55 protein-coding genes, 3 tRNA genes and 2 riboswitches (2 of these 60 only partly in view) are annotated in these 54742 nt (G+C 67.7%); of the genes, 26 read left to right on the forward strand and 32 right to left on the reverse strand.

Annotated elements, in window-relative coordinates; all coding sequences use genetic code 11:
• From rsfS to leuS, 5 genes are all read right to left on the reverse strand, one after another.
• Positions 1-134, reverse strand: the beginning of a protein-coding gene (gene rsfS, locus M9902_RS10465) for a ribosome silencing factor (protein ID WP_297173954.1). Its footprint begins 265 nt before the window's first position; 134 of the gene's 399 nt are visible here — the first part of the coding sequence; it begins with the start codon at positions 132-134; the stop codon falls past the left edge of the window.
• Complete coding sequence (gene nadD, locus M9902_RS10470) at positions 131-826, reverse strand: nicotinate-nucleotide adenylyltransferase (protein WP_297173957.1); 696 nt, start codon at positions 824-826, stop codon at positions 131-133. The genes rsfS and nadD overlap by 4 nt, the downstream gene beginning before the upstream one ends.
• A gap of 5 nt (positions 827-831) precedes the next feature.
• Complete coding sequence (holA, locus tag M9902_RS10475; RefSeq protein WP_297222832.1) at positions 832-1869, reverse strand: DNA polymerase III subunit delta; 1038 nt, start codon at positions 1867-1869, stop codon at positions 832-834.
• A gap of 58 nt (positions 1870-1927) precedes the next feature.
• Positions 1928-2443: an LPS assembly lipoprotein LptE gene (gene lptE / locus M9902_RS10480; RefSeq protein ID WP_297173963.1), complete on the reverse strand. Its 516-nt coding sequence runs from the start codon at positions 2441-2443 to the stop codon at positions 1928-1930.
• A 62-nt stretch (positions 2444-2505) separates the two neighbouring features.
• Positions 2506-5244 carry a leucine--tRNA ligase gene (gene leuS / locus M9902_RS10485; protein WP_297222833.1) on the reverse strand — a complete coding sequence of 913 codons (2739 nt, stop codon included), beginning with the start codon at positions 5242-5244 and terminating at the stop codon, positions 2506-2508.
• A 95-nt stretch (positions 5245-5339) separates the two neighbouring features.
• Here leuS and M9902_RS10490 point away from each other — a divergent pair, with 95 nt between their 5' ends.
• On the forward strand, positions 5340-5591 hold the full coding sequence (locus tag M9902_RS10490) for a SemiSWEET transporter (protein WP_297222835.1): 252 nt from the start codon (positions 5340-5342) through the stop codon (positions 5589-5591).
• Here the strand turns inward: M9902_RS10490 and M9902_RS10495 are convergent.
• On the reverse strand, positions 5539-6153 hold the full coding sequence (locus M9902_RS10495) for a DUF998 domain-containing protein (RefSeq protein WP_297222837.1): 615 nt from the start codon (positions 6151-6153) through the stop codon (positions 5539-5541). The two genes, M9902_RS10490 and M9902_RS10495, sit on opposite strands and share 53 nt — an antisense overlap.
• 42 nt (positions 6154-6195) lie before the next feature.
• Here M9902_RS10495 and trxA point away from each other — a divergent pair, with 42 nt between their 5' ends.
• The 5 genes from trxA (at position 6196) to dxs (ending at position 12214) form a co-directional block, all read left to right on the forward strand.
• Complete coding sequence (gene trxA, locus M9902_RS10500; RefSeq protein ID WP_297222839.1) at positions 6196-7080, forward strand: thioredoxin; 885 nt, start codon at positions 6196-6198, stop codon at positions 7078-7080.
• Between the two features lie 83 nt (positions 7081-7163).
• Positions 7164-9167: a bifunctional serine/threonine-protein kinase/formylglycine-generating enzyme family protein gene (locus M9902_RS10505; RefSeq protein ID WP_297222842.1), complete on the forward strand. Its 2004-nt coding sequence runs from the start codon at positions 7164-7166 to the stop codon at positions 9165-9167.
• A 31-nt stretch (positions 9168-9198) separates the two neighbouring features.
• On the forward strand, positions 9199-9906 hold the full coding sequence (locus M9902_RS10510) for a DUF502 domain-containing protein (protein ID WP_297173575.1): 708 nt from the start codon (positions 9199-9201) through the stop codon (positions 9904-9906).
• Positions 9907-9969: 63 nt separating this feature from the next.
• Complete coding sequence (locus M9902_RS10515) at positions 9970-10206, forward strand: hypothetical protein (RefSeq protein ID WP_297222844.1); 237 nt, start codon at positions 9970-9972, stop codon at positions 10204-10206.
• A 91-nt stretch (positions 10207-10297) separates the two neighbouring features.
• Complete coding sequence (gene dxs / locus M9902_RS10520) at positions 10298-12214, forward strand: 1-deoxy-D-xylulose-5-phosphate synthase (protein ID WP_297222846.1); 1917 nt, start codon at positions 10298-10300, stop codon at positions 12212-12214.
• Between the two features lie 3 nt (positions 12215-12217).
• Here dxs and M9902_RS10525 read toward each other — a convergent pair whose 3' ends face one another.
• Positions 12218-13267: a TraB/GumN family protein gene (locus M9902_RS10525; RefSeq protein WP_297222848.1), complete on the reverse strand. Its 1050-nt coding sequence runs from the start codon at positions 13265-13267 to the stop codon at positions 12218-12220.
• A gap of 154 nt (positions 13268-13421) precedes the next feature.
• Here M9902_RS10525 and M9902_RS10530 point away from each other — a divergent pair, with 154 nt between their 5' ends.
• Positions 13422-13814, forward strand: a complete 393-nt coding sequence (locus tag M9902_RS10530; protein WP_297222850.1) for a DUF488 family protein — start codon at positions 13422-13424, stop codon at positions 13812-13814.
• Positions 13815-13826: 12 nt separating this feature from the next.
• Here M9902_RS10530 and M9902_RS10535 read toward each other — a convergent pair whose 3' ends face one another.
• From M9902_RS10535 to M9902_RS10555, 5 genes are all read right to left on the reverse strand, one after another.
• Positions 13827-14480: a DNA-3-methyladenine glycosylase 2 family protein gene (locus tag M9902_RS10535; RefSeq protein WP_297222852.1), complete on the reverse strand. Its 654-nt coding sequence runs from the start codon at positions 14478-14480 to the stop codon at positions 13827-13829.
• Between the two features lie 16 nt (positions 14481-14496).
• On the reverse strand, positions 14497-14877 hold the full coding sequence (locus M9902_RS10540) for a DUF423 domain-containing protein (RefSeq protein WP_297173592.1): 381 nt from the start codon (positions 14875-14877) through the stop codon (positions 14497-14499).
• A 156-nt stretch (positions 14878-15033) separates the two neighbouring features.
• Entirely contained in the window at positions 15034-16104 is a 1071-nt protein-coding gene (locus M9902_RS10545) for a polyketide cyclase (RefSeq protein ID WP_297173595.1), read from the reverse strand.
• A 175-nt stretch (positions 16105-16279) separates the two neighbouring features.
• Positions 16280-16936: a response regulator transcription factor gene (locus M9902_RS10550; protein ID WP_297173598.1), complete on the reverse strand. Its 657-nt coding sequence runs from the start codon at positions 16934-16936 to the stop codon at positions 16280-16282.
• Positions 16933-18135: a sensor histidine kinase gene (locus M9902_RS10555; RefSeq protein ID WP_297222855.1), complete on the reverse strand. Its 1203-nt coding sequence runs from the start codon at positions 18133-18135 to the stop codon at positions 16933-16935. Before M9902_RS10555 ends, M9902_RS10550 begins: the two co-directional genes overlap by 4 nt.
• Before the next feature lie 127 nt (positions 18136-18262).
• Between M9902_RS10555 and M9902_RS10560 the strand changes: the two genes are divergently transcribed.
• The 5 genes from M9902_RS10560 to M9902_RS10580 are packed head-to-tail and all read left to right on the forward strand — an operon-like array spanning position 18263 to position 21290.
• On the forward strand, positions 18263-18865 hold the full coding sequence (locus tag M9902_RS10560; protein ID WP_297173603.1) for a GNAT family N-acetyltransferase: 603 nt from the start codon (positions 18263-18265) through the stop codon (positions 18863-18865).
• A complete protein-coding gene (gene minC, locus M9902_RS10565) occupies positions 18862-19647 on the forward strand; it encodes a septum site-determining protein MinC (RefSeq protein WP_297222857.1) in 786 nt (261 codons plus the stop codon). The genes M9902_RS10560 and minC overlap by 4 nt, the downstream gene beginning before the upstream one ends.
• A 45-nt stretch (positions 19648-19692) precedes the next feature.
• Positions 19693-20505 (forward strand): septum site-determining protein MinD, encoded by an 813-nt coding sequence (gene minD / locus M9902_RS10570; protein WP_297222858.1) that lies wholly within the window; start codon positions 19693-19695, stop codon positions 20503-20505.
• A gap of 3 nt (positions 20506-20508) precedes the next feature.
• Positions 20509-20772, forward strand: coding sequence for a cell division topological specificity factor MinE (gene minE / locus M9902_RS10575; protein ID WP_297173610.1), 264 nt, complete (start codon positions 20509-20511; stop codon positions 20770-20772).
• Positions 20772-21290 (forward strand): hypothetical protein, encoded by a 519-nt coding sequence (locus M9902_RS10580; RefSeq protein WP_297222860.1) that lies wholly within the window; start codon positions 20772-20774, stop codon positions 21288-21290. Before minE ends, M9902_RS10580 begins: the two co-directional genes overlap by 1 nt.
• 13 nt (positions 21291-21303) lie before the next feature.
• Here the strand turns inward: M9902_RS10580 and rnr are convergent, their stop codons facing one another.
• On the reverse strand, positions 21304-23736 hold the full coding sequence (gene rnr / locus M9902_RS10585; RefSeq protein ID WP_297222923.1) for a ribonuclease R: 2433 nt from the start codon (positions 23734-23736) through the stop codon (positions 21304-21306).
• Between the two features lie 161 nt (positions 23737-23897).
• Between rnr and M9902_RS10590 the strand changes: the two genes are divergently transcribed.
• From M9902_RS10590 to M9902_RS10600, 3 genes are all read left to right on the forward strand, one after another.
• A tRNA-Ala gene (locus tag M9902_RS10590) sits at positions 23898-23973 on the forward strand.
• A gap of 364 nt (positions 23974-24337) precedes the next feature.
• Complete coding sequence (locus tag M9902_RS10595) at positions 24338-24802, forward strand: MarR family winged helix-turn-helix transcriptional regulator (protein WP_297222862.1); 465 nt, start codon at positions 24338-24340, stop codon at positions 24800-24802.
• Positions 24803-24816: 14 nt separating this feature from the next.
• The gene (locus M9902_RS10600; protein ID WP_297222864.1) at positions 24817-25278 is read left to right on the forward strand and encodes a hypothetical protein; all 462 of its coding nucleotides are present in this window, start codon (positions 24817-24819) and stop codon (positions 25276-25278) included.
• Positions 25279-25333: 55 nt separating this feature from the next.
• Here M9902_RS10600 and M9902_RS10605 read toward each other — a convergent pair whose 3' ends face one another.
• Positions 25334-27259, reverse strand: a complete 1926-nt coding sequence (locus M9902_RS10605) for a peptidoglycan recognition family protein (RefSeq protein ID WP_297222866.1) — start codon at positions 27257-27259, stop codon at positions 25334-25336.
• Positions 27260-27889: 630 nt separating this feature from the next.
• On the opposite strand from M9902_RS10605, the gene secG reads away from it, so the two are divergent.
• From secG to M9902_RS10620, 3 genes are all read left to right on the forward strand, one after another.
• The gene (secG, locus tag M9902_RS10610; RefSeq protein ID WP_297222868.1) at positions 27890-28369 is read left to right on the forward strand and encodes a preprotein translocase subunit SecG; all 480 of its coding nucleotides are present in this window, start codon (positions 27890-27892) and stop codon (positions 28367-28369) included.
• 61 nt (positions 28370-28430) lie between these two features.
• Positions 28431-28515: transfer RNA gene (locus tag M9902_RS10615), tRNA-Leu, on the forward strand.
• A gap of 227 nt (positions 28516-28742) precedes the next feature.
• Complete coding sequence (locus M9902_RS10620) at positions 28743-29528, forward strand: TOBE domain-containing protein (RefSeq protein ID WP_297222870.1); 786 nt, start codon at positions 28743-28745, stop codon at positions 29526-29528.
• 50 nt (positions 29529-29578) lie between these two features.
• On the opposite strand, the gene M9902_RS10625 is transcribed toward M9902_RS10620, so the two are convergent.
• Positions 29579-30109, reverse strand: coding sequence for a molybdopterin-dependent oxidoreductase (locus M9902_RS10625; RefSeq protein ID WP_297222872.1), 531 nt, complete (start codon positions 30107-30109; stop codon positions 29579-29581).
• 167 nt (positions 30110-30276) lie between these two features.
• Here M9902_RS10625 and M9902_RS10630 point away from each other — a divergent pair, with 167 nt between their 5' ends.
• Positions 30277-30513 (forward strand): hypothetical protein, encoded by a 237-nt coding sequence (locus M9902_RS10630; RefSeq protein WP_297222874.1) that lies wholly within the window; start codon positions 30277-30279, stop codon positions 30511-30513.
• A gap of 55 nt (positions 30514-30568) precedes the next feature.
• Here M9902_RS10630 and M9902_RS10635 read toward each other — a convergent pair whose 3' ends face one another.
• The 3 genes from M9902_RS10635 to M9902_RS10645 form a co-directional block, all read right to left on the reverse strand.
• Positions 30569-30832: a hypothetical protein gene (locus M9902_RS10635; RefSeq protein WP_297222876.1), complete on the reverse strand. Its 264-nt coding sequence runs from the start codon at positions 30830-30832 to the stop codon at positions 30569-30571.
• 335 nt (positions 30833-31167) lie between these two features.
• On the reverse strand, positions 31168-31782 hold the full coding sequence (pnuC, locus tag M9902_RS10640) for a nicotinamide riboside transporter PnuC (protein ID WP_343231884.1): 615 nt from the start codon (positions 31780-31782) through the stop codon (positions 31168-31170).
• A complete protein-coding gene (locus M9902_RS10645) occupies positions 31779-33953 on the reverse strand; it encodes a TonB-dependent siderophore receptor (RefSeq protein WP_297222878.1) in 2175 nt (724 codons plus the stop codon). The genes pnuC and M9902_RS10645 overlap by 4 nt, the downstream gene beginning before the upstream one ends.
• Before the next feature lie 60 nt (positions 33954-34013).
• Positions 34014-34109, reverse strand: a riboswitch (TPP riboswitch).
• A gap of 190 nt (positions 34110-34299) precedes the next feature.
• Between M9902_RS10645 and M9902_RS10650 the strand changes: the two genes are divergently transcribed.
• Positions 34300-36591, forward strand: coding sequence for a heavy metal translocating P-type ATPase (locus tag M9902_RS10650; RefSeq protein ID WP_297222880.1), 2292 nt, complete (start codon positions 34300-34302; stop codon positions 36589-36591).
• Between the two features lie 27 nt (positions 36592-36618).
• Here M9902_RS10650 and M9902_RS10655 read toward each other — a convergent pair whose 3' ends face one another.
• On the reverse strand, positions 36619-37971 hold the full coding sequence (locus tag M9902_RS10655) for an ATP-binding protein (protein WP_297175572.1): 1353 nt from the start codon (positions 37969-37971) through the stop codon (positions 36619-36621).
• Complete coding sequence (locus M9902_RS10660) at positions 37968-38633, reverse strand: response regulator (RefSeq protein WP_297222882.1); 666 nt, start codon at positions 38631-38633, stop codon at positions 37968-37970. Before M9902_RS10660 ends, M9902_RS10655 begins: the two co-directional genes overlap by 4 nt.
• Before the next feature lie 197 nt (positions 38634-38830).
• Here M9902_RS10660 and M9902_RS10665 point away from each other — a divergent pair, with 197 nt between their 5' ends.
• Positions 38831-39118, forward strand: a complete 288-nt coding sequence (locus M9902_RS10665; protein WP_297175576.1) for a PepSY domain-containing protein — start codon at positions 38831-38833, stop codon at positions 39116-39118.
• Entirely contained in the window at positions 39115-39663 is a 549-nt protein-coding gene (locus M9902_RS10670) for a cytochrome b/b6 domain-containing protein (protein WP_297222884.1), read from the forward strand. The genes M9902_RS10665 and M9902_RS10670 overlap by 4 nt, the downstream gene beginning before the upstream one ends.
• Positions 39664-39785: 122 nt before the next feature.
• Positions 39786-39953: riboswitch (yybP-ykoY riboswitch) on the reverse strand.
• A 206-nt stretch (positions 39954-40159) separates the two neighbouring features.
• On the opposite strand, the gene ychF is transcribed toward M9902_RS10670, so the two are convergent.
• From ychF to M9902_RS10710, 8 genes are all read right to left on the reverse strand, one after another.
• Positions 40160-41251: a redox-regulated ATPase YchF gene (gene ychF / locus M9902_RS10675; RefSeq protein WP_297175580.1), complete on the reverse strand. Its 1092-nt coding sequence runs from the start codon at positions 41249-41251 to the stop codon at positions 40160-40162.
• A 99-nt stretch (positions 41252-41350) separates the two neighbouring features.
• On the reverse strand, positions 41351-41935 hold the full coding sequence (pth, locus tag M9902_RS10680) for an aminoacyl-tRNA hydrolase (RefSeq protein WP_297222887.1): 585 nt from the start codon (positions 41933-41935) through the stop codon (positions 41351-41353).
• A 105-nt stretch (positions 41936-42040) separates the two neighbouring features.
• Entirely contained in the window at positions 42041-42700 is a 660-nt protein-coding gene (locus M9902_RS10685; protein WP_297175584.1) for a 50S ribosomal protein L25/general stress protein Ctc, read from the reverse strand.
• 239 nt (positions 42701-42939) lie between these two features.
• Positions 42940-43899 carry a ribose-phosphate diphosphokinase gene (locus M9902_RS10690; protein ID WP_297175586.1) on the reverse strand — a complete coding sequence of 320 codons (960 nt, stop codon included), beginning with the start codon at positions 43897-43899 and terminating at the stop codon, positions 42940-42942.
• A 133-nt stretch (positions 43900-44032) separates the two neighbouring features.
• A tRNA-Gln gene (locus tag M9902_RS10695) sits at positions 44033-44108 on the reverse strand.
• Positions 44087-44980 (reverse strand): 4-(cytidine 5'-diphospho)-2-C-methyl-D-erythritol kinase, encoded by an 894-nt coding sequence (ispE, locus tag M9902_RS10700; protein ID WP_297175588.1) that lies wholly within the window; start codon positions 44978-44980, stop codon positions 44087-44089. The genes M9902_RS10695 and ispE overlap by 22 nt, the downstream gene beginning before the upstream one ends.
• A complete protein-coding gene (locus M9902_RS10705; protein WP_297175589.1) occupies positions 44977-45618 on the reverse strand; it encodes an outer membrane lipoprotein LolB in 642 nt (213 codons plus the stop codon). Before M9902_RS10705 ends, ispE begins: the two co-directional genes overlap by 4 nt.
• A complete protein-coding gene (locus M9902_RS10710; RefSeq protein WP_297175591.1) occupies positions 45615-47312 on the reverse strand; it encodes a tetratricopeptide repeat protein in 1698 nt (565 codons plus the stop codon). The genes M9902_RS10705 and M9902_RS10710 overlap by 4 nt, the downstream gene beginning before the upstream one ends.
• Positions 47313-47409: 97 nt before the next feature.
• Here M9902_RS10710 and hemA point away from each other — a divergent pair, with 97 nt between their 5' ends.
• From hemA to M9902_RS10725, 3 genes are all read left to right on the forward strand, one after another.
• The gene (gene hemA / locus M9902_RS10715; RefSeq protein WP_297222891.1) at positions 47410-48750 is read left to right on the forward strand and encodes a glutamyl-tRNA reductase; all 1341 of its coding nucleotides are present in this window, start codon (positions 47410-47412) and stop codon (positions 48748-48750) included.
• Positions 48743-49828 (forward strand): peptide chain release factor 1, encoded by a 1086-nt coding sequence (gene prfA, locus M9902_RS10720; RefSeq protein ID WP_297222893.1) that lies wholly within the window; start codon positions 48743-48745, stop codon positions 49826-49828. The genes hemA and prfA overlap by 8 nt, the downstream gene beginning before the upstream one ends.
• A 105-nt stretch (positions 49829-49933) precedes the next feature.
• Entirely contained in the window at positions 49934-50359 is a 426-nt protein-coding gene (locus M9902_RS10725) for a helix-turn-helix transcriptional regulator (RefSeq protein WP_297222895.1), read from the forward strand.
• Positions 50360-50381: 22 nt separating this feature from the next.
• Here the strand turns inward: M9902_RS10725 and M9902_RS10730 are convergent, their stop codons facing one another.
• The 4 genes from M9902_RS10730 to M9902_RS10745 all read right to left on the reverse strand — a co-directional run bounded on the left by M9902_RS10730 (position 50382) and on the right by M9902_RS10745 (position 54408).
• Positions 50382-52229, reverse strand: coding sequence for a tetratricopeptide repeat protein (locus M9902_RS10730; RefSeq protein ID WP_297222897.1), 1848 nt, complete (start codon positions 52227-52229; stop codon positions 50382-50384).
• Positions 52230-52308: 79 nt separating this feature from the next.
• Positions 52309-52578: an acylphosphatase gene (locus tag M9902_RS10735; RefSeq protein WP_297222898.1), complete on the reverse strand. Its 270-nt coding sequence runs from the start codon at positions 52576-52578 to the stop codon at positions 52309-52311.
• Between the two features lies 1 nt (position 52579).
• Complete coding sequence (locus tag M9902_RS10740; protein WP_297222900.1) at positions 52580-53140, reverse strand: TlpA disulfide reductase family protein; 561 nt, start codon at positions 53138-53140, stop codon at positions 52580-52582.
• Positions 53137-54408: a YihY family inner membrane protein gene (locus tag M9902_RS10745; protein ID WP_297175607.1), complete on the reverse strand. Its 1272-nt coding sequence runs from the start codon at positions 54406-54408 to the stop codon at positions 53137-53139. The genes M9902_RS10740 and M9902_RS10745 overlap by 4 nt, the downstream gene beginning before the upstream one ends.
• 132 nt (positions 54409-54540) lie before the next feature.
• Between M9902_RS10745 and M9902_RS10750 the strand changes: the two genes are divergently transcribed.
• Positions 54541-54742: the 5' portion of a DUF2069 domain-containing protein gene (locus M9902_RS10750; protein ID WP_297175608.1), read on the forward strand. 140 nt of this gene lie beyond the right edge of the window; 202 of the gene's 342 nt are visible here — the first part of the coding sequence; it begins with the start codon at positions 54541-54543; the stop codon falls past the right edge of the window.

Consider the following 54742-nt stretch of genomic DNA (forward strand, 5'->3'; position numbering starts at 1 on the left):
CCCCGCACGTCGATTTCAACCACGTCCTTCGCTTTGAGTTCCACCAGCCCGGCGTGCACGGCTTCGAGCAGGGCGTCCACCGCCGGCGGCGGCACGGGCAGGATCGGTTTGATGACTTGGGCGGCAGTGGTCAAGGGCGAGCGCTCGATGGGGATGCGGGCAGTATAGCGGTGGAAACGCCATACAAACCTTGCTGCACGATATGGGCCGTCACCGCGGGCTGCACCCAGTCGCACCAGCGGGGATCCGCTGCGGCGATGCGCCGGCGCAGCTCGCTGGAAGACTCGGGCCGCAGCTGCGGCAGCTCCAGCAGGGCAAATCCACCGGCCGGCGAAGCCGCCAGCGTTTCGGGGTCACGCCGGCGCGCAGCGACCTCGGCCAGCACCGCCGGCGCCTCGGTACGCAGCGCGGCCGTCTCCAGATCGAATCCGGGGCGGGCGACGGCCACGATGTGGGCCAGCGCGAACAGCTGTGTCCAGCGGCTCCAGGTGTGCAGCTGGCGCAGTGCATCGGCGCCGATCAACCAGGCGATCGGCGCCTGTGGGCCATATTCGGCGCGCAGCGCGATCAGGGTATCGACCGTGTACGAGGGCCCCGGCCGCGCCAGTTCGCGCCGATCCACCCGCAGCCCGGGCTCCCCGACAATCGCCAGTTCGAGCATTTCCGCGCGCTGTTCGGCGTCGGCGCCGGTCGGTGGCTTGTGCGGCGGGTCGCGGGCCGGCACCAGCGCCACCTGCGCGTGCAGCCGGTCGCGGGCCGCACGGGCGATCGCCAGATGCCCGTTGTGCACGGGGTCGAAGCTGCCGCCGTAGTACACCCGCAGCATGTCGCTCAGGCCAGCAGCCGCAGCGCGCCGCGCTCGGCCACCGCCAGCAGCAGGCGCTCGAACTGCACCCAGGCATCGAAGGACTCCCGCCCCGGCCGCACCCGTCCCTTGGAAATCCGGTCCACGGCCCCGGCCTCCCGCAGCAGGTGCTGCCAACGCTCCGGCGGATGCCGTGCCAGCGCCCGTTTGTACACGGCCTGCTTGGACTCCCAGATTTTCAGCGTCTTGCATTCAGCGGCGAAATTGCGCGCCCTGGACAACGCGAGCACCACGGTCAATTCCCTGACCAGCATCCCCATCAGCGCGGGAATCACGCTGCCCTCGGCGCGCAGGCCGGTCAGGATGCGCGAGACCTGCGCGGCCTCGCCATTGAGGGCCGCGTCGGTGAGGCGAAACACGTTGAACCGGGCGGAGTCGGCGACCAGGGCCTCCATCCGCGCCACGTCGAGCGTCCCGGTCTCGCCCTGCAGCAACAGGGCGAGCTTGTCGATTTCCTGGGCGGCCGCCAGCAGGTTGCCTTCCACCCGCTGCGCAAGATGCGCGATGGCGTCCGGGCTGGCCTTCAAACCGCGCTGGCGCAGGCGATGGCCGACCCAGCCCGGCAGCTCGTGGAGTTTGACCGGCCAGATCACGGTGGCGTGGCCAAGCTTGGCGATCGCCTCGCTCCATTTGCCGGCGTGGTCCTTCTTCCAGTCATTGGCCACCACCAGCAAGGTCACATCCGGCGGCGGATCGGCGCAGAACCGGGCGATCCGCTTGGCGCCGTCCTGACCCGGCTTGCCGGTCGTCAGGCGCGCTTCGATCAGGCGGCGGCTGGCAAACAGGCTGGGGGCGTGGATCGTTGCTTCCAGCGCATCCCAATCGGGATCGTTCGCGTCGAGTTCGTACACCTCGCGTTCGCTCACCCCCTGGGCACGGGCAGCGGCACGGATCGCGTCGGCGGCTTCAAGCACCAGCAAGGGTTCGCTGCCTGCGACCAGGTAGACCGAACGCAGCGGTTCGGCCTGCAGTTGCGCGGTCAGGCGATCGACATTCAGTTCCACGGCCGCCGACACCGGCGCGCCGCGCCCGCCTCCGCCTGTTTCTGCACCCGAGCCCGCTTCACTGCACGATGTCCCCCGCGCTCGACGTCACCGCGTCGGTCCGGCGCAGGATGGCGGTCGCCATTTCCCGCTGCAGCTCCTGGACCAGCCGCTCGCGCTCGCTGAGTCGACCGACCGAATCGAGCACCGGGGTCAGGTAATCGCGCGACAGTTCCACCGCCTGCTGCGGTACCGCCACACCGCCGTCGGCGCGCTTGAGGCTGAACACCACCGCATACCGCAGCATGTACTCCTGCGCCCGACCGTTCGGATCGTGGCTGATGGGCGTATCGGCCCAATGTTCGGAGACGATCTGCAGGGTCGCGACCTGCTCGCCGTCGGCCGCGGTTGCCGCCTGCGCGCCGGCGCGCCGCAGCCCCTGCGCCAGCAGGTCGCCCAGCGGGCTGTAGCGGTCGGCGGCCACCACCCGAACCGGGCCAAGGTGGGCCGGCAAGTTCAACGCCCCGCGCAGGTGGAAGCCGCAGCCGGCGAGCAGCGCGGCGATCAGGGACAACACGAGGAAGCGAAGTTTCATCGCGCGCAGTCTAGCCTGTCCGGGGCGGTCGCGGCAGTGACTACCGCAGCCTGCCCGGTGCTTCACGCCACCACGTTGACGATCTTGCCGGGCACCACGATGAGCTTGCGCGGCAAGCTGCCGGCCAGCTGCGCCGCGACGGCCGGCAGCGCCAGCGCGGCCGCTTCGATGGCCTCACGGGAGGCCTCCGGCGCCACTTCCAGCGTACCGCGCAGCTTGCCGTTGACTTGCACCGCAAGCGTGACGGCATCGCGCACCAGCGCGGCCGGGTCCGGCTGCGGGAACGGCAGGTCTTCCAGCAGCGTCTCCGGATGGCCCAACGCCTGCCAGAGCGCATGCGCAATGTGCGGGGTGATCGGGTTGAGCAGCAGCACGATCGCCTCGAAAGCCTCATGGCGCACGGCGCGGCCCTGCGCGCTGGTGTCGTTGAACTTGCCGACCGCGTTCAGCAGCTCCATCAATGCGGCGATGGCGGTATTGAAATTGTAGCGGCGGCCATAGTCATCGCCGACTTTCTGGATGACGCCATGGGTCTGCCGCCGCAGCGCTTTCTGCGCAGCATCAAGACTGGCCGCAGCGACTTCGGGATGGTCCGGCTGCGCGGCATGCGCGTGCACGTCGCGCCACAGCCGGCGCAGGAAGCGCGCCATGCCTTCGACGCCGGCCTCGCTCCATTCCAGCGACTGTTCCGGCGGCGCCGCGAACATCGAGAACAGGCGCACGGTGTCGGCACCGTACTTGTCCACCAGCAGCTGCGGATCGACGCCGTTGTTCTTCGACTTCGACATCTTCTCGGTGCCGCCGATCTTCACCGGCTGGCCATCGGCAGCCAGCAGGGCGCCGGTGACGCGGCCCTTGTCGTCCACCAACAAGTCGACCTCGGCGGGATTGATCCAATGTTTCGCTCCGTTCGCGTCCTCGCGATAGAACGTATCGGCGATCACCATGCCCTGGGTCAGCAGGCGGGTGGCCGGCTCATCGCAGGCCACCAGTCCGGCGTCACGCAGGAGCTTGTGATAGAAGCGGAAATACATCAGGTGCAGGATCGCGTGCTCGATCCCGCCGATGTACTGGTCGACCGGCAGCCAGTAATTCGCCCGCTCGTCCACCATGTCGGCCGCGCCCGGCGCGGTGTAGCGTGCGTAGTACCAGCTCGATTCCATGAAGGTGTCGAAGGTGTCGGTCTCGCGTTCGGCCGCGCCGCCGCACTGCGGGCAGGTGGTCTTGCGCCACTCGGGATCGGATTTGATCGGCGAATGCACGTCACCCGACGCGAAGGCATCGGCGACGTCTTCCGGCAGCAGCACCGGCAACTGGTCTTCCGGCACCGGCACCGCGCCACAGCCGGCGCAATGGATCACCGGGATCGGGCAGCCCCAGTAGCGCTGCCGGCTCACACCCCAGTCGCGCAGGCGGAAATTGGTGCGTCGCTGGCCGCGCCCCAGCGCTTCCAGCTTGGTCGCAATCGCAGCGAAGGCAGCGTCGAAATCGAGGCCGTTGAATTCACCGGAATTGATCAACCAGCCGCGCTCGGTCATCGCGGATTCGTCTTCGATCCGGCGCAGGTAGTCCTGCACCATCGCCACCGCGGCATCGGCCTCGAACACGTCGATCGCACGATGCTCGCCCAGCGCCACCGCCATCGGATCGTCGTGATCGCCGACGTGCGACTCCAGCTCGATCAGCGCGTCATGGGTCGTGGCATCGACGATCACCGGCTTGACCGGCAGCCCATAGGCCTTCGAGAACTCCCAATCGCGCTGGTCATGCGCCGGCACCGCCATCACCGCGCCGGTGCCATAGCCCATCAGCACGAAATTGGCGACATAGATCGGCAGGTCTTCGCCGGTCAGCGGATGCTTGGCCCACAGCCCGGTGGCCATGCCGCGCTTTTCCTGGGTTTCGAGCTCGGCTTCGGAGACACCGCCCTGCTTGAGTTCGGCGAGGAAGGCGGCCAGCTCGGGATTGCCCTGCGCGGCCTTCAGCGCCAGCGGGTGTTCGCCGGCGATGCTGATGTAGGTGACGCCCAGCAAGGTGTCGGGGCGGGTGGTGAACACGGTCAGGGGGGCGGCTTCGCCATCGACATCGAAGGCGATCTCCAGCCCTTCGCTGCGACCAATCCAGTTGCGCTGCATGGTCTTGACCGACTCCGGCCAGCCCGGAAGCCGGTCCAGTTCGTCCAGCAATTCCTGCGCGTAATCGGTGATGCGCAGGAACCATTGCGGGATCTCGCGCTTCTCGACCACCGCGCCTGTGCGCCAGCCGCGGCCGTCGATCACCTGCTCGTTGGCGAGCACGGTCTGGTCGACCGGGTCCCAGTTCACCACCGAATTCTTGCGATAGGCCACGCCCTTCTTCAGCAGGCGCACGAACATGCGCTGCTCGTGGACGTAGTAGTCCGGTTTGCAGGTGGCGAACTCGCGGGTCCAGTCGATGGCATAGCCCATCGTCTGCAACTGCTCGCGCATGTGTTCGATGTTGGCGTAGGTCCATTTGGCCGGCGCGGTCTTGTGCTTGATCGCGGCGTTTTCCGCCGGCAGGCCGAAGGCGTCCCAGCCCATCGGCTGCAACACGTTGTGGCCGGTCATGCGCTTGTGCCGGCTGATCACGTCGCCAATCGTGTAGTTGCGCACATGGCCGACGTGCAGCGCACCCGACGGATACGGCAGCATCGACAGGCAGTAATATTTGGGCTTGCCGCCGCCCTCCTTCACCTCGAAGGCGCGGGTGTCGGTCCAGAAGCGCTGGGCGGCGGCTTCGACGGCGCGCGGATCGTAAATGGCAGGTTCGGATTCGGACACGGCGGCAGATACAGGTTCGGGATGAATCCGGAAGCCTACCGCAGTGCAGCAAAACCCGCCATGATCGGCACCGATTCCCCATTCGGCACCCGCTCATGACCCTGGAATGGCTTGGCTACCTGGCCGCCACCTGCACCACCCTGTCGTTCGTGCCGCAGGCGATCAAGACCATCCGCAGCCGCGACACCCACGGCATCTCGCTGTGGATGTACCTGATCTTCACCTTCGGCATCGTGTGCTGGTTCGGCTACGGGATTTTCCTGAATTCGTGGCCGATGATCGTCTCCAACGCCATCACGTTCCTGCTGGCGACGACGATCCTGGGGCTGAAGTTGAAGTATCGGTAAGCGTCCGCGCCGCCAGCAACCACCAGCAGAACCAGAGCAGGAAGGCAAACCGCTGCGGCAGGCCCACCCAGATGCCGGTCGGCACCAGCAGCGCCAGCAGCGGCACCAGCAGCCCGGCGCCGAGGCACAGGCCCGCAAACCCTTTCCCGCGTTTGGCGGATGCCGTCAACAGGAGCATTGCGGGAAGGAAAGAAATCCACCACAGCATCCACATCGAGATGTGCAGGCGTCCCGCCGGCCCGTCCAACTCTTGCAGGTCCAGCCGGAACACGCCCTGCAGCGCGAATGCGAGCGCCGACAACTGGGCCAGGGTCATCCCCATGCGCGCCACCCAACCGGCCGGCGCCAGCACCCGGTACATGGTCTGCTGCGCCAGCAACAGGCAGATCCCGGGCAGGATGAAGGCGTCGAGATTGAACAGCTCGGCCCCGTGCACGCCGCGTGCGCCGTTCACGGCCAGCGGAAGCCGAAGCGAGTAGGCCGGCATGACCATGCTGGCGAACACCTCGGCCAGCGCGAACAGGGCGGCGGCGACCAGCGCCAGCTTGAATGGGGCTCGCATGCCCCCATCCTACCCGCTACCACCTGCTTCCATGGACCTGCCATGACCGACGCCTCCGCCTCCGCGCACGTGTTCGACGCCACCGCCGCCCGCTTCGAGGAGGAAGTGATCGGCCGCTCGCAGCTGGCTCCGGTGCTGGTGGACTTCTGGGCCACCTGGTGCGGGCCGTGCAAGACCCTCGGCCCGGTGCTGGAACAGCTGGCGGCGGACTACAACGGTGCCTTCACGCTCGCCAAGGTGGACGTCGACCAGGAGCGCGAACTGGCCGCCGCGGTGCAAATCCGCTCGGTGCCGACGGTCATGCTGGTCAAGGACGGGCAGGTCGTGGACGGCTTCTCCGGCGCGCTGCCGGAAGGCCAGCTGCGCGAATTCCTCAAGCATCACGGCATCGAGCCGGCGGCGGCGGTCGAAGAACCCGCGGCCGTCACCGAGGCCGTGGCTCCGCCCCCGGTCGACCCACACCAGGAAGCCGTGCGCCTGCGCAAGGCGGTCGAGGCCGAGCCGGACAACGCGGGGCTCAAGCTCGATCTGGCGCTGGCGCTGCTGCAAGTCGGCGCCACCGGCGAGGCCGAGAAGCTGCTCGACGCCCTGCCCGCCAACCTCGCCACCGACGATCGCAGCGTGAAGGCACGCGCGCGGCTGGGTTTTGCGGCCCTGCTGCACGACGCCCCGCCGGCCGAGGTGCTGGAAGCGGCGGTCGTCGCCAACCCGGACGACCTGCGCGCCCGCCATCTGCTGGGCGTGCGCCGCCTCGTGGCCGGTGATGCCGACGCCGGACTGGCCCAATTCATGGAGATGCTGCGCCGCAACCGCACCTACCAGGACGGCCTGGCGCGCAAATCGCTGATCGACGCCTTCCGCATTCTGGAGGATGAAGAACTGGTCAGCCGCTACCGTCGGCAGATGTCGGCGCTGCTGTTGTCATGACGGCATGACCGCGACGGGCGTTCCCAGCACGCCGCATCCTGTCGTATCCTCCCAGGCAGTCCGCCGCAGGCAGTCCCCCCACCTTGGCCACGCAGCAGGGATTCCCGACCATCGCCGGCTACACCATCCTCCGGGTCATCGGCCAGGGCGGCATGTCGGTCGTTTACCTGGCCGAGCAGAACTCGCTCGGCCGCAAGGTCGCCTTGAAGGTGATGTTGGCCGAGGCCTTGACCGACGAGGTCAGCCGCGCCCGCTTCGAGAACGAGGCGCGCACGATCGCCCGGCTCGAACACCCCAACATCGTCGGCATCCACGAGGTCGGCCGCAGCTCCGACGGTCAACCGTTCTACTCGATGTCGTGGCTGTCGCGCGGGCATCTGGCCCAACGCCGGCTGGTGGGTGAACAGCACAAGGTCGCCTCGATCCTGCGTGCCCTGCTCGGGGCGCTGGACTACGCCCATGTCCGCGGCGTCGTCCACCGCGACGTCAAGGCCGAGAACGTCCTGTTCGACGACGTCGACCGGCCGATGCTGGCGGACTTCGGCATCGCCCAGCAGCGCGGCAGCAACCCGCGCCTGACCAGCGAGCGGGTGGCCGTCGGCAGCACCGCCTACATGGCCCCGGAGCAAGCCCGCGGCAAGGACGTGGACCGCCGCGCCGACCTCTACAGCATGGGCGTGCTGACCTGGGAAATGCTGACCGGGCACCTGCCCTACAGCGCCGGCGATGCACTGTCGATGGCGGTCAAGCACGCCCAGGAGCCCATCCCGCGGTTGCCGCCGAGCCTCAAGCACTGGCAACCGCTGATCGACCGGTCGATGGCGAAAAAACCGGAAGACCGCTACGCCAGCGCCAATGACATGCTGGCCGCGCTGGACGCCATCGAACAGCGCGCCGGCAAGGCCTTCGGCACGGTAGAAGTGCCCACGGGCTATATATCGGAGCCGGCAACGTCGGCACCAGGCGGCCGCGGCGGGCGCAGGCTGGCGGTCGTGGCCGCAGTGATCGCGGTGGTCGCTGCCGGCGCCTGGTTCGGCTGGACCCGCTGGAACGGCGCTGCCACGCTGCCCGCGGCGGACGCCGTCGCTGCGACCAGCGGTGCCACCAGCGCCGCTCAGCCGGCCGCGCCGACCACGCCAGCCGCGGACCTCGCCGCAACCGGGGCTTCCCCCGGCCAAGGCATCGGCGCCTATCTGGCCAACGCCGACCAGCAATTGCGTGAAGGCCAGCTGCTGACGCCGGCCAATGCCAACGCCTGGGCCAGCCTCGAAGCCGCCTGGAAAATCAATCCGACCAATCCGATCGTGCAGCACCTGACCGCACAGCTGTTCGACGCGCTGGCCTCTCTGGCCGAGAATGCCTTGCGCACGGGCGATCTGGCGGTCGCACGGACCGCCTTCGAACATGCCAAGACCCTGGACCAGCGCCGTGGCGGCACCGGCGATGCCATCACCATGCTGCAGGCGCGCCTGGACGGGGTGCTGGATGCGCGCATCACTTACCTGCTGGCCAAGCCCGATCCGCAGGCCGCCAACGCCCTGCTGGCAGGCAGCCACTGGCTGGGGCTCAGCCCCCTGCGCGTGACCGGACACAAGGCGCGGATCGCCGCCGCCGCGACCACCGCCGCCAACGCCGGGACGCCGCGCAACGGACGCAGCGGCGCCAGCGCCGCCACGGCGCCCGCGCCGGCCGCCGCGCCCAGGCCGGTGCATCTGGTCACCGTCAGCCGCGCCGACTATGCCCGCTTCGCCGCCGCCAGCGGCCGCGCGCCAGCCGATTGCGGCAGAAAGCTGTTCGGCCGGCGCCCGCGCTGGGACACCTCCGGCAGCGATGCACGCCCGGTGGTCTGCGTCTCGGCCGCCGACGCCCAGGCCTATGCCAGCTGGCGCAGCGCCCAGGAAGGCCAGCGCTACCGCCTGCCCAGCGCCGGTGAATTGCGCGACCAGCCGCGCAACCCGATTTCCGGCTGGGTGACCCTGTGCGCCGATCCTGGCTGCAGTCGGCGCATGGTCAGCGGCAAGTCCCAGCCGATGGCAGCCGGGCGCGGCTATGACGACATCGGCATCCGGCTGGTGCGCGCCAACTGACCTTGGCCACGCCGACAGGCACAATAGCCCCATGAGCCCCCCGCTTTCGACCGGACAGCGCCTGCAGCGCCTGTTCCTGACCGGCCTGCTCACCCTGCTGCCGTTGTGGCTGACCTGGGTGGTGGTCAAGTTCGTGTTCGTCGCCTTGGGCAGCCTCAGCCAGCCCTTGGTCGAACCGCTCCTGCTGGACCTGGCCCACGCCAGCCCGCGCGCGCTGGGCTGGCTGGCCGCGCCCTGGGTCAAGAGCGCGATCGCGCTGGCGGCGACCGTCGCCACCATCCTGCTGGTCGGCTGGCTGACCCGGCGCGTAATCGGCCAGCGGCTGCTGCGCTGGTTCGAAGCAATGATCGCCCACGTCCCGCTGGCCAGCACCATCTACGGCAGCGCGCGCAAGCTGCTGGACATCCTGCAAACCAAACCCGACGGCACCCAGCGCGTGGTCCTGATCGACTTCCCGCACACCGAGATGAAAACCCTGGGCTTCGTCACCCGGGTGATGCGCGAACAGGGCACCGGCCGCGAGCTGGCCGCCGTCTATGTGCCGACCACGCCCAACCCGACGTCGGGCTATCTGGAAATCGTTCCGGTGGAAAAGATCACCCCGACCGACTGGAACGTGGATCAGGCAATGGGCTTCATCATCAGCGGCGGCGCGGTGGCGCCGGATTCGATTCCGTTTTCGCCACCGGCGCGCAAGCCGGGAGGTGAACCGCAGCCACCCGCCGGCTCGCCCGACTGACCACGGTCAAGGCACGCCCCCTTCGTTTCCGCAATCCTGCACCGCCCAACCAGAGGACACTCCATGTTGTTTGACGTCATCGGCCTGGTCGACGAAGCCAGCGCACGTTCCATCGCCTTCGCCGTCCACGCGCTGGATCCGAACGCCAGGATCACCGCCAACATCGACCGCGGCCGCCTGCTGGTGGAAGGCAGCGCCGGGGAGTCGGAGATCAGCGACGCGCTGCGCGCCGCCGGTTTCCACGCCAGCCTTGCGCCCGAGCACCCGGAAGGCACGACCTGCTGCGGCAGCTGCAGCTGATCGCCCGGCGCGGCGGCGCCCAACGCGCGTTTGGAGCAAACACTCGGCGCTCCGCATTGCCCACCGCCCGCGCAGGCGCGACAATGCCCGGATGATCGACACGACCCGCTACCCGCTGCTGTCGCACATCGACAGCCCGGCCGACCTGCGCCTGCTGCCCGAATCCGAATTGACGGCGGTCTGCGATGAACTGCGCGCTTTCCTGATCGAATCGGTCGGCAAGTCCGGTGGCCACTTTGCGGCCGGGCTCGGCGTGGTCGAGCTGACCACGGTGCTGCACTACCTGTACGCCACGCCCGAGGACCGCCTGGTCTGGGACGTCGGCCACCAGGCCTACCCGCACAAGATCCTCACCGGCCGCCGCGACCGCATCCACACGGTCAAGCAGAAGGACGGGGTGGCGCCGTTCCCCTCGCGCGAGGAAAGCCCGTTCGACACCTTCGGCGTCGGCCACTCCTCGACCTCGATCTCGGCCGCGCTGGGCATGGCGATTGCGGCGGCGCGCGCCGGGGACGAACGCCGCATCGTTGCCATCATCGGCGACGGCGCGATGACCGCCGGCATGGCCTGGGAAGCGCTCGGCCACGCCGGCGGGATGGACACCGACCCGAACCTGCTGGTCATCCTCAACGACAACCGGATGTCGATCAGCGAGGCGGTCGGCGGTCTGACCAAGATGCTGGGCCGGATGACCGGCAACAAGACCCTCAACGCCCTGCGCGAAGGCGGCAAGAAGCTGCTGGGCGACAAGCGCAAGAGCCCGCCGGCGCGTTTCGTCAAACGCTGGGAAGAACACTGGAAGGGCATGTTCGTGCCATCCACCCTGTTCGAGCAGATGGGCTTCCACTACACCGGCCCGATCGACGGCCACGACGTCGGCGCGTTGCTGGAAGTCCTGAAAACGCTCAAGGGCCTGAAGGGCCCGCAGCTGCTGCACGTCATCACCACCAAGGGCAAGGGCTACGAGCCGGCCGAGGGCGACCAGATCGGCTACCACGCGGTGACGCCGTTCGATCCGTCGGTCGGGCTGATCGGCAAGGCCGGGGCGAAGAAACCCACCTACACCGACGTTTTCAGCGACTGGCTGTGCGACATGGCTGCCGTCGAACCGACGCTGATGGGCATTACCCCGGCGATGCGTGAAGGCTCCGGGTTGGTGCGTTTCAGCCAGGCATACCCGGAGCGCTATTTCGACGTCGCCATCGCCGAGCAGCACGCCGTCACCCTTGCCGCGGGCATGGCCTGCGAGGGCGCAAAACCCGTGGTGGCGATCTACTCCACCTTCCTGCAGCGCGCCTACGACCAGCTGATCCACGACGTCGCGATCCAGAACCTCGACGTGCTGTTTGCGATCGACCGCGGCGGCGTGGTCGGCCCGGACGGCGCCACCCACGCCGGCAGCTTCGATCTCACCTACCTGCGCTGCCTGCCGAACCTGGTGGTGATGGCTCCGGCCGACGAAAACGAATGCCGGAAAATGCTCAGCACCGGCTTCCGCCACTACGGGCCGGCGGCGGTGCGCTATCCGCGCGATGTCGGTCCGGGCGTGGCGGTGCAGCCCACGCTCGACACCTTGCCGATCGGCAAGGCCGAGCTGCGCCAGCGCGGCAGCCGGCTGGCGCTGCTGGCCTTCGGCGCGCTGGTGCCGGCGGCGGAAGCGGTGGGCCGCGAGTTTGGATTGACCGTGGTCAACATGCGCTTCATCAAGCCGCTGGATCGCACGCTGATCCTCGAACTGGCGCGCAGCCACGACGGTTTCGTGACCCTTGAAGACAATGCCATCGCTGGCGGCGCCGGCAGCGCGGTGGCCGAACTGCTGGCGGCCGAAGGCATCACCCTGCCGATCCAGCACCTCGGCCTGCCCGACGCCTTCCTGCCGCACGCATCCCGCGCGCAACTGCTGGCGCAGGCCGGGCTCGACCTCGACGGCGTGCGGGCGGCGATTCTGCGCCGCTGGCCGCAGGCCGCAGGCAACCCGGCAACGGCCGCCGCACGCGCCGCCGGCTGAGGCTCAGTTCGCGCCGGCGTTCGCTTCTTCGTCGGCGTCGGGCGCAATGATGGTGTAGCCCTTGGCCTGCAGCCGCGCCAGATAACCGTTCGCCCCCAGCAGACGACCCAGCGGCACCGGCGCGAAACTGACCGCATTGCGCCCCAGTGCGGTTTCCGCTGCTGCCAGCCATTTCGCGTCGATCCTGGACTGCACTTCACCAAAGCCCAGCCGCTTGCCGATGCCGGCCTCGCTGATCGCCGCACTGCACGCCTCCCAGCGGTAGGCCGGCGGCAGCGCGCGCAGTGCTGCCATGTCGCCGGTCGCCCAGGCGTTGGCGCGCGCTCGCATCGCGCCCAGATCGGTTTCGATATGGGCGAGGGTGTCGTTGAAACAAGCCAGGTCATCCAGGGTGGTCTTCGACCACTCCACCAGCAGCGGCTTGGGATCGGTGATGACGATCGGCTCGCTGACCACGGTCACCACCGGATGGTGGGCCTTGATGCCGGTTTCCACCACCGGCCAGACCAGGTCGCGGGTGGACAGCCCGGCTTTCTTCATGGCTTCGGTGTACAGCTCTTGCGCGGCGAACAGCGGGCGCCAGCGCTCGACGCCGGAATCGGAGCCGATGTAACGCGCCTTGAGCGTCAGCCAGCGGGCGTAGGACTCCGGCGTCACCAGATCCCTGAGTTGTTTGCCATCCGGGCTCTTGCGCGCGCCCAGCAACCTGGGCAGCAGGAGCATGCCCCGGAAAAAACCGACCTTGACGTCAAGCGCAACGCCGCGCAGGCGGATCACTTCCTGCGCCTGTGCCAGCACCGACTGCAGCTGCCGCGCCTGCCACTGCATCCGGTTGGGCAAGGGCGTGAGCGTACCCAGCAGATAGAGGTCGTGCCCGTCCTTGCGCACGATCCACATGCCAGGGCCGGGCTGCTCGCCCACGACCACGACCGTCTCTTCCACCCGCACGCCATCGACGTCCGTGGGCACCGCAACCGGCCTGGTCTCCTGCGCCGGCAGCGCCAGCGGCAGGGCCAAGGACAAGGCCAGCGCCACCCCACGCCACACGCTCACACGCAAGCCTCTCATCATGTCGGTACGCTGCTCCCGGGATCGCGTCTCCCGAACGGTTGGGGCGTCCATTGTCAGCGATGCCAGCGCCGTGATCCGGTCTTGACGCTGAACGCCGCACAATGCCGCGTCATCACGATATGCAAAGGTGAACCGCATGGCCGTTCGCGTTGTTCGACTGGGCACGCCGCGCGCGGCCGGCGAAAAACTGCGCGTGGGCACGGTGCGCCGTCCACCGCGCGGAGTGCCGAAAAGCGAGTTTTCCAAGCGCGATTTCTACGACACCTGGCTCCCCACGGTGGCTCCGACCCAGGCCACGATGGACATCGCCCACGCCGCGCAAACACCCGGGGACTGGGAGAATTTTTTCCGGCACTACCGCCGCGAAATGAAGCAGCCGGACGCCGAGCACGCCATCGCGCTGCTGGCCGCCATGTCGCACGTGATGGACTTCAGCATCGGCTGCTATTGCGAGGTCGAGGAGCACTGCCACCGCCACGCGTTGCGCAAGCTGCTGCAAGCGGCCGGGGCGGAGGTCGCCGACCGCTGAGCCTCACTGGGTTCAGCCGCCTTTTGCAGCCGCAGCCGCATCCACGATCCGCCACAGATAGAAGCCGGCGTAGCTGCGGTACGGCCCCCAGCGCTGGCCGCGTTCGGCCAGCTCCCGCGGCGTCGGCATGGCGTCGCGGCGGTCAAGCAGCTGCGCGCCCTTGCGCACGCCCAGATCGTCCACCGGCAGCACGTCCGGACGGCCCAGCCGGAACATCAGCATCATCTCGACCGTCCAGCGCCCGATTCCGCGCGTGGGCACCAGCGCGGCGATGATCGCGGCGTCCTCCATCGTCGCCATCTGGCGCAGGCTCGGGATCTCGCCGGCCGCCTCGCGCCGGGCCAGATCGCGCAGCGCCAGCACCTTGTTGGCCGACACGCCGCAGGCGCGCAGCTGCGCATCGTCCAGCCGCGCCAGGGTGTCACAGTGCAGCCGCCCGCCGGTGGCGGCATCGACCCGCGCCTCGATGCTGCGCGCCGCCTTGCCGCTGAGCTGCTGATGCAGGATCGAACGCGCCAGCGCATCGACCGGATCGAACGCGCCGCGCCAGTCCGGGTCGGGCGGGATCGGCCCGATCCGCCGCATCCAGACGCCCAGCTTGCGGTCACGCCGCGCCAAATGCTCGAAGGCGGCCTCGGTATCGAATCCCCGCGTGAATCTTGCCATGTCGGCGTCTCGTCGCTCAGACCTTCAGCCGGTCCCAGGCATACAGCAGCCAGCCGGTGATCGCCAGCGCCGCGCCCAACGGCATCGCCAGCCCGGCAGCCAGCGCCAGCACCAGCTGCGCCAGCGCGCCGCCGCAAAACAGGATGACGCCCAGCAGCAGCAAACACAGCCCGAACAGGGCGACCGGCCGCTGCGCCAGCGGCGCCAGCGCGGCCAGTGCCACGCCGTGGGCAAAGCCGAAGGCCGCCGCGGTGAGCAAATCAGTGGACGCTGACGCCACGCCAGCGCGGGTGGCGTACACATACAGCGCCACCGCCAGCGCGGCCAGCAGCCCGCCGATGGCGCCCAGATAACGGCGGAAAACGACCATGCCCGGGGTTGTCTGCAACGCACTCATCCCGATTGCTCCTTCGCGAAAAGACGAACGCCGCGGCGGTGCGCGGCGTTCGTGGGCATGTCGATGGATGTCTCCGCGCTCACTGCCGTCCTCGACGGATGCGGCGCGTCGCGCCCGCGCCCCGCGCCGTTGCCGGGACGCGAGGCCTCCGGCCGATCACTTGATCGGCCAGTACACGTCGAACTTGCCGTTCTCGGTGAACGCGCCGGCCACGCCGGAGTTGTAGTCCTCGTAGGCGCGATCCTTGATCTCGTAGCCATGGGTCGCCGCCCAGGCGCGCAGGGCGTTGCGCACGTTTTCCAGGCCCGCCATGTAACCGGTGAAGCTGGTGGTCACGGCCCGCCCGCCGGCCACGTGGTGCTCGTACTTCACCGGCGCACCGGCCGGGATCGTGACCCGACCCACCGCGCTGCCGTCCTTGCGCCGCACGACCTGCATCACGTCGAAGGTGTAGGTGCTCTGGCCGAGTTCGGTGGTGACGATGCGCACCGGACCGACCGCCTCCAGCCCGTTGGCCTCGATCACGCGCTTGATCCATTCGCTGTCATTGTTGATCGCGGTCTGGATCTGGGCGTTGCCGCGCTCGATCGCACCGGCACTGACGTACAGCACGTCCTCTTCCGGCCGATCGACGACCTTGGGCGGCGTCATCCCGCTGCCCTGCACGCGGTAATCGATGTTCGGGACCGTTGCCAGCACCGACACCAGCCGCGACAGGCTCAGCTTCATGTCCTCGCCCATGTGGCGGGTGACGTACAGGCCGGCATAGCGGCCGAAGATGTTCCAGCCGTAGTCCACGTCATAGGTCTGGATGACCTCGACGTTGCGGTTGTTGCGACCGGTCGGGCGCAGGAAATACGCGGTGCGCTTGTTCTCGCCGCGGGTCTCGTCCTGGATCCGGATGCCGACCATCTTGTTCGGCTGGCTCTGCACGATCTCCCACGACCCCGCGCCGATGTTCTTTTCCTGCGAGCTGTAGTTGATCTTGGCGCCAACGCCTTCTTCGGGGCCCGACAGGGTCAGCTGCATGCGCGGGTCGCGCAGCGCCACCGCATTCCAGTCCTTGAAGCGGCGAAAGCTGTTGACCGTGTCATAGACGATCGTGAGCTTGCGGTTGGTTTCGATCCGTTCGCTGAGGTGGCGCGAAGACGGCAATACGATGCCCAAGGCCAGATACAGCCCGGCGACAATCGCCAACGAAATCAGGATCTCGAGCACACGAGTCATTCAGGAATCTCCGGGAAGATCGATGGCAACAGCCGGGTCGCGCAGACCCGCCATCCTAGCAAACATCCCCGAGTGCAGGCGAGCCTCGGGGCGGGAAAACGTGATTTGACCCGCATTCGGCCCCGTACGGCCCGGCGCGGGCCGGCGGCGGGTTGGAACGAACCGGACCCCGGTCTCATACCAGCTTCAACTCGAAGGCCTTGAGCACCGCCCGGGTGCGGTCGCGCACGCCGAGCTTGGAGAGGATGTTGGAGACGTGGTTCTTGATCGTTCCCTCGGCCACGTGCAGCGAGTTGGCGATCTCCTTGTTCGAAAATCCCGAGGCCATCAGGCGCAGGATTTCGGTCTCGCGGTCGGTCAGCGGGTCGGGCTGGTCGAGGCTGACGAAATCGTTGTGCATGTGCTCCAGCCCCGACAGCAGGCGCTGGGTGACGGCCGGCTGGACCAGCGAACCACCGCGGGCCACGGTCTGGATCGCCCCCACCAGCTGTTCCAGCGTCACATCCTTGAGCAGATAGCCCTTGGCGCCGGCCTTGATTCCGGCCAGCACCAGCGCATCGTCGTCGAAGGTGGTCAGGATGATCGTCGGCGGCAGCTTGCCGGCCGAACCCAGCGCCTGCAGTGCTTCCAGCCCGGACATCACCGGCATCCGCATGTCCATCAGGACGACGTCCGGCTGCACCTGCGGGATGTTCTCGACGGCCTGGCGCCCGTCGTTGGCCTCGGCGACTACGGCAACGCCTTCGGCCAGCGCCAGCAAGGAACGGATGCCCTGCCGGACCAGGGTCTGGTCGTCGACCAGGAAAACGCGGATCGGGGCGGATTCAGTCATGCGTCGCTCTCTCCGTGCAGTCGGATACCGGCATTGGCCGCCACCGGCAGGCCCATTGTGAGCTGGAAACCCTGGCCGCGCCGGCTGTCCACTTCCAGAGTCCCGCCGTACTGGCGCAATCGCTCTTCCAGACCGCGCAGGCCATTGCCGGGAATGATCGCATCGCTGCCGCGGCCATCATCGCGCACTTGCAGCACCACGCGATCGCCCTCGCGCCGCGCCCGCAGCCACAGGTGGCTTGCATGGGCATGCCGGACCGCATTGGTGATCGCCTCCTGGGTGCAGCGCAGCAGGACGTGGGCGCGCTCCGGATCGTCCACGGTCAGCGGATCGTCGATGTCCATCTCGATCGCCAGTTTGGGCACGTTCTCGGCCAGCGGCCGCAGCACCGCCGCGAGGTCGATCACGCCGCCCTCGCGCAGCTGGCTGACCGCTTCGCGCACATCTGTCAGCAGCAGCCGGGCCAAAGCATGGGCCTGCAGCACGTGCTCGCGCACCCGCCCTTCCGACAGGTGGCCGGCCACCTCGAGGTTCAGGCTGAGCGCTGTCAGGTGGTGACCCAGCAGGTCGTGCAGCTCGCGCGAAATGCGGGTGCGCTCGTTCACCCGGGCACTGTCGGCCAGCAGGGCGCGGGTCGCCCGCAGTTCGGCATTGAGCCGGCGCTGCTCCTCCCGCGCCTGCGTTTGTTGCAATGCAACAAGGCTGACCACGAACACGAACCCGGAAAATCCCGCGTACAGCATCGATTGCATCAACGCTTCCAGCGGCGGGAAATCCAGCCAGCGGATGAACACCGGCGCCACCGCCAACTGGCCAATCAGCAACCACGCCACACCCGGCAACAGCGGCAACAGCCAGGGCAGGACGCAGGCCGCCACCATCAGCAGCACGCTGCCCAAGCCGGTCTTGGTGAAGTAGCTGACGCCCAGCGCGGCCAGCGTCAGCACCACCAGCAGCAGGTAGTCGGCGCCGTTGCGCGCCCGCCCGCCCAGACCGCGGGTGATCCAGGCGTAGCTCATGCCGAACGCCAGATAGGCCACCCAGCCCTGCCAGGGCATGGGCCGCAGCGCAAGGTCCTCGGCGCTGGCATTGGCCAGATGCGGCGCCAGCCAGGAATACAGCAGCGGCAGGCCCACCATGCCCCAGGTGAACAGACCGGCGTAGCGCAGCAAGCGCGTGTGGGAGAGCTGGGCAAGCATGTGCTCTTATACCGCCTCCACACCGCTTCCGCCGTACCCCAATGGTCATGCCCGCGTCCCGGCGACGCGTGCGATAATGGCCTGCCCCGCAGCGGCGGGCCTGCCACAGCCATCGGAGCCCCACGGAATGTCGATCGCGATCCGCGACGTGCGCGAACAGGACCTGGATTCCGTCCTCGCCTTGAACAACGCCGCCGGCCCCGCGATCCTGCCGCTGGACGCCACGCGGCTGCGACTGATGTTCGACACGGCGGAGTATTTCCGCGTCGCCGAACGCGACGGCACGATGGCCGGATTCCTGATCGGCTTCGGCTCCGACGCACCGCACACCAGCAGCAATTTCGCCTGGTTCCGCGCACGCAATCCGGCGTTCTTCTACATCGACCGCGTCGTGGTCGCCAGCCGCCGCCGCGGCGGCGGCGTCGGCCGCGCGCTCTATGCCGATGTGCAAAGCTACGCCGAATTGCGCTACCCGCAGCTGGCCTGCGAGGTCTTCCTCGAACAAGGCTCCGACCACGCCTTGCTGTTCCACGGCAGCTTCGGCTTCCGCGAAATCGGCCAGAACACCATGCCCGAGCATGGCCTGCGTGCGGCGATGCTGCTGAAAACCCTGTGCAGCTACCCCTGGGTCCACGCCACCTACGGCACTGCGCTGCCCGATGTTCCGTGGCTGCTGCAACCACGCCACCACGTGGCCCCCGCCGCGCCCGCGACCGGCACCCACGCATGAGCGCGGCGCCCGATTACACGCAGGCCGGGGAACTGAAATTCGGCCAGGTCGGCATCGCCAACCTGCGCGTGCGCAGCTTCGACATCGCCCGCCTGTCCGCGGAAATGCGTGAGCGCGTGGAGCGTGCGCCGAAACTGTTCGAGCGCGCCGCCGTCGTGCTCGACTTCGGCGGCCTTTCCGATCCGCCTTCCGAAGACGATGCGCGCGCGCTGATCGACGGCTTGCGCAGCGCCGGGGTGCTGCCGGCGGCACTGGCCTACGGCACCCAGGCGACCGAAGCCCTGGCCAAGGCGCTGGGCCTGCCGCTGCTGGCGAAGTTTCGTGCCAGCTACGAGCGCGGCGAGGCGGCTCCCCAGGCAAGCACCGCTGCCGAGCCACCCGCGCCACGGGCCGCAGCGGCGCAGGCCGAGGCGCGACCAGCCCCGGAACCGCCGCCCAGCGCGCCACCGGTGTCCCCGGGATTGCTCCAGACCACGCCGGTGCGCTCCGGCCAGCAGGTCTACGCGGAGCACCGCGACCTGACCGTGCTGACCACGGTGGGCGCTGGCGCCGAGGTGCTGGCCGATGGCAACATCCACATCTATGGCGCCCTGCGTGGCCGCGCGCTGGCCGGCGCACGGGGCAATGAAGAGGCGCGCATCTTCTGCCGCGAGTTCCGCGCGGAACTGGTGGCGGTTGCGGGGCGCTACAAGGTACTGGACGACATCCCGCGCGACCTCGTCGGCAAGCCCGTCCAGGTCTGGCTGGAGCAGGGACAACTCAAACTCGCGGTGCTCGCCTGATCGCCGCGCCACGATCATCGCTTCAAGATCACGGAGAACGCCAGCTTGGCTGAAATCATCGTAGTCACCTCGGGCAAGGGCGGCGTGGGCAAGACCACGACCAGCGCCAGCCTCGCCACCGGTCTCGCGCGGCGCGGCAAGAAAGTTGCCGTCATCGACTTCGACGTCGGCCTGCGCAACCTCGACCTGATCATGGGCTGCGAGCGCCGGGTCGTGTACGACTTCGTCAACGTCATCCACGGCGAAGCCACGCTGCGGCAGGCGCTGATCAAGGACAAGCGCTTCGAAAACCTGTTCGTGCTGGCCGCTTCGCAAACCCGCGACAAGGACGCGCTGTCGCGCGACGGCGTCGAGAAGGTGCTCAAGGACATCGCCGCCGACGGCTTCGACTACATCGTCTGCGACTCCCCGGCGGGGATCGAGAAAGGCGCCTTCCTCGCCATGTACTTCGCCGATCGCGCGATCGTGGTGGTCAACCCGGAAGTGTCCTCGGTGCGCGACTCCGACCGCGTCCTCGGCCTGCTCGCCTCCAAGACCCATCGCGCCGAGAAAGGCGAGGGCGAAGTCACCTCGCACCTGCTGCTGACCCGCTACAGCCCGCAGCGCGTGGCCGATGGCGAAATGCTGTCGGTGGCCGACGTCGAGGAAGTGCTGGGCCTGAAAACCATTGGCGTGGTGCCCGAATCCGGCGACGTCCTCAACGCCTCCAACAAGGGCGAGCCAGTGATCATGGATCCGGAGTCGACGGCGGGCCAGGCCTACGACGACGCGGTGGCGCGCCTGCTGGGCGAGGAGCGGCCGATGCGCTTCACCACGGTGGAGAAGAAGGGCTTCTTCAGCAAGTTGTTCGGAGGCTGAACCATGTCCATTCTCGATTTCTTCAAACCGAAAAAGAACACCGCCGCCACCGCGAAGAACCGACTGGAATTCCTGGTCAAGCAGACCCGCGCCGAGCGCGACGCCCCCGACTACCTGCCCATGATGCAGCGCGAACTGACGGAGGTGATCCTCAAGTACGTGGATGTCGGCGTCGATGCGGTCAACGTGGAATGGCACAAGGAAGGCGACCAGGATTTCCTGGCTATTTCCGTGAACCTTCCCGAGCGCGGTTCCGCCGCCGGCTGATGGCGTCCGCGGCGCCGCTTCCGTTCGGGGCGGGGATCGACGTCCTGCGGCTGACCGACATCGGCTTTGCCGCGCCCACCGCCCTGCTCGCCCGTTACGGCTTGACGCTGGAGCGCATCGCCGGCGGCGCGGCCATCCCCGGCAGCTACTGGGGCGACAGCGAAGCCGGCATCATCGGCAACATCGTTTACGCACGCGACGACACCCCCGTGCATTCCCTGCTGCACGAGGCCGGCCACCTGATCGTGCTGCCGCCGCAGCGCCGCGCCCAGGTCCACACCGACGCCACCGACTCGGTGCCCGAGGAAGACGCCGTCTGCGTCCTGCAAGGCCTGCTCGGCGACGCCCTGCCCGGCGTCGGCCGCGAGCGCGTCTGGGCCGACATGGACGCCTGGGGCTACACCTTCCGGCTCGGTTCGGCGCGCGCCTATGCGGAGCAGGACGCCGACGCCGCCTGGCGGTGGCTGTTCGAGCACGGCCTGATCGATGCCGATCGCCGGCTCCGGCTTCCGCACTGACCGGCCTGCGCCCTCAATATTTCTGTTTCACCCGCTTGGCCGGCTGGCCGCGCGGCGGCGGCGGCTTGGGCTCGCTGGCCTCCTCGACCAGCCGGAAATCGATCTTGCGCTCTTCCACGCTGGCCTTGAGCACGACCACGCGCACGCGATCGCCCAATCGCCACGATTTGCCGCGCCGTTCGCCGGTCAGGGTCTTGCGCACGGCGTCGAACTGGTAGAAATCGCGCGGCAGCTGGGTGACGTGCACCAGTCCGTTGACCTTCGAATCGTCCAGCTCGACGAACAGCCCGAAGCTCGTCACGCCGCTGATGGTGCCGTCGAATTCCTTGCCGACGTGCTCTTCCATCCACGCCGCGCGATAGCGTTCGTCCACCTCGCGCTGGGCCTCGTCGGCGCGCCGCGAACGCTCCGAACATTGCAGCGACAGCGCGGCCATCTCATGCGGGCTGTAGGTGTAGGCGTCGCGGCGGCCGCCGGCGAGCGCGTACTTGAGCGCGCGGTGCACCAGCAGATCGGCATAGCGGCGGATCGGCGAGGTGAAGTGCGCATAGGCCTCCAGCGCCAACCCGAAGTGGCCGATGTTGTCGGGCGCGTACACCGCCAGCGACTGGCTGCGCAGGAGCACCGATTCCAGCAGGGTCGCATCGGGACGCTCGCGGATTTTTTCCAGCAGATTGCGGAAATCCCTGGGCTTGACCTTGCTCCAGGACGGCAAGCGCAGCGCGAATTCCTTGAGGAACTCCTCCAGGTCGGCATATTTCGATTCCGGCGGACGGTCGTGGTCACGAAACGGCGCCGGGATCCCGGATTCGAGCAGATGCCGCGCCGCCTCGACGTTGGCAGCGATCATGCATTCCTCGATCAGCTTGTGGGCATCGTTGCGCTGGAGCATGCCGGCCTGGGTGACGTCGCCCTTGGCATCGAGGATGAAACGCACCTCGCTGCTTTCGAATTCGATCGCCCCGCGCCTGGCGCGAGCGCGGTCGAGGATCTTGTACAGCTGATGCAATTGCATGAGCTGCGGCAGAAGCGTTCCGATCTTCGCCAGCGCCGCATCGCGGTCGTCCTGGGCAATGCCATCTCCAACCGCGTTCCAGACATCGGCATAGGTCAACCGCGCCTGCGAGTGCATCACCGCCTCATGAAAACTCGATGCGGACACCCGGCCATCGCGCTCCACCTGCATGTCGCAGACGAAGCACAGCCGGTCCACCTGCGGGTTGAGCGAGCAGATGCCGTTGCTCAGCGTCTCCGGCAGCATCGGCACCACGAACCCGGGGAAATACACCGAGGTGGCGCGCTTTTGCGCCTCGGCGTCGAGCGGCGTGTCGGGACGAACATAGTGCGAGACGTCGGCAATGGCGACGATCAGGCGGAAGCCGTCGCGGTTCGGCTCGCACCACACCGCATCATCGAAATCCTTCGCGTCCTCGCCGTCGATGGTGACCAGCGGCAGACCGCGCAGGTCGAGCCGGCCGCGGGCGTCGGCGGCCGTCACCTCCAGCGGAATGGCCGCCGCTTCGGCCAGGACTTCAGGCGGAAATTGATTGGGAATGTCGTGCCCGTGGATGGCCGCCTCGACCGCCTGCGATGCGGTGAGATGGTCACCCAGCACCGCGACGATGCGCCCGATCGGCGGCCGATGCGCGTCCTGCGGCGTGGTGATCTCGGCCACCACCAGCTGCCCGGCGCGGGCGCCATTGCGCGCATCCGGCGCGATCATGACATTGCGCAGGATCCGGCGGTCATCCGGGACCACGTAAGCAACCCCGAGCTCCTCGACATAACGCCCGAGCAGGCGGCTCAGGCGCCGCTCCAGCACCTCGACGATCGCGGCCTCGCCGCGCCCGCGGTGGTCCATTCCGGTCAGGCTGACCAGCACGCGGTCGCCGTGGCTGACCTTGCGCATTTCGACCGGCGGCAGGAACAGGTCATCCCCACCCTGCTCCGGGCGCAGGAATCCGAAGCCGTCGGGGTTGGCGATCACGCTGCCGGCGATCAGCTCGGCCTGCTGCGCCGGCACGAAGCCGCCGCGCCGGTTTTGCAGCAACTGCCCGGCGCGCAGCATGGCCGCCAACCGTTTTTGCAATGTCTCGAAGCGCTCCGGTGCCTCCAGGCCAAGCGCCGCCGCCAGCTCCACGTCCTTCAGCGGCCCGCCGCTGTCGGCCAGCACCTGCAGGATCAGCTCGCGGCTGGCAATCGGATCCGCATAGCGCTCGGCCTCGCGCCGCGCCTGCGGATCACGCAGCCCGGCGCGCGCAGCGCCCAACGCAGGCTTGCCTGCCCGCTGCTTGCGCGCAGGCGGCGCAACCGGCAGCTCCGGCATCCACGGCGGCAGTCGGCCCGCTTTGCCTGCTCGCGACGCGCCGCCAGCGCTGCCCGCCTGCCCGGCCTTCCCCGTTTTCCCGGTCTTGCCGGCATTGCGGACGCTTCCACCATCCGCCATGCCGCCACGCCCCGTCACGCCAGGCCCCTTGCCGCGGCCGGTGCCGCGCTTGCCGGAAGATTTGCTCATGCCACGATGGTACAGGGGCGGCTGCAAGGAAGCGCCCATAAAGCAATGCTTGCCTGCGTCCCGGCCAATCCACTAAACTTCGCTTCCCGCGTGGGGCTGTAGCTCAGCTGGGAGAGCGTCGCGTTCGCAATGCGAAGGTCAGGGGTTCGATCCCCCTCAGCTCCACCAATACCCAAAATCCCAACCCTTGTCGGTTGGGATTTTTTTGCCCGGAGCGCCCGTGTTGGCGCGGGTTCGGGCCTTGCTGCGACGGACGCCGTCAGCCCGGAAGCCCCGGTTTCGGGAGGTTTTCGGTTTTCAGGTCCCGCCCTTGTCTCTGGTTTCCGCGAAGGATGCCTTCGCACGCAATCCGGCATCGGTGCGGGTTTGCGGCGCGCCTTGTTCGTAGCGCCCAACGGCCTGGCGCAGGCAACCCGGCGCTGAATGGCTGCCGAGGCCGTGCCTGAAGCCGGGGAAATGGTTGGGCTGGGCTATTGACAACTGGTTTCCGTTATTGGAAACTGGCTGTCATAGTACCGGGGAGCTCTTCCTCATGAAAACCAACTCTCGTGCTGCCGCAATCACCCATGTCGCCCTGACGGTTTTCCGCCTGAATACAGAACTCCTGCAGTGGGGAGACCGGCTGGTTGAGCCCTTGGGGCTGACCAGCGCACGCTGGCAGATGCTGGGGGCGATCGCTTTGGCGGGCGCGCCGCTGACCGCCCCGCAAGTGGGCGCCGCGATGGGCGTCACGCGGCAGGGGGCACAGAAACAGCTGAACCTGTTGCTCGGGCAAGGGATGCTCGAATCGCACCCCAACCCGGCGCACCAGCGCTCGCCGCTGTACAGCCTGACCCCGATGGGGCGGGCACTTTATGCGCAAGCCGATGCGCAGTGGAACGCCCAGGCGGCGCAGCTGACGTCACGGCTTCCGGTCACCCAACTCGAGGCCACGGCACAAACCCTGGGGACGATCCTGCGTCAGTTGCAAACCAACGCTTTTTCCACCCACTCGTGATTGGAGGCCGGACCATGAAAGCAAAGTTGCATGGATTTTTCGGCGCCGTGGCGCTCCTGTGCATTGCAACGTTCTGGGTGTCAACGGTCGTTTCCGAAGCGTTTCTCGATCTTGCCAGCGTCACGCTGGTGAAGAACGCGATCCTCACCGGCATGTGGCTGCTGATCCCGGCGATGGCCGCCACCGGTGGCAGCGGGTTTTCGCTCGCCAGGACGCGGCGTGGACGGATCGTCGAGGTCAAGGCGCGGCGGATGAAGCTGGTGGCGGCCAACGGCGTGTTGGTGCTGTTGCCGAGCGCCTTCGTGCTGGCCTCCTGGGCCAACGCCGGTCGGTTTGATGGCGCGTTTTACGCTTTGCAGGCGCTGGAGCTGCTCGCTGGCGCCGCCAATATCACGCTGCTGACGCTCAATCTGCGCGATGGCTTGCGGCTGGCTGGTCGCTTGCCGGTGCGGTCGTCTGCGCTCGAACGCGAGTGAAAGCCAAACGCAAACGGCCCCTTCCGGGGCCGCTTGCGCGCGGAAATCGCCAGTCTCAGTTCTTGATTTGCACGTCGTCGAGATAGACGAAGAGGTTGTAGCTGGTCTGGGCGTGGTACAGCCAGACCGCATCGAGGGTCACCGTGGACGCGGTGATGGCGCCATTGCCACCGACCCAGGCGTTCCACTGGTTGGCGTCGGTCAGACTCCATTCGACATAGGTCCAGGTATTGGCCGCCAGCGCGCGCGACACCGAACGCTCGGTGCCGTCACTGTCATCCACGCCGATCGCCACAGACAGCCCGCTGCCGGCGGCATAGACCCAGAAACCGACCTTGCCATTGGCGCGGACCAGCTGGGTGTTGGCCGAGGGCGAACCGCTGCCGGACAGCAGGCGCACGGCCCAGCTGGCCGAGGTGTTGGGATTGTCCACCAGCTTGACTTGCAGCGAGCAGCTTCCATACCGGCTCATGCTGCAATAGCGCTGCGCAGTGGACGCGGTGGAGATGCCGACGGTACTGCCCGAATAGGTGGGGGAAGTGTTGAAGTGGCCCACCGAGGATTCGAAGGTGTCAAGCAACTTCACCGTGCCCGCCGGGGCCGGGTTGAGCAGGCTGTAGTAGCGCGACCAGTTCCAGTAGATGCCCGGGTCGGTGTGGTCGTTGCCGCTGTAGTGCTGGTGGCCCTTGATCTTGATCGAATCGGACAGCACCACGGTGCCGCTCGACGACGGTCCGTTGTAGGCCGAGTTGCACTTGATCGCGCTGTACTTGCTGCAGAAGTTGCGCACCAGCGCGCTGGAGGCGTTGTACATCGCGGTGGTGTACCAGGAGCTGTTGCTGATGTAGCCCTCGTGCTCGATGCCCAGGGTGTAGCTGTTGTGGCTGCGCACGTGCCAGGCGGTGTAGGCATTGCGCACCATCTGGGTCACCTGGCCGTCCGAGCTGCGGATGACATAGTGGGCGCTGACCTGCGCCGCCGGGTTCTTGAACCACGAGATGGTGCCGGCATAGCTGCCTTGGGTGGTGTGGATGGTGACGGCGCCAATCGCGGCGCTGCGCGAAGCGGTGTAGTTGCTGGAGCTGGCCGGATCCCAGATCGCCGGGCTGTAATCGGGGCCGGCGACTTGTTGCCCGCCAGTCGCGCCGCCGCGACGATTGATCATGGTCTCGCTGATCGGGTCGATCGCGTAGTCACCGGTGTCGACGCGGCCACGGCTGATGTCCAGGCGCACGAACGGCGCGCGCAGCGTCACCAACTGGCTGGGCGTGAACGCACGCTCCCACTGGATTGCGCGTTCGGGCACGATCGCCCCCTTCTCGTTCACGCCGCGGTCCATCGACAGCAGCACGTCGAAGGCAAAACTCTGGCGAGCGAAGTCCTCGATCGCATTGCCGCCGCGCATCGGGGTGAAGCCGGCATAGCGCGCCAGCACCTGGCTGAGCTGCTCGGGCTTCGGTGCGATCCCGTTCCTGCCCAGCCCGGCCGCACCGATTTGCTGCGCCAGCAGCGCGGCAGCGGCAAGGATGTTGGCGCGACTATCGGTCTTGATCAACTGCGTCGAAAGCCCGGTGAGCCGGGAAGCGGCCGTCACCTGATCGGAAAAGCCTTCGCCGGCATACAGGCCCATCACGCCGTAAGCGGTCGGCATGCGGTCATGGTGGTTTTCGGTATCGGCCGGCTGCAGCGGCATCCAGCGGCTCTGCGACCAGGCGATGGCTTCCAGCGTGCCGGCCGGAATCTGCGGGTAGCGGCGGTAAGCCTCGGCAAAGTATTTCGGCATCGCCGAGCGCATCGCGCGCAGCTGCAGTTCCTCCTGCTGCAACAGGTGCAACAGCTGCGGGCCTTCCCCGCCAAGGATCCGTTCCGGCTGGGCCGGGGCGCCGGCACGGGCCGGGCCATTGGCGGCCGCGGCCGGCACCGAAACGAACGCAAAAACGGCAAGCATCACGCTTGCAAGCAAGCCTGAACGACTGGACATTTGGATAATTCTCCCCAGACGGCACACCAACAGGCGCACCGATGTTTTCGTGATGGCGGGCGCAGCTCCCCTGCGCCGCTTGCGACACTAGCACGAGGACATGGAGAACACTTGACGCGGTGCAATACGCCGCAGGATGGAAGAAACATCTTCGATATCAATACTTTACGTACAAGCCTTGCCGTCGCGGCACGGGTGCGATCAGGGGCGGCAGCAGGAAGCAGTCATAACGAACGGGAATAACGTCATACCACCCTCGCCGCCCGGGTTTGCTCAATCCCCGCCCTGCGCGCACCCGTCCGCCATCCTTGCCACCCCCGCATTGCCGACTGTCGACCACAACGCGGGCGGGTGACGGCCGCCAGGAAGCGGCCGATGCAGCAGCTGCTCCCGTCCTGTCTGCGCCTTCAGGCTCACTTGTCATTGGAAGAGGCTGCGCGTGGTCAGTTCTGCGAAGGCGATGCTACAATGGCGGGCTTGTCGTTGACGTCGTGCAAAAGCGGCGTCTGGCCCGGGATTGTCAGTCGGCCTGTCCGTTTGAACAGGCGCCAAGGCGGGGGGCGGTACGCCTCCTGGCACGCGCCCACCGCCGCTCGATTGCCGGGTGAACTGATCCAGAAGGAACGTTTCATGCTGATTCAACTGGTCAACATCCTGTATGTATTGATCGCCATCGCGATCATCGCTCTCGTCCTGTTGCAGCAGGGCGATGGCGCACAGGCCGGCTCCGGCTTCGGCGGTGGTGCGTCGGGGACCGTGTTCGGCGCCCGTGGCTCCACCAACTTCCTGAGCAAGAGCACGAAGTGGTTGGCGGTGACGTTCTTCGTCATCAGCCTCGGCATGGCGATGTACGCCAGCCGGCAGGCGAACCGCAGTGGTCCTGTCGGCGCGCCGGATCTGGGCGTCATGGGCCAGCCCGCCGCGGCAGGCACTCCGGCCACGCCGGCGCCTGCCGCTGCCGGCCCGCAGATTCCTACCGCGCCGGCGCAGCCCGCGCCGCAGGCGCCTGCGGCGACCGTCCCCGCAGCCAGTCCGACGTCTGCGGCGCCCGCGGCGCCGGCACCTGCTCCTGCCACACCTGCCCCCGCGGCACCCGCGCAGGGCAATTGACGAGGTTGCGCTTGACTTGATTTAAGATGCACGCATCGCGGTGCGCGCATCGCAGCAGATTGCCCAGGTGGCGGAATTGGTAGACGCACTACCTTGAGGTGGTAGCGGCTTAGGTCGTGGGGGTTCGAGTCCCCCCTTGGGCACCATTCGAGTTTCCCGCAACATCCCGCAAGGCCACTAAACTCCTGAATCTCAGGGGTTTTTTGTTGCCTGCGTGCTGGATCATTCCCCGCGACTTCCCGCTGCACTCCTGCCCTACTCCCAAGTTTGGGGGTAGGTTTGAGGGTACGAAATACGCATTGACCTGCAGCTCATCCCGAAGAGCGCTGCCAGTTGACCTATGCTTGGCAAGTGCTTCGCGATGGATTGCCACGTGCTTGAACCGTTGATCGATCTGCGCGGCGGTGGAACCAGCTTGACGCCGAAACGCGCGAAGCTGCTGCAAGCGCTGGAATCAGAGGGATCAATCAGCGCAGCGGCACGCGCGATTGGCATGAGCTACAAGGGCGCTTGGGACACCATCACCGCGCTCAACCGTCTGCTTGCCCAACCTTTGGTGACGACAGAAACCGGTGGCAGCGGTGGTGGTGGTGCCCGCTTGACCGATGCGGGCCGCCGCGTGCTGGCGTTCCATCAAGCATTGACGGTATTGCAACAACGCTTGCTGGCGGGGCTGGATGGGTCTGCGGATCACGCCTCGCTGGATCAACTTCTCGAACGGCTGGGGAATCTCATGCTCAAGACAAGCGCGCGCAACCAGTACGAGGGCACCATTCACGCGATCCAGCGCGGCGCGGTGAACAGCGAGGTGATCCTCGACCTCGGCGGCGGCGACCGGCTGGTCGCCATCATCACCAACCGCAGCGTCGATGATCTTGGCCTGCGCGAAGGCGGCAGTGCGATTGCGCTGGTCAAGTCCTCGTTCGTGGTGCTGGGTGCCCCCGGCGTGCGCACCAGCGCGCGCAACGCGCTGGCTGGCACCGTGCTGTCCTGCCAGGAAGGGGCGGTGAACGCCGAAGTGGAATTGCAGCTGTCCGGCGGGCGGCGGCTGGTTGCCACCGTCACCAACGAGAGCGTGAAAGCGCTCGACATCCGCGAAGGCGCCTCGCTGCTGGCGCTGATCAAGTCCTCGCACGTGATCCTGGCGGTGGCGGTCTGATGCGGTTTCAGCGCTGTGACCAGGCCTGATCACAGCGGGCGTGGATGGCGTCACTGCATGCGGACGACTTCGATCCGGTCAAGCCAGCGCACGCGGCGCGGGCCGGTCTTGATGTCCTGCCCGGAAATCAGCAGCAACTGCCCTTCATGGACATCCAGCGGCTTGCCGTCCTTCTCCCAGGCGATCAGGACGTCCTTGCCGATCGGCGTGTTGTACAGCTCGTTCCAGGAAAAAGTGACGAGGTAGCCGTCGGTGGCGCGGGCGACGATCACCATCCGGCGCGCATCCTTGTGGCCTTCCAGCGCGAGACCGACGTGATCCAGCACGTCGGTCAGGCGCACGCCGCGAAAGTTCTGCGCGCTGCCCACGGTCGCCCCCGAGGCGCAGACCACGTCCACCGGGCCGCTATTGCGTTGCACCAGCCGTTTCAGCGCGGCCACGTCGAGTTCCGCCGGTGCAGTGACGGCCCCTGTGATGCGCACCGAACTGCTGGGCATGCCCTCTTCGGGGTGATCGGCGGGGGTGGCCGACAGCAGAACCGGGGCCAGCAGCAGCGCCAGCAGGAATGTGCGCAATTTCATGGGGAATCCTCGCTATATTGTTGAGTATATAGCGAAGAATCCACGCTGTTTGCAGAAGTCGAATTTGACCGAAATCAATCGCGAAACAGTTGACTGGGCGTGGGCGGCGAGCAAGACGGCACGGCCACAGGACTAGAATGCGCGCAAACGTTCGCACTGGAGAGGATGTGCGCACATTCGATGACAAGGACGGGCAGCGCTGGCAGGCGGCCGTGCTGGATGCTTCCTACGGGGTGATCCTGCTGGTGCTCAGTCCGCTGCAAGGAGAGGGCATTCGCCGCAGCCAGCTGCAGGTAGTGAACCTGGCCGAGGGACTGGACTGGATCGCGGCGGCGGATGAAGTTGCGCTGCAGGGTCAGCTGGATGCGTCCGATCCCTGGGATCCCTCCAGCGACCCGTTCTGAGGCGCGGCCCGCGGCGGCGTCGGGCGCAGGCATGCGGTGGCGATGCGGGTGGAGTTCAGTCGGTGACTGAAACCGCCACGTCCTGGCACGCGCCTTCGGCGGTTTCATTGATTTGCGCGCGCACGACCTTGCTGCCAGCGCTGCCTTCGAGCGCGGCGGTGCGGGTGGTGTCGTTGCCGTGCAGGACCCATTTGGTCTTGTAGCCGGCATCGTTGAGCATCGCCGTGAGGCCCGTCAGTGCGGCCGACGCCCGGCCCGAACAACTCAAGGTTGCGCGCATGCCATCGGTGCCTTGGACCGGAGTGCCGATCAGCGTCATTCCGCTTGGAAGCTGCAAGTCTGGCGGCCAGGTGCCAGGCGTCCCGGTTGGTACTTGTGTCGAACCAGACGCCGCCGCGGTGGTCGGGGCTGTCGTCGCGTCAGGCGGGGCGGCGGCTGTGTCATCCCCTGATCTGGAACAACCGGAGACGCCAGCGCCCAGCAACAGCATCAAGAGACCGGTTGCGAGCAGGCAAGTGCCGCGCATGCGTAGCTCCTGGGCGATTGGCTCGCCGAAGGCGGGATGGACGCGCCGATTCTGACACATCCGATTGCGAGGATTCGCGAGCCTGTCTGCGCGAGGCCATGGCCGTCCGGCGCACAATTCGATCGCGCTCAGTCCGGCGGCGCACTCCCGGCGGCGGGGCCCGAGGCTGCTTCCACATGCGCCTGCTGCGCCGCGCGGCGCCAGTCGCGCAGGCCCTTGGCGGCCAGCACCACGAAGCCCGCGTACAGCACGGCGGTGACGAACAGGTGCTTGTTGATGAACATGCCGATGTAGACCAGATCCAGCACGATCCACAGCCACCAGGTGGCGGCGTGGCGGCGGTTCTGCCAGAACTGCGCGACCAGGCTCAGGGTGGTGAGCATGGCATCGAGCCAAGGCAGGGCGGCCGGGGTGTGGGTGGCCATCAGGTAGCCCAGCGCCAGTCCGCAGCTGATGCCGATGGCCAGATGGATCGCGGCGGCGTTGCCCCGCAGCCGCGCCACGCGGACATGGCCGCTGCGATCCAGATGCTGGCGCCAGCGCCACCAGCCCAGCACCAGCATGCCGATCCAGATGCACTGCAGCAGCACTTCCGAATACAGCCGGGCGCCGAAATAGACCCAGATGTAGACGCTGACCGAGACCAGCCCGGCCGGATAGCACCAGGGGCTGCGGCGGGTGCCCAGCCAGACGCTGGTGGCGCTGAGCGTGGCGGCGATGATCTCGTGCAGGGGCAGGTTCACAGCGGCACGCGCAGGGTCAGACGCAGCAGGCGCGGCGCGCCCGGGAACAGGTAGTTGTCGCCCTGCGAGCTGCCGGTGTCGCGCCAGTAGAAGCGGTTGAACAGGTTGTCCACGCCGAGCTGGGCGCTGAAGGCGCGTTCGCCCCAGTTGCCGTCGTAGCGCAGTCCCGCGTTGAACACGCCGTAGGCCGGCGCCCGCAGCGCGCCGTCGGGCGTGGCCGGGTTGGCCGAAGCGTAGCGCCAGCCGCCCTGCACGGTCAGCCCGGGCAGGGCGGCCAGCCGATGGTCGACCTGGATCGTGGCGCGCAGACGCGGCACGTTCACGACCTGGTGGCCATCAAAGGCGGTGGTGCCGGTGCCCTGCGCGCGGGCGCGCACGGCGGCGAGGCTGGCATGGACGCCGGTGGCGTCGGTCAGACGGCCGTACGCCGATACTTCCAGCCCGGTGTGTACTTCCTCGCCGCGCTCGACGAAGGTGAAGCCGGCCCAGGAGGTGTCCGGTTGCGCGTACTGGTAGGGCTGGTGGATGCGGTAGAGCGCAGCTTCGAAATCCAGTTGTGGCGTCCAGCGGTACTTGAGTCCGGCCTCGATCTGGCGCGACAGCCGCGGCCCGAGCGAATCGCCGTCGTTGCTGGTCCACGACGGTGCCTGCAAGCCCAGCGACAAGCCTTCACCGTAGCTGGCGTAGACGGTGAGGGCGTCATCGGGCCGCCACAGCAGCGCCACCTGCGGCAGCGTGCGCGACAAGTGGGTGTCGCGTTCGAGCACGTTCTTCTTGCTGCGCGCCTGCTCGCTCAGGCGCACGTGGCGGGCGCCGAGCAGCAGCTGCCAGTGCGGCCCGAAGCTGAGCCGATCCAGCGCGAACAGCGCGCGCTGCCAGCTGTTCAGGCGTTGCACGCGCGGGCCGATCTGCTTGGGCGAGGGGTTGAACACGGGCGGCAGCGGGTCATTGATGTTGGCGGTGCCGATGTAATCGTTGACGTGCCAGTGGCGGTTGATGCCGCGATGGAACGCGTTGACGCCGATCGTCAGAGCGTGGCCGATGCTGCCGGTCGTGAAGCGCCCTTCCAGCGTGGCCCGCGCTTCGTCGCCGGTGCGGGTGTCGCCGGGATTGCGGTAGTCGTAGACGTCGTAGCTGCCGTCCGGCGCGAAATAGTTGGGCGGGCTGCCGGCCGCGCAGGCGGCGACGTACCAGCAGCCGTAGGCGAAGGCGACGCGGTCGTCGATCACGCTGCGGCTGCGGCCCAGCGCCAGCCGCAGCGTCCAATCGGCGTTGAAAGCGTGTTGCAGCCGCACGCTGGCATTGGTGGCCCGGATCGCGACCGGCTGTTGCCAGGGCTGATAGCCGAGCATCTGCGAACGATCGACGCGTTCGGGGAAACGGGTGCCACCCAGCAGCATGTAGCCGGAGGCCGAGCGCTGGGCGCTGTCCTGATGGCTGATGTCCAGTTGCAGTGAAGTGCGATCGGTCGGATTCCAGTCCATCGCCAGCGCGCCGAAGCTGCGGCGACCATTGGCGTGCTGGACGAAGGAATGCAGGCTTTCCCAAGCGAGATTGGCGCGCAGCCCGAAGCGCGGCGTCAGCCAGCTTCCCGCGTCCAGCGCCGCGTACAGCGAGCCGCGCGAGTCCGCGCCCAGGGTCAGCGTGCGCACGTCCGCCGGCCGCTTGCTGACGAAGTTGATCACGCCGCCCGGTTCCATCACGCCCGCCGTCAGCCCCGCCAATCCCTTGAGGATTTCGACCTGCTGCTTGTCTTCCAGCGCGATCGGTTGCTCGCCGGTCATGGCGAGGTTGTTGTTCCGGTAGCCGGTGCCCAGATCCAGCGCGTAGCCGCGGATCGAGAGGTTCTGGTAGTAGCCGACCGGCGCGTAGTTGTCACCGAGCGCGGCGTCCGCGTGCCCCAGCTCGCTCAGGCTGCGGATCTGGCGGGCCTCGATGCGCTCACGGCCGACCACGGTCACGGCGGCCGGGGTGTCGTGCAGCGTGGCCTTGCCCCAGGCATCGAGCCCATCCTTGCGCGGCGTTGCTTCGCGTTGCGCCGTCACCTCGACGCCGGGCAGCACGGTGATTTTGTCCTGCGCCACGGCAGGATCGTGCGACTGCGCATTGGCCAGGAGGGGGAGCAGGGCAAGCAGCAGCGGGGTCAAGCGCGGGGACAGCCGGGAGTTCACGTTCGCATCGCCAGTGGAGGATGGGCGAAGCGACGGCAGGCAGCCGGCCACGGCGTGGCGACTTGCCTCGATCAAGCTCCCTACGCCGGTGCAAACCGGATCAGGTTCCAAGGGTCTCTCTCAGCCCGGCCACGCCGGGCACCCCCGCTTCAGGGTGTTATTGAACCACCAATGGCGCATCGAGGCCAGCACCGATGGCGGCGCGCGCGCTCCTGCGCAGGCGGGTCGCCGACATGCGATGCTCTGCTGCGGACAGGGCCGCATGGGTGAAGCGAGACATGCACGACGGCGCGGGTGGGTCGGGGTTTGCCATGCCGGAAGCCGTCGGCGGGCGGCGGGCAATGCCATGAACTATCGCTGGCGGATCGATCTGTGGATCTTCATCGCCTGCGTGGTCGGATTGCTGACGGGTGCGGTCCTGTGGCTGACGGGCTGGCGCACGCAAGCGCAGTGGGCATGGCTGGCCGGCAGCGTGCCGGCGGTCGTCGTGCTCCTGCTCGGGATGATCGCCGCATTGCGACGCCGCGAGGCCGGGGTGGATGTGCTGGCCTTGGTGTCGATTGGCGGTGCGCTGTTGCTGCAACAAGAGCTCACTGCGGCGGTCATTGCGGTGATGCTGGCCAGCGGGCATCTGCTCGAGAGCTTTGCCGAGCGGCGCGCCGGACGCGAAATGGCGGCGCTGCTGGAACGTGCACCGCGCAGTGCCCGCTGCTATCGCGACGGGGTGCTGGTGGACGTGCCGCTGGAGGAAATCCGGGGCGGCGATCGCATCCTGGTTCGGCATGGCGAAATCCTCGCTACCGACGGCACCGTGCTGGCCGAACGCGCGGTGCTGGACGAATCGACATTGACCGGAGAACCCCTGCCGGTGACGCATTTGCGCGGCGCGACGCTGCGCAGCGGCTGCGTCAACGCCGGTGACGCATTCGACATGGAGGCCACCGCACGGCCTGCGGACAGCGCGTATTCACAGATCGTCCGGCTGGTGGCAGCCGCCCAGCGCACGAAAGCGCCTTCCGCCCGTCTTGCCGATCGCTACGCCCTGTGGTTCGTGCCGCTGGCGTTGGGTCTGGCCGGGATGGCCTGGGCGATCAGCGGCGATCCGCTGCGGGCGCTGGCGGTGGTGGTCGTGGCGACGCCGTGTCCGCTCATTCTGGCGGTGCCGGTGGCCGTGGTCTCGGCGATCTCGCGCTGCGCGCAGCGCGGGATTCTGGTCAAGGGCGGTGGCGCGCTGGAGGCGCTGGCCGCGGCGCGGACGCTGTTCTTCGACAAGACCGGCACGCTGACCGGTGGCCAGGCACAGCTGATCGGCATCGGCAACGCCGGCGTCGTGGATGACGATGCCTTGCTCGGTCTGGTGGCCTCATTGGAGCAGTTCTCACACCACGTCATTGCCAAGGCGGTGGTAACTGCCGCACAGGCGCGTGCGATCACGCTTGGGTCGGTGTCCGACGTGAGTGAGGTCCCCGGTTCCGGTGTGCAAGGGAAAGTCGATGGACGTTGGCTCGTGATCGGGGCGCACGATTACGTTTCCCGGCATGTCGATCTGCCGTCTTCGGTGGCTGAATTGCTCGAACGCACCAATGCCGACGGCACGGCTGTCGTGCTGGCTGCCATTGACGGCCACTATGCGGGCGCTTTGCTGCTGGCCGACCAGATCCGAGTGGAAACCCCGCGTGCGCTGCGGCTGCTGCGTCGCGCCGGCATCCAGCGGATCGTGATGCTGACCGGCGATCGTCAGGAGGTGGCCGAGACGGTGGCTGTCGGAATCGGTGTCGATGCAGTATTGGCCGAGCGCAGCCCGGCGGAAAAACTCGATGCGATCCAGCAGGCCAGCGTCACCGGACCGACGGTGATGGTGGGGGATGGCGTCAACGATGCGCCGGCGCTGGCGGCGGCGACGGTTGGTGTGGCCATGGGCGTGCGCGGCGCAACCGCCTCGGCCGAAGCGGCCGACATCGTGCTTCTCGCCGACCGCCTCGATCGGCTGGCCGAAGCGCTGGTCATCGCCCGGCGCACGCGCCAGATCGCCATGCAGAGCGTGCTGGCCGGGATGGGGATGTCCTTGCTGGCAATGCTGGCTGCCGCGGTCGGCTTCCTGCCGCCGCTGTACGGCGCGCTGCTGCAGGAAGCGATCGACGTCGCGGTGATCGTCAATGCGCTGCGGGTGTTGCGCGTCCGGCCATTGCGGATTTTCCGCTATCGGATGGCGCCGGAAGACGTTGCCCGGCTGCGCGCCGATCACCAGCGGTTGGCGCCTGTGCTCGACCATCTGGGTACGGTCATTGCCCGCCTTCCGGAAATGCCGTCTGCCGAGGTGCCGCCCGTGCTGGTTGACCTGGACACGCACCTGCGCGAGGAGCTGTTGCCGCACGAGAGCGCCGATGACCGCGAGCTGTATCCGGTGATTGCCGACATGCTGGGTGGCGACGATCCGCTGGCGGCGATGAGCCATTCCCATCGCGAGATTTTCCGCTTGCATCGGTTGTTTGCCGCTGGCGTTGCACGTCTGGCCGCGCATCCGGAGGATGTGGCAACACGGCGCGAACTGCAGCGCCTGCTGTACGCGCTGGATACCGTGTTGCGCCTGCATTTCGCGCAGGAAGAAGAGATCTACCAGAGTCTGTCGGCGGAGTGATGGTGGTCGTTTGGTTGAATGGGACCCTCAGCCGCCGAAGCGCACCCGAACGCCCAGTCCACGCCCGGCCATTCCGCTGCCAAGTTCGACGCATCCATCATGCGCCCGGGCGATTTTTTCCACGATCGACAGACCCAGCCCGCTGCCGGGGGAGGGTTGGCCCTCGACGCGGAAGAAGCGGTCGCGCAGGCGGTCGAGCGCCGTGTTCGCCACCCCGTCACCGTCGTCTTCGACCACCAGATGCAGCGCACCGCCTTCACGAAGGACGCGGATCGCGACGTGCCCCCCTTGACCGCCGTACTTGATGGCGTTGTCGAGCAAATTGTCGATCAGGATGGTGAGCATGTCCGGATCACCCGGCAGGATGCAATCGGATCCGGCGACCAACTCGCATTCAATGCCTTTGGCCAGCGCTTCGTCGGCGCGCCTGGCGATGGCCGAGGCGGCGAGCTGCCCGAGATCGACGGATTGCCGTACCGGAAGCGCGGTGTGTTCGAGCCGGGCGAGCAGCAGCAATTGTTGTGCGAGATGGGTCGCGCGATCGACTCCGGCAATCACCTGGCCGATCGCCTGCCGGCGGGTTGTCTCGTCCTGCGCAGCCAGCGCCACCTCCGCCTGCACCTTGATGGCGGCCAGCGGAGTACGCAATTCGTGGGCGGCGTCGGCGGTGAACGCGCGCTCCTGATCGAGTGAGCGCGCCAGCCGTGCCAGCAGGGCATTGAGCGCGCGCACCAAGGCAGCAGCCTCTTGCGGTACGCGTTCAAGCTGAAGTGGCTCAAGATTGCCGGCATCGCGTGCGGCGATTGCCGTGGACATCCGCGCTAGCGGCGCGAAGCCCTGGTGGATGCTGATCCAGACCAGCAGCGCCAGCAGCGGCAGGGCGATCAACAGAACCTGCCCCATGCGCCCGGCCAGCTCGCGGGCCGGATGATCGCGGATGGACAGGGGTTCCAGCACGGTCACCCGATAATCATGTTTGTGATCTTGCACGCTGTAGCTGCGCCAATCCTTGCCATCGATTCGGCGCGTGGCGTAGCCTTCGGTCGTGGTGTAGGGTGCATCCGGCGCATTGACGCTGTCGAGCAGCAGCCGGCCATCACTGCCCCAGGCCTGAAACGCCAGCGGTGGCGCTTCTTGTTCATCAGGAACATTGTTCGGATCGTCCTCGGTGCGGTTTTCATCCGCTTGCGCCAGGCGCGTCAGACGTTTGAGGTCCAGTACCAGCAGGGTGCGTGCGGCCTGTTGCAAGCGTGCATCGGACAGCTCGTGGATTTCCTCATGCGCCTTCTGGTAGCCGAAGCCAAGCATGACGATCCAGACCAAGGCCAGGCTTCCCAGCAGCATGACCAGCAGGCGGCGGCGGACGGAAAACGTTTTCATGCCGGCTCTCTCGGAATCAGATAGCCGACTCCGCGGATGGTGCGGATCAAGCCTGCACCCAACTTGCGACGCAGATTGTGGATGTGGACCTCGACCGCGTTGCTTTCCACTTCTTCATCCCAGCCATACAGGTTTTCCTCGAGACGGGCGCGTGAAATCGCGGTGCCGCGATGTTCCAGCAGGTGGGTGAGGATGGCGCATTCGCGCCGCGACAGCGCGATGGTGTCCGTGCCGCGCTGAACGCTCAGGCTGTCCGGAATCAGCTCGAGGTTGCCGTAGCGAATGCTGTCCACGCTGCGGCCGTGGGCACGACGCAGCAGGGCACGAATGCGGGCCACCAGCTCGCCGAGGGCGAAGGGCTTCACGAGGTAGTCGTCGGCACCGGCCTCGAGGCCGTGGATGCGATCCGGAATGGCATCGCGCGCGGTCAACACCAACACCGGCAGGTCGCTGCCACGAGCTCGCAGCCAGCGCAGGAGATCCATGCCGGGCAGCCGCGGCAGCCCGAGGTCGAGCACGACCAGCTCGTACTGTGTGGTTTCCAGCGCCAGCTGGGCGCTCTTGCCGTCTTGCGTCCAGTCCACGGTGAAGCCCGCTTGTTTGAGCCCGGCCTCAACCCCGTTGCCGAGGATGGGGTCGTCTTCAACCAGCAACAGTCGCATGGCCCGTGTCCTTGTCAACGATCCCGCAGATTCTCGCATTGGCAGCTTAAGCGGGTCTGATCGCTTCGCCGCGCTGCAGGTGACGAAAGTCTGAAGTGCCTTAAGAGTCGCTTCAGCCATCTGCGGCAAGGTGCGCCCATGCCCGTCGGGCATACCGGTCGCAGCCGGTTCCGTTGCAGACAACAAGAGGATTCATCATGCGCACTTCCCCCCTCCATTCCGCGTTGGCCCTGGCGCTTTGCGCCATTCCGCTGGCTTCGCAGGCATCGACCTATGACGGCGATTGCACCAACAAGCCGCAGTCCGAGTGGCTGAGCACATCCGAAGTCCGGGCCCGGTTCGAAGCACGCGGTTTCACCGTCGGCAAAGTCAAAGCCCACGGCACTTGCTACGAGGTCTATACCCGGGACAAGGACGGCAACAAGGTCGAATACTTCGTCAATCCCGCCACGGCCGGTGTCGTTGGTCAGGCAGGCAAGAAATGAAGCCGGCCGCCGTGATCACTGGCACGGACGCGGGCGGAACCGTGCCGGTTTGGGATCCGCTGGTGCGGATCTTCCACTGGACGCTGGTTGCGGCGTTCTTTTCCGCTTACATGCTCGGTGATGACGGTGGCACAGTGCATCAAGCGCTGGGCTATGGCGTACTCGGGCTGGTGGCGTTTCGGCTGCTGTGGGGCGTGTTTGGTACACATCACGCGCGCTTTTCCAGCTTCGTTCCGACCCCGGGCAAGCTGGTGGCCTACCTGAAGGATCTGGTGGCGCGTCGTGAGGCGCGCCATCTGGGCCACAACCCGGCGGGGGCCGTAATGATTCTGGCCTTGCTGTTGATGTTGATTGGCACTGGAACGACCGGCTGGCTGCTCAGCGATCTGTATTGGGGCAGCGAACGGGTCGAGGATCTGCATGAGGCGTTTGCCAACGGCACGCTGGTGTTGGTTGGCCTCCACGTTGCCGGCGTCGTCTTCAGCAGTCTGCGCCATCGCGAGAACCTCGTGCGCGCCATGTTCAACGGCCGCAAGCGTGCTTGATCGCAAGGGGTGTTGACGGCTTCTAGATGCAAGGAAAGGTGCCCCTGGAGTCTGCAAGTGATGCCGGCTCCAGGGGCAGGATGGGAGGCATCAAAACCCGATCCTGGATCCGGCGCCAACAAAGTAGCGGGCCGGAGATTGGACGTTCGACCAAGACGCATCCGCGGCCAGAACGGAGGTGGCGTCGTCATTGGTCTTGCCGGGCGCGGACACTGCGGACGCCATGGCCGGTGGGCCAAGTGTGTTGACGCAAGCCCCTTCGGTTGCGAAGGGAGGCCACTCTCCGAGAGCGGGCGAAAGTGCAGCAGCGGAACGCCATTACGTCATGACACGGTTCGGCGACACGGTTCGGCGACACGGTTCGGCGACACGGTTCGGCGACACGGTTCGGCGACACGGTTCGGCGACACGGTTCGGCGACACGGTTCGGCGCAAAGTCCAGCGCGAAATTCCCCTGATCGACGGAGCGGCACGCGGGCGAGTACCACGCCACCGATCAGACGTTGAAGCGGAAATGCAGGACATCCCCTTCCTGCACCCGGTATTCCTTGCCCTCGAGCCGCAAGCGGCCGGCGTCGCGGGCACCGGCTTCGCCTCGATACTTGATGTAGTCGTCGTAGCCGATCGTTTCGGCGCGGATGAAGCCCTTCTCGAAATCGGTATGGATCACGGCGGCGGCCTGCGGCGCGGTGGAACCGGCCCTGACCGTCCAGGCGCGCACTTCCTTCACGCCGGCGGTGAAATAGGTTTGCAGCCCGAGCAGGGTGTAGGCGGCGCGGATCACCCGGTTCAGGCCAGGCTCGCCCAGCCCCATGTCGGCGAGGAAGACATCCCGGTCGGCCTCGTCCATCTGGCTCAATTCTTCCTCGATCGCGGCGCATACCGGCACCACCTGCGCGCCTTCGGCCTGGGCGCGAGCGCGCACGGCGTCGAGGTGCGGGTTGCCCTCGAAGCCGTCTTCGAGCACGTTGGCGACGTACATCACCGGCTTGAGAGTGAGCAGGAACAGGTCGCGGATCGCTTCGCGACCCTCGTCGTCGAGCTCGGCCATGCGCGCCGGCTTGCCCTGATCGAGCACCGCCTGCAGCGCGTGCAGGACGGTGAGCCGCGCCTTGGCGTCCTTGTCGCCACTCTTGGCGACGCGCTCGACGCGCGCAATCGCCTTGGCCACGCTGTCGAGATCGGCCAGGGCCAATTCGGTGTCGATGGTCTCGATGTCGGCGATCGGATCGACCCGGTTGGCGACGTGGATCACGTCGGGATGCTCGAAGCAGCGCACCACGTGGCAGATCGCATCGACCTCGCGGATGTGCGAGAGGAACTTGTTGCCCAGGCCCTCGCCGCTGGCGGCGCCCGCGACCAGCCCGGCGATGTCGACGAACTCGACCGCCGTCGGCACCACCTTCTGCGGCTTGACGATCTCGGCCAACGCGTTCAGGCGCAGATCCGGCACCGGCACCACGCCGACGTTCGGCTCGATCGTGCAAAAGGGGAAGTTGGCCGCCGCGATGCCGGCCTTGGTCAGCGCGTTGAAGAGCGTGGACTTGCCGACGTTCGGCAGCCCGACGATGCCGCATTTGATGCCCATGGGAAGCCCGTGATTGGTGATTGGATAGAACCGTGATTGGTGATTCGTGATTCGTGATTGGATGTAGGCTCTCGCGAATCACCAATCACCAATCACCAATCACGCCCGCGTGTGCAAGCGCTTCATCGCCTCCGGGAAGTTGCCTGCCACCGCCAGTGGCAGCACGTCCTCGGCGGCACTGATGGCTTCCAGCATCGCGGCCTCGTCGCTGCCGCTGGGGCGTCCGAGCACCCAGGGCACCACCAGCTCCTGCCGTCCCGGTCCGGGATGGCCGATGCCGATCCGCAGCCGATGGAAGCGCCCATGCCCCAACAGGCGAATGGTGTCGCGCAGGCCGTTCTGGCCGCCGTGTCCACCGTCGAACTTGAGCCGGGCCGCGCCCGGCGGCAGGTCGAGGTCGTCGTGGGCGATCAGCATTTCTTCCGGCTCGATCTTCCAGAACCGCAGCGCGGCGGTGATCGACTTGCCGGACAGGTTCATGAAGGTCATCGGCTTGAGCAGCCGCACCGGCTGGTCGTCGATGGTCGCTTGCGCGACCGCGCCGAACAGTTTGCCTTCGGCGGTGAAGCCCACGCCCAGGCGCAAGGCCAGCGCATCGATGAACCAGAACCCGGCGTTGTGCCGGGACCTGAGGTGTTCCGGCCCGGGGTTGCCGAGGCCGACGATCAAGCGCAGTCCTGCCATCCGACGTGACTCCGCACGCAAGCCTGGCGCGCGCCCGTCCCGGCGATGGCGCACGCGAGCGCGCCATGCCGGAGGCCGGGCCCGGGCCGGGCCGGCGCCGCGGGATTACTTCGCGTCGTCCTTCTTGGCCGCCTTGGTGGCCGGCACTTCGGCGGCCGCCGGCGCCGCGGTGTCTTCAGCCGCCTCTTCCTTGGCATGCTTGGCCACGACCACGGCGACGTCGTATTCCTTGCCGAGCTTGAGCGCGGGAATTTCGACACCTGCCGGCAGCTTCAGCTTGGACAGGTGGACCACGCCGCCCACGGCCAGCTCCGACAGATCGACCGTGATCGCATCCGGCAGGTCCTTGGGCAAGCAGCTGATTTCGACTTCGGTCAGCTCGTGCATGATGACCACGCCACCGGTCTTGCCCGCCGGCGACTTCTCCTGGTTCAGGAACCGCAGCTGCACCTTGGTGCGCAGGGCCTCGTTGGCGTCCACGCGCTGGAAATCCAGATGCATGATCAGCTGCTTGTAGGGATGGCGCTGCATGTCGCGCAGGAGCACCTGCTCGACCTTGCCGTCGATGTCCAGGTCCAGCAGCGAAGCGTAGAACCACTCCTGCTGGCTGGCCAGCCAGATCTGCTCATGCTCGATCTGGATCGGCTGCGGAGCGGACTTGCCGCCGTAAACGATGGCCGGAAGCTGGGCCGCACGGCGCAGGCGGCGGCTCGCACCCTTCCCCTCGACGTTGCGGCCGGAAGCCTTGATGACGTGTTGTGACATGGTATTGACTCACTCTTGTTGCAATGGAACCGCCTCGCGGCGGAGAAAACACTCACCCGCGACCAGGTGAGTGGGGTGGAAACGTGATTCGTGATTCGTGATTCGTGATTGGAAAGAGCCAGAGCAGCTTTTGCGAATCACCAATCACCAATCACCAATCACCAATCACCAATCACCAATCACCAATCACCAATCACCAATCACCAATCACCAATCACCAATCACGTGCACGTCGACTTTCAGTCGACGTACAAAGAGCTGACCGACTCGCCGAAGGCCATCCGGCGGATGGTTTCGGCCAGCAGCTCGGCGACGCTGAGTTGACGGATCTTGCCGCAGGCCAGCGCGGCAGCGGACAGGCGGATGGTGTCGGTGACCACCAGCTCATCCAGTGACGACTTGCCCAGGTTGTCCAGCGCCGCGCCCGACAGCACCGGGTGCACGCAGTAGGCCACCACCTTGCGCGCGCCGCGCTCCTTCAGCGCGTTGGCGGCGGCGCACAGGGTGCCGGCGGTATCGACGATGTCATCGACCAGCACGCAGGTCTTGCCTTCGACGTCACCGATGATGTTCATCACGGTGGCAACGTTGGCGCGCGGGCGGCGCTTGTCGATGATGGCCAGCTCCGCATCATCGAGGCGTTTGGCGATCGCGCGCGCGCGCACCACGCCGCCGACGTCGGGAGAGACCACGATCACCCCTTCGGTGCCGTGCACGCGCCAGATGTCGGCCAACAGCAGCGGCGAGGCATAGACGTTGTCGACCGGGATGTCGAAGAAACCCTGGATCTGGTCGGCGTGCAGGTCCACCGTCAGCACCCGGTCGGTGTCCACCGCGCTGAACATCTTGGCCGCCACCTTGGCGGTGATCGGCACCCGCGAGGAGCGCGGGCGGCGGTCCTGACGGGCGTAGCCGAAGTACGGCACCACCGCCGTCACGCTGGCCGCCGAAGCGCGCTTGAGCGCGTCGATCAGCACCAGCAGTTCCATGAAATTCTCGGCGGTCGGCGCGCTGGTGGGCTGGATGACGTAGACCTCCTGCCGGCGCACGCTCTCCTCGATCTCGACCTGCACCTCGCCGTCAGAGAACCGGCTGACCAACGCCTTGCCCGGGCGCACGCCCAGCTCATGGCACACCGATTCGGCCAGTGGCCGATTGGCGTTGCCGGAGAACACCAGCAGATTGGGGCTGTCTTGCATGACGGTGATTCGGGATTAGTGATTCGGGATTAGTGATTCGGGATTAGTGATTCGTGATTGGTGATTCGTGATTGGAAAGAGCCAGAGCAGCTTTTGCGAATCACCAATCACCAATCACGAATCACCAACAAACTGGCAGGGGCGGCAGGATTCGAACCTGCGCATGCCAGGATCAAAACCTGGTGCCTTAACCGCTTGGCGACGCCCCTGTGGTGTATTGCGCCACTGCATCCAGCAATGGCGACCTGTCCGCGCCGCGCGCCAGCCGGGCGTTGATGCCCGCCGGCAGCGCCGCCAGCGCCTGCTGCGCGGATTGCCGATCGGCAAATTCCACGAAGCAGCCGCTGCCCGAACCCGTCAAACGCGGCCGGCCGATGCCTGAAAGCGCCGCGAACAGGGCCTCGACGGCCGGTTCACGATGCCGCAGCACCGGCTCGAACGCATTGCCGAGCTCGGCTCCGGAAAGAAAGCTGGCTATTGTCGCGGGCGGCGCATCGCGCGTCAAATCAGCGGCCTGGAACAATTCAGCGGTTCCGGCATGAACGCCGGGGCTGGCCAGCAGGTACCAGGCTGGTGCCAGCTCCAGCGCATACAGCCGCTCGCCGATGCCCTCGGCCCAGGCATTGCGGCCCCGCACGAACACCGGCACGTCGGCCCCGAGGGTTTGGCCCAATGCCGCCAGCCGTTCTTCGTCCAGGCCCAGGCCCCAAAGCCTGTCCAGCGCAACCAGAACGGTGGCCGCATCCGAAGATCCGCCGCCGAAGCCGCCGCCCATCGGAATGCGTTTTTCGACGGCAATCTCCGCTCCTAACTGCGTGCTGGACGACGTTTGCAGCAATTTCGCCGCCCGGACCGTCAAATCCTCCGCCTCAGCGACCCCGGAGACCGGACGACCGACGCGCAGGATGTGGCCATCTTCACGCGGGCGCAGATGCACGGTGTCGCCCCAGTCCAGCAACCGGAACACGGTCTGCAGTTCATGGTAGCCATCGATCCGCCGCCCGCTGATGCGCAGGAACAGGTTGAGCTTGGCCGGTGCCGGCCAGGCGCTCCAGCCGTCGGCGGCGGCAAACGCGCTCATTCCGCCGTCCAGCGCTCCACCGCCAGCCGCACGTGGTCCGCGCCGCGGCTGGCGAACACCCGCGCCGGCATGACTTGGCCGCTGCCAGGGTCCGCTTGCCGGCCTTCGTATTCGATCGTCCATCCGCCTTGCAGGATGCGTCGCGGCAGGCCGTCATTGCCGAATTCGATCTGCGCCGGCCCGAACGTGCCCGGTGCAGCGGCCACCGCCCGCAGCCAGCAGCCCAGCGCCGCGATGGGCACATCCCAGCCGGTGCTGTTGCGCACCAAATCAGCCGCGTCCGGGCCGCCCAGCGCGGCGCCGGAAGCGCCCTGCAAGCGTGCGCCAGCGGCATCGACATCCAGTGTCCAACTCTGGCGGCTAATCGGCGCCGACAGTTCCAGATGCAGCACGCCGGCGCCCTGCGACCAGAGGATGCGCCCGCTGCCGCCGTCGCGACCGTTGGACAGCGCCACCCGCCCGCTCAGGCCCCAGCGCGGTGCGGTGCAGTCGCCATTGGCCAACCCGAGCGCCGCCGCGCGGGCCTGCTGCAAGGCCGCCGCATCCGCTGCGGTGCCGACGGCAGCTGGCGCCGTCGGCAGCGTGCGGCAACCGGCCATCAGGAGCGCGGCCAATGCGAGTGCGAGCGGCTTGCTCACGCACCGGTTTCCTGCAGCGCGCGCAGCAGCGATCGATTCTCGGGATCGAGCTTGCGCGCCTCATCGAAATAACGGCGCGCCTCGTCCTTGTCGCCCAGGACCCACAGCACCTGCGCCAGGTGGCTGGCGATGTCCGGATCCTTCTGCAGCGCGTAGGCGCGGCGCAGGTAGTCGAGCGCCTCGGTCCTGCGACCAAGCTTGAACAACACCCAGCCATAGCTGTCGGTGATCGCGGCGTTGCCGGGGTCGGCCACCCGCGCGCGGTCGATCAGCTCGAGCGCCTCGCGATAACGGGTGGTGCGATCGGCCAGGGTGTAGCCCAGCGCGTTGAGGGTGGCGACGTTGTCCGGTTCGATCACGAGGATGCGGCGGAAGTCGGCCTCGGCCTTGGCGATCTCGTCCTGCCGTTCCCACATGATCGCGCGCGCGTAGAGGAGATCGAGGTTGTCCGGGAACGCGGCCAGCGCGCGGGCGAAGGCCTCGCGTTCACCGGGCACGTCCTTGTCCTTGTGGCGCAGGTCGGCTTCCAGCTGGTAGCCATTGCGGCGCGCGTCGTCGTCCAGCGCGGCGTCCGCCTCGATGGCATGCAGCGCCGCATAGGCTGCCTCCTTGTCCCCCTTTGCATGCAGGACATTGGCGCGGCGCAGACGCACCTGCGACTGCAGGCGCTCGCCCGGCACGCTGGCGTACCAGGACAGCGCCTCGTCGTAGTGCTTGAGCAGTTCTGCAATCTGGCCCAGCAGGAGCCGCCGCAGCGGGTTGGGATTGGTCGCGCCGCGCTTGAGCTCCGCGTACAGCGCGCCCAGCCCCGCCGTGTCGCCGGCCTTGTCAAGCAGGAGCGCGCGCTGGGCATAGCTGGATTCGTCCTGTTCCCCACGGGCCAGAACCTCCGCCGCCTTGGCCGGGTCGCCCAGCGCGTCGTACTCGCCGGCCAGCGCCCAGCGCAGGTTCGGCACCAGCCGCGCCGGCTCATCCAGCGCCGCCAGCACCTTGCGCGCCTCATCGAGCTTCCCGGACTGGCGCAGCAGCTGCGCCCGCAGCAACGCCACCCGCGGATCGTCGGGAAACCGCGTCACGACCTGCGCCACGATCCGGTCAACCAGCGGCTGCTGGTCGAGCCGTTCGGCCAGACCGCCATAGCCCAACCAGGCCCCAAGATCGTTCGGCAACACGCCGCCGTCGATGGCGTCCCCCAGCAGCCTGACGACCAGCTTGGGCTGCTTGCCGACCGCACCGGCCAGCGCCGCCAACGCCATCTGCCAGTTGCCATCGGCATACAGGGCACCCAGCTGGCGGCGGGCGTCCGCCGATCGGCCCGCGCGCAGCGCCAGGCTGGCGGCCAGCATGTGCTGGTCGGGCGTGGGCTGCGGGGCCAGCGCATGCCAGGTGTCCCAGGCCTGGCGCGCCAGGCTGTCCGCGTCGGCCAGCAGGGCGATGCGGGTTGCACGCTCGGCCAGCACGGGATCGCCGGCGGCCCGCGCCGCGTCGAGATAATGGCGCGCCGCCTCGGGAAGCTGCCCGCCCTGCAGCGCAAACTCGCCGGCCATGGAGGCTTCCATCGGATCCACGACCGGCCCGGCAACGGGCCTGGCCAGCCCCGCGTCATGGGCACAGGCGGCCAGCAAGCTCAGCCAGACGGCCAGCAGGACGAACCGCGAAATCAGGCGCAAGCCGGGATGCTGCGGGACAGTCATGGGTTCGACGCTACAATGCACGGTTGGACTGTCAGCTTAACCCACGCACCCGCACGGATCAGCGCCCACCCCGCGACCGGCCACGCCTCCACGATCCATGAGCCTGCATCTCCTCGGCATCAACCACCAAACCGCGCCGGTTTCCCTGCGCGAGAAGGTGGCGTTCACGCCGGAAACGCTGGCGCCCGCGCTGGCTTCGCTGCACGCCCTGCCCGAGGTCAGCGAGGTGGTGCTGCTGTCCACCTGCAACCGCACCGAGGTCTACGCGCAGGCCAATGGCAGCGACCTTCCGCTGATCGACTGGCTGGCGACCCATCCGGCCACTGGCGCCCCGCCCGGGCCGGAACTGCGCAATTACCTGTATCGCCACCGCGATGCCGACGCGGTGCGGCACCTGTTCCGGGTCGCCAGCGGGCTGGATTCGCTGGTGCTGGGCGAGCCGCAGATCCTCGGCCAGGTCAAGCAGGCCTGGACCGCCGCGCGCGCCGCCGGCGCGCTGGGCGGATCGCTCGATCGCCTGTTCCAGCAGGCTTTCGCCACCGCCAAGCACGCCCGCACCGATACCCGGATCGGCGCCCACCCGGTGTCGGTGGCCTCCACCGCCGTGCATCTGGCCCAGCGCAACTTCGCGCGGATGGAGGACTCCACGGTGCTGCTGGTCGGTGCCGGCGAAACCATCGAACTGGCTGCCCGCCATGTGGCCGAAGCCCGCGCCAAGCGCCTGCTGATCGCCAATCGCACCCTGGCCCATGCGCAGGAACTGGCCAGCCGCCATGGCGGCTTCGCGCTGCCGCTGGACGAACTGGAACGCCACCTTGCCGAGGCCGACGTGGTGATCTCCGCCACCGCCAGTCGAGCCACCATCCTGCAGCGCCCGCAGGTGGAACGCGCCCTGCAAGCGCGCCGCCATCGCCCCATGCTGCTGCTCGATCTGGCCGTTCCGCGCGACATCGACAGCAGCATCGGCGATCTGCGCGACGTGTTCCTGTACACCATCGACGATCTCGAGCACGTCATCGAGGACAACCGCCGCAGCCGTCGCGAGGCTGCCGAACAGGCCGAGGTCATCATCGACCTGCACGCGGCACGCTTCATCGAGCAACTGCAGGCCAGCGGCCGCAAGCAACCCTTGCTGCACCTGCGCGCCCACGGCGAAGCGGCCCGTGCCGAAGCGCTGGCCAAGGCCCGCCGCCAGCTTGCCGCGGGTTTGCCGGCCGAACAGGCGCTGGAGCTGCTGGCGCATACCCTCACCAACCGCCTGCTGCACGCGCCAACCGTGGCCCTGCGCGAGGCCGCGCTGCACGGCGATGCCGAGCTGGCGCGGGCGGCGGAAAAGCTGTTCCCGGATCCGGCCAGCGCCGGCACCGGCTTGCACGCACCACCAAGCGACAACGCGCAAGACCCGGGCCTGCCCGTCGATCCATCGCCCCATGCTTGATTCCCTGCGCCGCAAACTCGAAGCGCTGCGCGAGCGGCGCGAAGAGCTCGAGCGCCTGCTCGCCGAACCGGGGCTGGGCAACCACCCCGAGCGCCTGCGCGAGCTGTCACGCGAATTTTCCGCACTGCAGCCGCTGGCCGACGCGCTGGCGGCCGAATCACGCACGCGCGCCGACCTCGCGGCAGCCGAGGCGATGCGCGGCGACCCGGAACTGCGCGAACTGGCCGAGGAGGAAATCCGTTCGACACAAGCGCGGCTGCTTGTGCTGGAACGCGAACTGCTGGCGCAACTGGTCCCCCGGGACGCCCGCGACGATGGCGGGCTGTACCTGGAAGTGCGCGCCGGCACCGGCGGCGACGAGGCGGCGCTGTTCGCCGGCGACCTGTTCCGGATGTATTCCCGCTACGCGGAACGCCGCGGCTGGCGGGTCGAAGTCGAATCCGCCAACCCCGGCGAGCACGGCGGCTACAAGGAGATCGTCGCCCGCATCGAAGGCCGCGGCGCCTATGCCTGCCTGAAGTACGAATCCGGCACCCACCGCGTGCAGCGCGTGCCCGTCACCGAGGCGCAGGGGCGCATCCACACCTCGGCCGCCACCGTCGCCATCTTCGCGCTGGAAACCGAAAGCACCGATGTCGCGATCAACCCGTCCGACCTGAAGATCGACACCTTCCGGTCCTCGGGCGCCGGCGGCCAGCACGTCAACAAGACCGAATCGGCCATCCGCATCACCCACCTGCCCAGCGGGCTGGTGGTGGAATCCCAGACCGAGCGCAGCCAGCACGCCAACCGCGAAACCGCGATGAAGCGCCTGCACGCGATGCTGGCCGAAGCCGAGCTGGAACGGCGCGCGCTGGCCACCGCCGCCGACCGGAAATTGCAGGTGGGCAGCGGCGATCGCAGCCAGCGCATCCGCACCTACAACTTCCCGCAGGGCCGGATCACCGACCATCGGGTCGACGGCCTGACCCTGTACGACTTGCCGAACATCCTCGAAGGCGATCTCACCGCACTGATCGAACGCCTGCAGCAGGAGCATCAGGCAGAAGCGCTGGCGGAACTGGCGCGGACCAGCTGAAGCACCGACCGGCACCCGAACCCGGGCCGACGGCGGTCAACTCCCTTGGCGATCACACCGCGCGCGGCCTACACTCGGACGCAGTCCGCCGAGGGAGTGTCCAGGATGCTTGCCGCCACCCTGCAACGTCTGGCCAAGGCCAGTGGCCTGAGCGTGACCGACATCGCCACCGCCATTCCCAAGGCCGGAATCCAGACCGTCAACGCCTGGCTGCGCGGCGACAAACTGCCAGGCTACGACCAGATCGAGGCGCTGGCGCGCACGCTGGGAGTCCCGGCGGGGGCGCTACTGGGAGAACTGGCCGCAGCGCTGGACCCGGCCCGCACCCGTGGCGAACACGAACTGCTGGCCTGCTACCGCCGGCTCGAAGCACGCCAGCAACACGCGCTGTTGGAGGTCGTGCGCAGCATGCAGCCCGCCGCGCCGCAGCCCGCTTCCAGAACGGCGACAAAAACCGCAGCCAGTCGCAGCGCCAAGCCGCGCGCCGCCCTCAAACAGGCGTCGAAAAAGGCGCCGAAGCGGAAATCCTGACGCCGCGGCAGGCCGTCCGGATTCAGGGGCTGGCCGGTCCGGTGGTCCGCGGCGCGGGAGCGCCTGAAACGGCGGGTGTCGCGGCGGTCGATGCGCTCGCCGCCGGCGGCCACGGCAGCCCGACCTTGCGCGCCAGCGCGGCGTAGCGCGGATCGTCGCGATAGCGCAGCAGCAGCGGGTCGTAGTGCAGCAGCGTCATCCCCGGGTCGCGCGCCGCTCTGGCCTTGTCCAGCCATTGGAACATCGCGTCGGGCTCGCCGCGCACCGCGTAAACCTGCGCGATCTGCATCGCCCAGCCTTCCGGATAGCTGCGGATGGCGGCCGCCAGACGCGCGTCGGCCGCGGCCCGGTCAGGAGCGACCTGCGCCGCCAGGGTCAGCGCGAACTCGCGCCATGCACCCTCGGGCTCGGCCTGTGCGGCCTTTTGCGCCGCCACCGCATCCTTGCGCAAGATTTCGACCATCGCCAGCAGGTAGTGGTTGTACAAGCCCTTCGGCTCCAGCTCGATCGCCTTGTTGACCGCTTGGCGCGCTTCATCCAGCCGGCCGGACGGCATCAGGTAGGCGGCCAGCCCGCGATACCAGTTCGCATCCAGCGGATTGATCTTGAGCGCACGCCGGGTCAGGTCGATGGCCTGGTTCAAATCGCCTTGGCCGGCGCGCACAACGCCCAGCTGGTAGAGCGCATCGCCATCGTCGGGCGCCAGTTCCACCGCCTTGCGCAGCTCGGCTTCGCCCTGCTTCCAGTTGAAGTCGAGGATGATCAGCAGCCAGCCGCGGGCCAGATGCGGCGCCGCCTGGTTCGGCGCCAGGCGCAGCGCTTGCGCAACAGCCGCATCGGCGTCACTCAGGAATTTTCCCGCATCCTTGCCCACCACGCCTCCGCCGGCCACCGCTTCGACCAGAGTGAACGCTTTCCACGCGTAGGCCACACCGTAGTCCGGATCCAGCGTGATCGCACGGTTGTAGAGTTCCAGCGCCTTGACCGCATCGGTGGCCCCGACCAGCCGCGCCTGCACGTAGGCGTCATAGGCCTCGAGGTTGCCGCTGGGCGGGCGATCATTCTGTTCGGCCACCTGCGGCTTGGGCAGCAGCTGCGCTTTCAGCGCAGTGGCCACCTGTGCGGTGATCGCATCCTGCAGCGCGAACAGATCCTTGTAGGGACGATCGAAGCTGTCCGCCCACAGCGTGCTGCCATCGCTGGCGCGGATCAGGGTGGCGCTGACGCGAACGGTATCGCCGATCCTGCGTACGGTACCCTCGAGCAGGTGCGAGACGCCAAGCTTGGCCGCGATCGTGCGGTCGTCGTCGTCGCTGCCGCGAAACTGGAACGAGGACTTCGGGTTGATCACCCGCAGTCCCTTGATCTGGGCCAGCGCGATGATGAAGCCTTCGGACAACCCATCGGAAAACGCCCGCTGTCCCTCGTCGTCACTGCCGCTGTCGAACGGCAGCACGGCGATCGAATTGCTGTCGACAGGCAGGGCCGACGCGGGCGCGGCGACCTGCGGCTCGGTGCGTTCGACCACCCGATCGGTGAGCAGCAGGACCACGGCCGCCGCCAGCACCGCGATGATGACGAGGTCGGTGCGCCGGTTGTGGCTCTTGCGCGTGGCCAGGTCGGCGGTCGTGATTTCGCTTTCCAGCTTGAGCCCGCTGCCGGTCAGCTCGTAGCGCCACGAGAGCATCAGCCACAGCGGGAAACCGACGCCGGCCGCGATCAGGAACCAGCGGGTCGCGCCCTCCGGCGCTCCGATCTCCGGGCCAAGCTGGGCAATGCCCTGCGCCAGCGCCCACACCGCGCCGATGTAGAGCACCGCGGCGCGCAGCACGTTGCGACGCTTGAGTTCGGCGAAAAAACCACCAGCCATCGTCCCCGTCCCGAAACAGATGTCCCGGGGATTCTGGCACACGTCGCCCCCCGGCACGCAATCGGCGCGCGGAGCAGCATCAGTCGATGACGAATTCGACCTGCTCCGGAGCGCCTTCCTCGGCGTGGCGGGTCACCGCATCCACCCGCGCCAGCGCCGGCCCGACGTGCAGCCAGCGCTCCAGCGCGTCCACCCGCTCGGCCAGTCCCCACACCCGCACCTCAACCCGGCCGTCGGGCAGGTTGATCGCCTGGCCGACAAGGCCCAGCAACCGCGCCTGCCCGCGGGTGGCCGCGCGAAAACCCACGCCCTGCACGCGACCGCTGACGAGGAAACGCGCCGCCGCCATCTCAGCCCGCCTTGGGGCCGCCGCGGGCGGCGATGTCGTCTTCGAGCATGCGCGCGGTCACCTGCCCGGAATACTTGCGCACGACCCGGCCATCCGGATCCAGCAGCCAGCTGGTCGGCAGCGTGCGCGGCACGCCGAAGTGCTCCGGCGGTGCGTAAATGCTGACGCGGGCGATCGGATAGGTGACGGGATGTTGCTGCAGGAAAGCGCGGATCTCGTCCGGATCGGTGTCGTCATAGGCCAACCCGATGATCGAAATGTATTGCCGCATCGCGGCCACGGCCGACAGTTCCGGCATCTCCTGCAGGCACGGCCCGCACCAGGTGGCCCAGTAGTTGACCAGCACCCATTTGCCGCGCTGCTGTTCCAGGTCCCAGGGCTTGCCGTCCAGGGTCTCGACCCGCAGCGTCGGATGCTCCGGCGGCGCTTGCTCACCGCGCGCCGCGGCAGCGGACGCCGGCATCTGGGTGTTGCCCGACGCACCCGTCTCCTCGCGCCCGCAAGCGGCCAGCAGCGCCAGCGCAGCCGCCAGCCACAGGACCCGTACCCAACGCCGATTCATTCGACTTCCAACTCCCGATAAATGTTCGCCACCGGTTGGTGCAAGCTGGCGTGCAGCGGCGCGCGCAGTTGCTCCATCGCCTTCATCACCGCGATGCCCAGCGCATCCTCGGCGTGCGGCGGTACCACGCAGCCGACCGGTACACGCAGCAACGCGGCCTCGTAGATTTCCTCCAGCCGCACCTCATCGAGGTCGCGCGACAGCAGCCATTCTCCGCTTTCGGCACGTTGCAGCACGTTGATCGACGCCAGCCGCGCCAGCAGCGCCTGCACCATGTCATCGGTCAGGCTGGGTTCGAGCGCCTGGATGTCCTCGCTGGCCAGGCCGCTGCCCTTGCCACGCGCCTGCTGGAAGCGCCCCAGCATCCGCAGCACGCCATACAGCTCGTGCCCATGCGGCAAGCGCAGCTCGCGCGGCTGGTAGCGGAATGCCGACGTCGAGGCCGCAAACGAAGCACCGAGCAGCACCGCCACCCAGCTCAGATAGATCCACAGCATCACGATCGGCACCAGCGCCACCGCGCCGTAGATCTTCTGGTAGGCGTCGAAGCTGCCCAGATACAGGCCCAGCCCCGACTTCACGCCTTCGAACAGCAGCACCGCCAGCAGCGCGCCACCCAGCGCGTGCCGCCAGAACACGGTGCGGTGCGGGACCACCTTGAACAGCGCCGCGAAGGCCAGCAATTCAATGCCCATCGGCGCCAGCCGCAGCATCAGCGCTTCCAGCCAGCGGCCGGGCAGGGTTTCGAAGATCGCCAGAGCGAAGAACCGGGTCGACAGCGCCACGCTGGCCGCAGCCACCAGGGTGCCGAGCGTCAACACCGTCCAGTAGATCAGGAAACGACCGAGCTTCGGGCGGGCGGTCGGCACCCGCCAGATCCGGTTGAAGATCGCCTCCACGCTGCTGACCGCCACCAGCAGCGAGATGATCAGGGCCAGCGCACCGGCGGTGGTCAGCGAACGGGTGTTGGCCGAAAAATCCGTGAGATAGCCGGACACCGCACGCGCGGAACTCGGCACGAAGTTGGCGAAGACGTAGCCGCTGAGGCGGTCGCTCCAGGCATCGAATACCGGGAAGGCTGACAGGATGCCGAAGGCCACCATGGTCAGCGGCACCAGCGCAAAGGCGGTCGTGTAGGACAGGGCGCCGGCCGCCTCGAACAGGTGGTCGTCGAGGAAGCGTCGCAGCACGAAGCGGGAAAAACTGCCGATCCGCGCAGGATCGCGCAGGTGACAGCTCCAGCGGCGGACGAGCTCGGCAGGCGGCATCTCCCAAGCCTAACAGCAAGCCTGACAGGTTGCCGTCGGCACCCACCGCGCGGTGGCCGGACACGCCCGCGAGCGGCGGACAAACCCGCGGCCCGCGTGCGAAACTTTCGCCCTCGCCCGCCGCCGCATCCAATGAACCCGAAGCACTACCTCGTCACCGCACTGCTCGCGCTGGCGGCCCTGTACGGCCTCTGGTTCGCCCGCGATGCGCGCCTCGTGGCGGCCTTGATGGTGTTCGTCATGCCCCCGACCCTGCTCGCGGTCGCGGCCGCAGGCGGTTGGCGGCGCGCCGGCTTCACCGCCGCCGTGCTGGCCCTGCTGTGGTTCAGCCACG

It is taken from the genome of Thermomonas sp. (assembly GCF_023953935.1).
In the GTDB taxonomy this organism is placed as follows: domain Bacteria; phylum Pseudomonadota; class Gammaproteobacteria; order Xanthomonadales; family Xanthomonadaceae; genus Thermomonas.

What these genes read in the sequence shown, in the direction of transcription:
- dxs (WP_297222846.1), top strand. Translation starts at nt 10,298, where the DNA reads ATGATCGACACGACCCGCTACCCGCTGCTGTCGCACATCGACAGCCCG.
- ychF (WP_297175580.1), bottom strand. Translation starts at nt 41,251, where the DNA reads ATGGGCATCAAATGCGGCATCGTCGGGCTGCCGAACGTCGGCAAGTCC.
- M9902_RS10530 (WP_297222850.1), top strand. Translation starts at nt 13,422, where the DNA reads ATGGCCGTTCGCGTTGTTCGACTGGGCACGCCGCGCGCGGCCGGCGAA.
- M9902_RS10735 (WP_297222898.1), bottom strand. Translation starts at nt 52,578, where the DNA reads ATGGCGGCGGCGCGTTTCCTCGTCAGCGGTCGCGTGCAGGGCGTGGGT.
- M9902_RS10670 (WP_297222884.1), top strand. Translation starts at nt 39,115, where the DNA reads ATGAAGCCGGCCGCCGTGATCACTGGCACGGACGCGGGCGGAACCGTG.
- M9902_RS10730 (WP_297222897.1), bottom strand. Translation starts at nt 52,229, where the DNA reads ATGGCTGGTGGTTTTTTCGCCGAACTCAAGCGTCGCAACGTGCTGCGC.
- M9902_RS10685 (WP_297175584.1), bottom strand. Translation starts at nt 42,700, where the DNA reads ATGTCACAACACGTCATCAAGGCTTCCGGCCGCAACGTCGAGGGGAAG.
- M9902_RS10515 (WP_297222844.1), top strand. Translation starts at nt 9,970, where the DNA reads ATGTTGTTTGACGTCATCGGCCTGGTCGACGAAGCCAGCGCACGTTCC.
- M9902_RS10740 (WP_297222900.1), bottom strand. Translation starts at nt 53,140, where the DNA reads ATGAATCGGCGTTGGGTACGGGTCCTGTGGCTGGCGGCTGCGCTGGCG.
- M9902_RS10540 (WP_297173592.1), bottom strand. Translation starts at nt 14,877, where the DNA reads ATGAGTGCGTTGCAGACAACCCCGGGCATGGTCGTTTTCCGCCGTTAT.
- M9902_RS10710 (WP_297175591.1), bottom strand. Translation starts at nt 47,312, where the DNA reads ATGACTGTCCCGCAGCATCCCGGCTTGCGCCTGATTTCGCGGTTCGTC.
- M9902_RS10635 (WP_297222876.1), bottom strand. Translation starts at nt 30,832, where the DNA reads ATGACGCTGATCGGCACTCCGGTCCAAGGCACCGATGGCATGCGCGCA.
- M9902_RS10555 (WP_297222855.1), bottom strand. Translation starts at nt 18,135, where the DNA reads ATGCTTGCCCAGCTCTCCCACACGCGCTTGCTGCGCTACGCCGGTCTG.
- M9902_RS10600 (WP_297222864.1), top strand. Translation starts at nt 24,817, where the DNA reads ATGAAAGCAAAGTTGCATGGATTTTTCGGCGCCGTGGCGCTCCTGTGC.
- ispE (WP_297175588.1), bottom strand. Translation starts at nt 44,980, where the DNA reads ATGAGCGCGTTTGCCGCCGCCGACGGCTGGAGCGCCTGGCCGGCACCG.
- M9902_RS10545 (WP_297173595.1), bottom strand. Translation starts at nt 16,104, where the DNA reads ATGACTCGTGTGCTCGAGATCCTGATTTCGTTGGCGATTGTCGCCGGG.
- M9902_RS10690 (WP_297175586.1), bottom strand. Translation starts at nt 43,899, where the DNA reads ATGCAAGACAGCCCCAATCTGCTGGTGTTCTCCGGCAACGCCAATCGG.
- prfA (WP_297222893.1), top strand. Translation starts at nt 48,743, where the DNA reads ATGCTTGATTCCCTGCGCCGCAAACTCGAAGCGCTGCGCGAGCGGCGC.
- minC (WP_297222857.1), top strand. Translation starts at nt 18,862, where the DNA reads ATGAGCGCGGCGCCCGATTACACGCAGGCCGGGGAACTGAAATTCGGC.
- trxA (WP_297222839.1), top strand. Translation starts at nt 6,196, where the DNA reads ATGACCGACGCCTCCGCCTCCGCGCACGTGTTCGACGCCACCGCCGCC.
- M9902_RS10625 (WP_297222872.1), bottom strand. Translation starts at nt 30,109, where the DNA reads ATGAAATTGCGCACATTCCTGCTGGCGCTGCTGCTGGCCCCGGTTCTG.
- M9902_RS10665 (WP_297175576.1), top strand. Translation starts at nt 38,831, where the DNA reads ATGCGCACTTCCCCCCTCCATTCCGCGTTGGCCCTGGCGCTTTGCGCC.
- hemA (WP_297222891.1), top strand. Translation starts at nt 47,410, where the DNA reads ATGAGCCTGCATCTCCTCGGCATCAACCACCAAACCGCGCCGGTTTCC.
- M9902_RS10550 (WP_297173598.1), bottom strand. Translation starts at nt 16,936, where the DNA reads ATGACTGAATCCGCCCCGATCCGCGTTTTCCTGGTCGACGACCAGACC.
- secG (WP_297222868.1), top strand. Translation starts at nt 27,890, where the DNA reads ATGCTGATTCAACTGGTCAACATCCTGTATGTATTGATCGCCATCGCG.
- M9902_RS10655 (WP_297175572.1), bottom strand. Translation starts at nt 37,971, where the DNA reads ATGAAAACGTTTTCCGTCCGCCGCCGCCTGCTGGTCATGCTGCTGGGA.
- pth (WP_297222887.1), bottom strand. Translation starts at nt 41,935, where the DNA reads ATGGCAGGACTGCGCTTGATCGTCGGCCTCGGCAACCCCGGGCCGGAA.
- nadD (WP_297173957.1), bottom strand. Translation starts at nt 826, where the DNA reads ATGCTGCGGGTGTACTACGGCGGCAGCTTCGACCCCGTGCACAACGGG.
- lptE (WP_297173963.1), bottom strand. Translation starts at nt 2,443, where the DNA reads ATGAAACTTCGCTTCCTCGTGTTGTCCCTGATCGCCGCGCTGCTCGCC.
- M9902_RS10725 (WP_297222895.1), top strand. Translation starts at nt 49,934, where the DNA reads ATGCTTGCCGCCACCCTGCAACGTCTGGCCAAGGCCAGTGGCCTGAGC.
- M9902_RS10650 (WP_297222880.1), top strand. Translation starts at nt 34,300, where the DNA reads ATGAACTATCGCTGGCGGATCGATCTGTGGATCTTCATCGCCTGCGTG.
- M9902_RS10490 (WP_297222835.1), top strand. Translation starts at nt 5,340, where the DNA reads ATGACCCTGGAATGGCTTGGCTACCTGGCCGCCACCTGCACCACCCTG.
- M9902_RS10745 (WP_297175607.1), bottom strand. Translation starts at nt 54,408, where the DNA reads ATGCCGCCTGCCGAGCTCGTCCGCCGCTGGAGCTGTCACCTGCGCGAT.
- M9902_RS10510 (WP_297173575.1), top strand. Translation starts at nt 9,199, where the DNA reads ATGAGCCCCCCGCTTTCGACCGGACAGCGCCTGCAGCGCCTGTTCCTG.
- minE (WP_297173610.1), top strand. Translation starts at nt 20,509, where the DNA reads ATGTCCATTCTCGATTTCTTCAAACCGAAAAAGAACACCGCCGCCACC.
- M9902_RS10560 (WP_297173603.1), top strand. Translation starts at nt 18,263, where the DNA reads ATGTCGATCGCGATCCGCGACGTGCGCGAACAGGACCTGGATTCCGTC.
- M9902_RS10605 (WP_297222866.1), bottom strand. Translation starts at nt 27,259, where the DNA reads ATGTCCAGTCGTTCAGGCTTGCTTGCAAGCGTGATGCTTGCCGTTTTT.
- rnr (WP_297222923.1), bottom strand. Translation starts at nt 23,736, where the DNA reads ATGGCGGATGGTGGAAGCGTCCGCAATGCCGGCAAGACCGGGAAAACG.
- M9902_RS10580 (WP_297222860.1), top strand. Translation starts at nt 20,772, where the DNA reads ATGGCGTCCGCGGCGCCGCTTCCGTTCGGGGCGGGGATCGACGTCCTG.
- M9902_RS10660 (WP_297222882.1), bottom strand. Translation starts at nt 38,633, where the DNA reads ATGCGACTGTTGCTGGTTGAAGACGACCCCATCCTCGGCAACGGGGTT.
- M9902_RS10495 (WP_297222837.1), bottom strand. Translation starts at nt 6,153, where the DNA reads ATGCGAGCCCCATTCAAGCTGGCGCTGGTCGCCGCCGCCCTGTTCGCG.
- M9902_RS10595 (WP_297222862.1), top strand. Translation starts at nt 24,338, where the DNA reads ATGAAAACCAACTCTCGTGCTGCCGCAATCACCCATGTCGCCCTGACG.
- M9902_RS10535 (WP_297222852.1), bottom strand. Translation starts at nt 14,480, where the DNA reads ATGGCAAGATTCACGCGGGGATTCGATACCGAGGCCGCCTTCGAGCAT.